The following is a 56,082-nucleotide window of genomic DNA, read 5'->3' as shown; positions in this document are numbered from 1 at the left end:
TGCAGACCGGCTCCAACACGGCCAAGAACTAAGTCCTCCGGAAGCAGGAACCGATCCCATGTCCACCGCTCAAGCCGAAATCGCCGATACCGGCATCGCGCAAGAACCCGCCATCGCCACCCGCACGGGTGCCGAACTGGTGGTCGATACGCTGGAGCGGCTGGGCGTGGAATCGGTGTTCGGCTATCCCGGCGGGGCGATCATGCCCGTCTACGACGCGCTCGCCCGCGGAAACGTCAAACATTACCTCGTCCGGCACGAACAGGCCGCCTCCTTCGCCGCCGATGCGGCGGGGCGCATGTCGGGCCGCGCTGGCGTGTGCATCGCCACCAGCGGGCCGGGCGCGACCAATCTGATCACCGGCATCGCCAATGCGTTCATGGACTCCGTTCCCATGGTCGCGATCACCGGGCAGGTGCCGCAGACGCTGATGGGCACCGACGCCTTTCAGGAGATCGACATCTTCGGCCTGACGCTGCCGATCGTGAAGCACAGTGTCGTCATCCGCCATCCGCAGGACATTCCGGCGGCGCTGGCGGAGGCCTTTGCCATTGCAGAGGGCGGGCGCCCCGGCCCCGTTCTGGTCGATTTGCCCAAGGACGTGCAGCAGGCCGTTTGCGGCCAGTGGGACGATGTGATGGAGGGCGACGACCTGCGCCCCTCGCCCAGCCCCGAAAGCCTGGAGCAGGCCGAACAGCTGATCGCGGGCGCGAGCAAGCCCCTCCTTTATATCGGCGGCGGCGTCGGGCGATCGAACGCGACCGATCTGGTGCGCGAGATTTCCGAGCGGACGGGCATTCCCGCGGTCGCCACGCTGCAGGGCCTGGGCGTTCTGCCCGCCGAGCATCCCAATTTCGTCGGCATGCTGGGCATGCATGGCGGCAAGGCGGCCAATATGGCGGTGCAGGAATCGGACTTGCTGATCGTGATCGGCGCGCGCTTCGACGACCGTGCGACCGGCAATCTGGCGAGCTTTGCGCCGAATGCCTCGGTGGTCCATATCGACACCGATGCCGCCGAGTTCGGCAAGCTGCGTCATGCCCATTCCACCATGTGCGGCGATCTGAAGCGCTGCCTGCGCACCATCGAATTCACGCCCGGCGACATTTCCGAATGGCAGGCCGAGACGCGCCGCCTGAAGGAAGAGCACGCCCCGCGCTACGATGCGCCCGGCAACGGCGTGTTCGCGCCGGAGCTTCTGAAAAAACTGTCCGAGCGCGCGGGCGACGATTTCGTCGCCGCCTGCGATGTCGGCCAGCATCAGATGTGGGTGGCGCAGCATTGCCGCTTCTCCCGCCCGCAGGCGCATCTCACCAGCGGGGGCCTGGGCGCCATGGGCTACGGTCTGCCCGCCGCCATCGGTGCGAAGGTTGCCGAACCGGACGCCACGGTCGTGTGCGTTTCGGGTGACGGCAGCTTCATGATGAACGTGCAGGAGCTGGCCACCCTGCGCCGCTACAACATCCCGGTGAAGATCGTGCTTCTGGACAATTCGATGCTGGGCCTGGTGCGGCAGTGGCAGGAGCTTTTCTTCGAGGGCAATTATTCCGAAGTCGATCTCAGCGACAATCCCGATTTCGTGGAAGTCGCCAACGCCTTCGGGATCGAGGCCTTTTCGGTCGATCTCAAGTCCCAGGTGGACGATGCGATCGACCGGCTGTTGGCCGCCAAGGGGCCGATCCTGGCCCATGTCCGGATCGATCCGGAAGAAAATGTCTGGCCGCTGGTGCCGCCGGGCAAATCCAATGCCGAAATGATGGAGAGCAAGTGATGAGCATTCAGAACATCCGCATCGAATTCGCGTTTGCCGAAGGTGCTCTTCGCCGGCTTCTAGGGGTGATCGAGGCGCGCGGCTGGGCCATCCACTCCATGCAGATGGGCTCCGACAGGGACCGTTCCATCATGACGCTGTCCTTGGGCCCGCGCGACGGCACCCGCAAGATCGAGACGTTGATCCGCCAGGTCAGCCGCGTCTACGGCGTCATTTCCGCGCAGCATATCGACGGCGCGACCAGTTTCATCAGGGAGATTCCCCGTGCCGCAGCAGGATAAGATTTCCGAACCGGAGAGCGATGTAGGCGACGTACGCCGCATCGCGATTTTCGACACCACCCTGCGCGATGGCGAGCAGGCACCGGGCTTTTCGATGAGCACCGAGCGCAAGCTCGGCATTGCCCGCGCGCTGGCGGACCTCAATGTCGATGTGATGGAAGCCGGTTTCGCCGCCGCCTCCCCCGGCGATGCCGAGGCGGTGGCCAAGGTGGCCGAGGAGATCGACGGCCCCGTGATCTGCTCGCTCGCCCGCACCCGCGACGGCGATATCGAAGCAGCCCACCGCGCGCTGGAGAAATCCTCCAACAACCGCCTGCATCTGTTCATCGGGACGAGCCCGCTGCACCGCGAGGCGAAGCTGCGCATGGACCGCGATCAGGTGCTGAAGGAAATCGAACGCTCCATCGGCGTGGCGCGCGGCAAGTTCGGCCAGATCGAATTTTCCGCCGAGGACGCGATCCGTACCGAGCGCGACTTCCTGATCGAGGCGCTGCAGGTGGCCGCCGACGCGGGCGCGGACGTGCTGAACGTGCCCGACACGGTGGGCTACACCAGCCCGGAAGAGATGTACGAGCTGTTCCGCGATCTCAGCGCCCAGGTGAAGCGCCGCGATCATGTGATCTTTTCCACCCACTGCCATGACGATCTGGGCATGGCCGTCGCCAACAGCCTGGCCGCCATCCGCGGCGGTGCGGGGCAGATCGAATGTTCGATCAACGGCATCGGCGAGCGTGCGGGCAACTGCGCGCTGGAAGAGGTGGTAATGGCGCTGAAGACCCGCGCCGATCATTACCAGGCCGATACTGGCATCCGCACGCAGGGGCTCTACGCCGCCTCCGGCCTGCTGGCCGAGAGCACCGGCAACGCGCCGCCGCGCAACAAGGCGGTGGTGGGCCGCAACGCCTTTGCCCATGAAGCGGGCATCCACCAGCACGGCATGCTGGCCAACCGCCAGACCTATGAGATCATGGAGCCGTCCGACGTCGGCATGCCCTCCACCCTCGTGCTGGGCAAACATTCGGGCAAGCACGCGCTGCGATCCCGCCTGGAAGCATTGGGCTATGATATCGGCGACAACCGGATGGAAACGCTGTTCGCGGACTTCAAGACCCTCGCCGATTCCAAGCGCGAGGTGACCGATAACGATCTGGTCGCCATGATCGAGGGCGAGGATGTGGCGAACGTCTGGCATCTGGTGCGCGCCGAACTGCGCACCGGCACCAAGGCAACGGCGAACCCAACCGCGAAGCTGGTGGTCGATCACCGGACGCGCGGACGCCTTAGCGCCATCGGCCACGGCACCGGCCCGTTCGAGGCGCTGTCAGATGCCTTCTGCATCGTTGCCGAGGTGGAAGGCACGCTGGACAGCATCGATGCCCACCAGCTGGCGCGCGAGATGGACATCGAGGTGGGCCTGACCGTGGAGGGGCAGAAGATCCTCGGCCGCAGCCAGAATACCGACGTCATCGTCGCCGCCGCCGAAGCGCTGCTCGCCGCGTTCAACAATTATGCGCGCAAGACGGCGAAAGAGGCCGAAGCTGCGGAGGCTGCGGCATGACCGCCCGTAGCCTGTTTGACAAATTATGGGATCGCCATGTCGTCGTGCCCGAAAGCGCGGACGCCCCGGCGGTGCTCTATATCGATCTGCACCTGATCCATGAGGTGACGAGCCCGCAGGCCTTTTCGGAGCTGGAACGGCGCGGGCTTCCCGTACGCCGTCCGGACCGGACCAAGGCGACGCTCGATCATAGCACGCCCACCCTGCCCGCCGGGGCGGACGGCAAGCTGCCTTATGCCACCGAGCAGGCCGAGGCGCAGGTCGCGCGCCTCATCGCCAACACGCAAAAACACGGGATCGAGCTGTTCGGCCTGGGCGATCCGCGCCGCGGCATCGTGCATGTGATCGGCCCGGAGCTGGGCCTCACCCAGCCCGGCAAGACCATCGTGTGCGGCGACAGCCACACCAGCACGCACGGCGCTTTCGGCGCGCTGGCCTTTGGCATCGGCACCACCGAAGTCGGCCATGTGCTCGCGACGCAATGCCTCTTGCAGCGCAAGCCCAAATCGATGCGCGTCACTGTGGACGGCGTGCTGCCGCCCGGCAGCAGCGCAAAGGACATGGCGCTCGCCATCATTGCCGCGGTCGGCGCGGACGGCGGCCAGGGCTATGCCGTGGAATTCGCCGGCAGCGCGGTGCGCGCGCTCTCGATGGAAGGGCGCATGACCCTGTGCAACATGGCGATCGAGGCGGGCGCGCGCGTCGGCCTGGTCGCGCCGGACGACACCACCTTCGCCTGGCTGGAAGGGCGCGAGCGGGTGCCCGAGGATTGGGACGCCGCGGTTGCCGATTGGCGCACCCTCGCCAGCGACGCGGAAGCTTGGTTCGACAAGGAAGTGTCGCTGGACGGCGCGGCGATCCAGCCGATGATCACCTTCGGCGTCTCGCCCGATGCCGCCGCCGCCGTCTCGGGCACCCTGCCCGGCACGGACAGCGAGGGCGCGCGCCATGCCAACGACTATATGCGCTTCGCCGAGGACCAGCCCTTCACCGCGCAAGGCGTGGACCGCGTGTTCATCGGCAGCTGCACCAACTCGCGGCTGGAAGATCTGCGCGCTGCGGCGGACGTGATGCGCGGACGCAAGGTGGCGGACGGCGTCGTCGCCCTCGTCGTCCCCGGCTCCGAAGCCGTGCGCCGCGATGCCGAGGCGGAGGGCCTGCACCAGGTCTTCACCGCCGCCGGGGCCGAATGGCGTGAGCCCGGCTGTTCGATGTGCATCGCCATGAACGGGGACAAGGGCGCGCCGGGCGAGCTCGTCGTTTCCACGTCGAACCGGAACTTTATCGGCCGCCAGGGCAAGGGCGTGCGCACCGTGCTCGCCAGCCCCGCCACCGCCGCGGCCAGCGCCGTCGCGGGCCACATCGCGGACCCGCGCGAATATCCCGCGCTGGAACAGGAGATCGCCTGATGTTCGAACCGTTCCAGCGCCTCAAGAGCGGCACCGTCGTGCTGCGGCAGGCCAATATCGATACCGATCAGATCATCCCCGCGCGTTTCCTTACGACGACGAGCCGCGAGGGGCTGGGCGAAAACGCCTTTTACGACTGGCGTTACGACGATGCCGGCGCCCCGTGCGAGGACAGCCCGCTCGACGGGCCGGAGCATGAAGGCCACGCCATCCTGGTCGCCGGACCCAATTTCGGCTGCGGGTCGAGCCGCGAACATGCGCCCTGGGCGCTGTCCGATTTCGGTTTCCGCGCCGTGGTCAGCTCCGACATCGCCGATATCTTCAAGAGCAATGCGCTGAAAAACGGCCTGCTGCCCGTGGAAATCGACGCCGAAACGCACGCCAAACTGCTCGACCGGCCGGGCCGCGAGGTCACCATCGATCTGGAACAGGGCCTCCTGACCAGCGGCAACGACATCGAGGCGCGCTTCACGGTGGAGCCGTTCGCGCGGCAATGCCTGCTCGAGGGAAACGACCCGCTCGCCTATCTCACCGACCGGATGGACGCCATCACCGCTTATGAGGACGCCCGCGCATGAGCCGCAAGATTGTCTGCCTGCCCGGCGACGGCATCGGCCCCGAAGTGCTGGAGGGCGCGCGCACAGTGCTGGAAGCGGCGGATAAACGCTTCGGCCTCGGCCTGTCCTTCGAAAACCACGATTTCGGCGGCATCGCCATCGATAAACATGGCGACCCCTTCCCGGAGGGGACCCGCGCGGCCTGCGAGGGCGCGGACGCGGTGCTGCTCGGCGCGGTCGGCGGCCCTCAATGGGAGGGCGGCGAGGTCCGCCCCGAACAGGGCCTGCTGGCCCTGCGCAAAACGCTCGGCACCTTTGCGAACCTCAGGCCCATCACGCTGTTCGAGGGGCTGGAACATCTCTCCCCGCTGAAGGAAGACCGCGCGGCGGGCATCGACCTGTTGATCGTGCGCGAGCTGACCGGCGGCATCTATTTCGGCAAGCGGAAGGAAGGCGAGACGCACGCCACCGACGAATGCGCCTACAGCGCCGAAGAGGTGGAGCGCGTCGCGCGCATCGCCTTCAAGGCGGCGCAAGGCCGCTCGGGCCGCCTCACCTCGGTCGACAAGGCGAATGTGCTCGCCTCCAGCCGCCTGTGGCGCCGCGTCGTCGTGCGGATGCAGGCCGAGGAATTCCCGGACGTCACGCTCGATCACATGCTGGTCGACGCCATGGCGATGAAGCTGATCGAGGCGCCCGCCTGGTTCGACGTGATCCTGACCGAGAATATGTTCGGCGACATCCTGTCGGACGAAGCCTCGGTTCTGGCAGGCTCGATCGGCCTCGCCCCCAGCGCGTCGCTCGGCGACGGCGTCGGCATTTACGAACCCATCCACGGCAGCGCGCCGGACATTGCGGGCCAGGGCAAGGCCAACCCCCTCGGCATGATCCTGAGCGCCGCGATGATGCTGCGCCACTCGCTTGACGCCGCCGACGCGGCAGACGGAATCGAGGCCGCGGTACAAGCGCACCTGGCGAGCGGCGCACGCACCGCCGATCTGGGCGGAACGGCTGGGACGGGCGAAACGGCTGAGGCGGTGGCGGAGCGGCTGGGCAGCTGAAAAGCTGGGCCCCGGATCAAGTCCGGGGCGCAGCTCCCCTCAAAACCACTTCAGCCATTTGAAGATCGCGATCTGCACGCCGAAGATCCCTAGGCACAGCAGCACCGTGTCCCAGAACGCATGAGCGCTGTTCACGCCCGGCATGCCGCCGACATTGATGCCCAAGAGGCCGGTGACGAAACCCAGCGGCAGGAAGATCGCGGCGACCAGCGACAGGACGTAGTTCGTCCGGTTGGACTGCGCGTTGGCGCGGGCGTTGAGATCGTCCTGCAGCACGAGCGCGCTTTCCTTCGATACGTCGATGTCCTCCAGATAACGCGACAGCCGGTCGATCGTGTCGCGCAGATCGCGGCGGTTCTGCTTGTTCAGCCACGGCACCGCGGCGCGGCCGATGTCGCGCAGCGCCTCGCGCTGGGGGGACATATGGCGCTTCAGCGACAGGCAGTTGCGGCGAATGTCGGTGATCTGGTCCTGGATATCGTCGGGCTCGTAATCGTCCTCATGCTCCTCCAGATCGTCGATAACCGCGTTCATATCGACGATCGAGCTGCCCATCTTGGCCACCATCGTTTCGGCCAGCTCCACCACCAGATCGCCCGCCGAACGCGGGCCGTGCCGCCGGTCGATATCGGCCAGCACCTCGCGCGGGGAATGGAGCGGGCGGCGGCGCAGGGTGATGACGCGGCAATGATCGGCCAGCATCTGCATGGAGATCATATCCTCCGGCTCCGCGCCTGGATTGAAGTTGATGCCGCGCAGGATGGTGATGAGCCATTCGTCCTCGCGAAAGGCACGTGGGCGGGTTTCCTCCAGCGTCAGCGCCTCGACGGTACTTTCGGGCACACCGAGCGTTTCGTGCAGCCAGTCGAACACCTCGTCATGCGCGCGGTCGCAATGGACCCACAGCACTTCGCCCTTCGCGGCGGGCTGCCAGCACCGCGCCTCATCCCAGTCGATCGGCCGCCCGCCACCCTTGCCGTCGAGCACGCGCCCGAAAATCAGCGGCATCGGGGCGGGTTCTTCTTTGTTGTCCTGCATCGGCGCAGGATTATGGGGAAATAGGGGCCAGGGCAATTGCGCGGACGCGAAGGGGCGCTGTCCATCCGGCACCGACGCGTTTAGAGCGGGACGCGATGACGACCGTCCACCTCTTCGCCAAATATCCGACGCCGGGGAAAGTGAAGACGCGGCTGATCCCGGCGCTGGGCGCGGGCGGCGCGGCGGCGCTGCACCGGCGGCTGACCGAGCGGACGGTGGCGGCGATGCGCGCGGCGGGCCTGCCCTTCGCCGTACGCTACAGCGGCGCGGACGAAGCGGCGTTTGCCGAGTGGCTGGGCGCGGATGTGCGGCTGATCGAACAGGGCGACGGCGATCTGGGTGCGCGCATGGGCCGGGTGGAAGCGCCCGCAGTGCTGCTGGGCGCGGACGTGCCGGACCTGTCAGCCGATCACATCCGCGCGATGGCGGCGGCGCTGGAGCGCGCGCCCGTCGCGATCGGCCCGGCGGAAGACGGCGGCTATTGGAGCATCGCCTTTGCCCGTGCCCTCCCTTTGCTGTGGAAGGCGATGGACTGGGGCACCGACCGCGTATTGCCCGAGACGCTGCGGCGGCTGGAGGCGGCGGGCATCGAACCCGCTTTGCTGGAAACGCTCGCCGATTGCGACCGGCCCGAAGATCTGGAGCGCTGGCCGTGGCTAAGCGCCTAGAACCGGGCGGCGTAACCGTCCTGATCCCCGCGCTGAACGAGGCCGCCGCGCTGCCCCGACTTGTGGCGGCGCTGGAGCGGCTGGAACCGCAGCCTGCGGAAATCCTCTGCATCGATGGCGGCAGCACGGACGACACGATCGCTATTGCTGAGGCCGCAGGCTGGCGCGTGCTCGGCTGCGAGAAAGGCCGCGCGAAGCAGATCAATTTCGGCGTGGCCGAGGCGCGCGGCGACACCGTGGTGGTGCTCCATGCCGACACCATCCCCCCGCCGGACCTCGTGGGGGTGGTGCGCGATACGCTGGCGGACCGGCGCACCGCGCTCGCCGGATTCACGCCGCTGATCGGCGGGCAGCCGCATGAGAAAACCCGCTGGGTGACGAGCGCGCATAATTGGGCAAAGACCTGGTACGCGCCGCTGCTGTGCCGCCCGCATCTGTTCCTGCGCGGGGTGCGGCTGCTGTTCGGCGACCATGCGATGTTCTTCCGCCGCGCCGACTTCCTCAGCGTAGGCGGCTTCACGCCCGGCGATCAGGTGATGGAGGAGGCGGACCTGTGTATCCGCATGGCGCGCATCGGCCGCATTCGGCTGGTGCCCCGCTTCATCCACACCTCCGACCGTCGCATCGCCGCCTGGGGGCCGTGGAAGGCGAACTGGATCTATTTCAAGGTCGGCATCCTTTGGGCCGTCGGCGCGCGGGCGCGGATGGCGCGGGATTATCCGGATGTGCGGTAAGGGGGCGTTCGCTTACTCCCCGCGCAAGAACCCCTGCGCGATACAGTACGCGATCTGCCGCCGGAAATAGTCCGCATCCGCCGGCGGCGCATTCAGCCCGGTGAGTGCGCGCAAGTTCGTATCATCGAACGCGGGGGAGCGCTGGAAGTAGCTGGCGTACACCGCCGCCACGCGGCCGTAGAGGCGGCGCTCCAGCGGGGGTAAAGCCGCGGGATCGAACGCCGCCGGATCGACCCGCTCCGGCGCGGAGAATTGCGGCCATGCGCCGATGCCATCGCAGAAATCCGCCACCGGCAGCGCGCCGCCGGAGACGAGGTGGAAGATGCCGCCATCGGCCTCCCCCATCCGCTCAGCGATCGCCGCGATCCCGGCGGCGACATGGTCGATCGCCACGAAATCCAGCGTCGCATCTTCCCGCGCGGGCACATGCCGGATGCGCCCCTCGGCAAACAGTTTGAACGCCTGATAGATGGTGTCGAACTGGCGGATGCGGCCCGATGCCGCCTCGCCCAGCACGATCGAGGGGCGCGCGATGGCGTGAACCAGCCCGCTGCCGCGCACCAGCGCCTCCGCGGCGGCCTTGCTCGCCTCATAGCCATTGGCGAAATCGGCATCCGCGCGCACCGGCTCCTCGGCCACCGGCCCGTTGGTGCGCCCGCACACATAGGCGGTGGAAACATAGAGGAACGCCGCGCCGAGACCCCGCGCTAGCTCCAGCGCGTGGGCGGTCCCTTCCACATTCACCGCGGCATAATCCGCGTCCGAGAGATCGAAGCGCAGGCTGGCGGCGGAGTGGATGACGACATCGATCGCGCCCGGTGCCGCCGGATCGATCCCGCAAAAGGCTTGCGTGATATCTCCCTTGTGCGCCGCCGCCAAAGCCACCGCCGCGCCGTCATTGCCGCGCACCTCCGGGTTGCGATGGACGAGCGCGTGGACGCGGTGCCCGGCCTTTGCCAGACGCGCGCAAACCTCGCCGCCGATCAGCCCGGCGGCGCCCGTGACGAGGATGTTCAGCAACAGCCGGAACTTGCCGCCGAAACGGTGACATCCGCGGCGCCGGCAAACGGGCTATTCGTGCCGCAGCCGGGAAACACACCGAAATGGCGGCTGAAATCGCCGAAAAATTCGAAATGTTCGGCCAGCCGCGTTTCGGCGAGCATCTTCCACGTGTTGCCGCACACCGCGAACATGCGGCCCGCCTCGATATGGTGGTGCCCGTCCAGATCGAACGCGCGCTCAGCCCCTCCGATCGTGCCCTTGTACCGCACGGCCTGGCCGTAATCCTCACATTGCGGCTCCAGCCCGTCCAGCTTGAACAGGCGGAAGGTGGCGCTGTGGAAGGCGATGCCATCCAGCTTCGCCGCAGCTTCGGCGTCGTTGATGCCGAGCGGGCGATCGGTGACGAGGCGCGGATCGGCAAAGCCCGCCTCCTTCGCCAGCCTGTCGAAATCACCCCAATACAGCGCCCCGGACAGGCATTCGCCGTGCAGCACCGGATCGTTCAGCAGATGCGCGGGCACGCGGCGGTCCGCATACACATCCGAAAAATACAGCTCGCCGCCCGGCTTCAGCAGCTTGTGCGCGGCGGCGAAGACGGCGGCCTTGTCCGCCACCAGATTGATAACGCAGTTCGATACGATGACGTCGAAGCTGCCTTCCTCCAGCCCCAGCTGATCGAGCTTCTCGATATCGCCCTCGACGAAGCGGACGTTGCTCTTGGCATAGCCGAAGCGCTCCCGGTGCCATTCCAGATGTTCGTTGGCGACGGCGAGCTGTTCCGGCGTCGCGTCCACCCCGGTCACGCTGCCTTTTTCACCGACGAGCTGCGCCAGGATATAGGCGTCCTGCCCGCTGCCCGAGCCGAGATCGAGGATATGCGCGCCTTCGATGGCTTCGGGCACCACGAGGCCGCAGCCATAATAGCGCGCCTTCACCTCCGGATGCACGGCGGCCAGCGCGGCGCGGATATGCGGGGCGGGTGCCTCCGCTGTGCAACAAGCGTCGGTGCGCAAGTCTGCGCTGCCGCCGAGCACTTTACCGTAATAATCGCGGGAATTTTCCAGATTCATGGGCATCCTTCGTGGGTGGTTTTGCGTAGGCCAATGCTGTTACGCATGCGCCGGATCGGCGGATGCGCGCGGCGTCGCTTCGGCGCCGGCTCATCGCATAGCAAGCTGCGCTTCGATAAGGAAAGTCCATGACCGCCACCAAACGCGCGCGCAACATGCCGACGGGCCCTTCACCGTTCACCCCGGCAGAGGCGGACGCGCTGGCGCTGGCGCTGGAGAAATTCCGCGATCCGCGCACCACCGCCAAGGGGGAGCCGCGCGCGCATGTCGGACTCAAACGGCTGGAGACCCTGTGGTTCAACACCGGTTCGCTGTGCAATCTGGCCTGCGCCACCTGCTTCATGGAGAGTAGCCCCACCAACGACGCCCTGGTCTATCTGACGCGCGCAGAGACCGCGCGCTTCATGAACGAAGCGGATGCAGGCTTCGACACGCGCGAAATCGGTTTCACCGGCGGGGAGCCGTTCATGAACCCGGAAATCATGGACATGCTGGAGGACGCGCTGGGCCGCGGTTACGATGTGCTGGTGCTGAGCAACGCGATGAAGCCCATGCGGCGGCGCGAGGAGGCGCTGCTGGCGCTGAAGGCGCAGCATGGCGACCGGCTCACCATTCGCGTCAGCCTCGATCACTACACGCAGGCGGCGCATGAGGGCGAACGGGGTGCCAATAGCTGGACGCCCGCGATCGACGGGCTGCAATGGCTGTCGCGCCAAGGTTTTTCCATCGCCGTGGCCGGACGCCATCTGCCGCATGAAGACGATGCTGCGGCGCGCGCAGGCTATGCCGCTTTGTTTGCGCGGCATGGCATCGCGATCGATGCTGCCGATCCGTCGCGGCTCGTGCTGTTTCCGGAAATGGACGAAACCAAGGACGTGCCGGAAATCACCACCGCCTGCTGGGGCATCTTGGACATATCGCCGTCCAGCGTGATGTGTTCGTCCAGCCGCATGGTGGTGCGCAAAAAGGGATCGGAGGCCGCGGGCGTCGTCGCCTGTACGCTGCTGCCCTATGACGAGGAGTTCGATCTGGGGACCACGCTGGCGGCGGCAAACCATACCGTATCCTTGAATCATCCGCATTGCGCGCGTTTCTGCGTGCTCGGCGGGGCCAGCTGTTCGTAGCGCGCGGGCACAAATTCGCCCTGTCCTACAGGGGGGCTTTGGGTTAGGCATGGGGCATGACACGCCGCCCTTCCCCATCGCCCTTTCAGGTGGATATTCAGCCTTTCGGGCTGTGTTCGCGGGGTTTGCACTTTCCGTCTCTGGACAGTGTGAAGCGGTGTGAAGCTCCCCAATAGCGAAAGCCCACAGCCCATGCATGAAGCCGTCATCGTCTCCACCGCCCGCACCCCCATCGGCAAGGCCTATCGCGGCGCCTTCAACGATACCGAAGCGCCGGTTCTGGGTGGCCATGTGATGAAGGCCGCTGTCGAGCGCGCAGGCATCGATCCCGCCACGATCGACGACGTGTTCTGGGGCGTGGGCAACCAGTGGGGCACGCAGGGCGGCAATGCCGCGCGCATGGCGATCTTCGAGGCAGGCCTGCCGATCGAGGTGCCCGGCTTCACGCTGGATCGCAAATGCGGCTCCGGCCTCACCGCCGCCGCGCTCGCCGCCCGCTCGATCATGGCGGGCGACATCGACGTGGCCCTGTCCGGCGGCATGGAGTCGATCAGCCTCACCGTCACCAAGGACGCACCGCGCTACGTGAACCAGAGCGTGATCGAAAAGCAGCCGCACGCCTACATGCCGATGATCGAGACCGCGGAGATCGTCGCCGAGCGCTACGGCATCAGCCGCGAGGCCCAAGACGAATATGGCGCGATGAGCCAGCAGCGCGCCGTTGCCGCCACCGAAGCCGGTAGGCTGGGCGAGGAGATCGTGCCCATCACCACCACCAAGAAGCTGTATAACAAGGACGGCAGTGAGGCGGGCAGTGAAGAGGTGACGCTCTCCCAGGACGAAGGCCTGCGCCCCGGCACCACGGCGGACGCGCTGTCCGGCCTCAAGACCGTCTGGAAGGGCGGCGAGGTGATCGAGGAAGGCACCAACATCACCGCGGGCAATGCCAGCCAGCTGTCCGACGGTGCCGCCGCGCAGATCCTGATGAGTCGCGAGCGGGCCGAGGCGGAAGGCCATGAAATCCTGGGCATCTACCGCGGCTTCCAGTCGGCGGGTTGCAAGCCGGAGGAGATGGGCATCGGCCCGGTGTTCGCGGTGCCCAAGCTGCTGGACCGCGCAGGCCTGAAGGTCTCCGACATCGGACTGTGGGAGCTGAACGAGGCGTTCGCCAGCCAGTGCCTCTACTGCCGCGATGAGCTGGGCATCGATCCGGACATCTACAACGTCAATGGCGGCGCGATCGCCATCGGCCACCCCTTCGGCATGACCGGCGCACGGCTGATCGGTGCGGCGCTGCTCGAAGGGCGGCGGCGCGGCGTGCGCCACGTGGTCGTCACCATGTGCACCGCGGGCGGCATGGGCGCGGCCGGGCTGTTCGAACTGCCCTGAGCCGCCGCGTCCACCGCCCCCCATCCGAACCGAAAGCCCCGACATGAAGCCCATCGCCGCGCTCACCGCCCTCCTCCTCGCAGGCTGTGCCGCCACGCCGCCCGTGACCACCGCCGCGAGCGCCCCGCCCGCCGCGGAGCCCGCGGGTGAGGCGAGCGAGGATGCGCGGCTCAACGCGTTCCTGGACGCCGCGTTCGACGAGGCGGTGGCGATGAGCCCGCAGGCGATGACCAGCCTCGGCCTCAAGACGGACTACGACAAGCTGGACGACAACACCCCCGCCGCCGAAGCGCGCGCGCTGGAGCTGGAACAGCGCCAGCTGGCCGCAATGCGCGCGCGGTTCGATCCGGCGAAGCTGGGCCCCACCGCCCGGCTCAGCTACCGCCTGTTCGAGGAAAAGGTGGCCACCGACGAAAAGCAGTACGCCTATCGCGACTATGGCTTCCCGGTCTCCACCAACGGCAGCCCGGCGGGCGAGATCCCGGTGTTCCTCATCAACCAGCACCGCATCGATACGGTGCAGGACGCGAAGGACTACATCGCCCGGCTGCGCGATACCAAGCGCGTGATGGAGGAGACCGCGGCGACCATGCGGCGGCAGGCGGCGATGGGCATCGTACCGCCCGAAATGGTGTTCGAACCCGCGCGGGCGGATGCCAAGCTGGTGCTCACCGGCGCGCCCTTCACCGACGGCGAAGACAGCAGCCTGCTCGCCGACTTCAAGGCGAAGGTCGGCAAGCTCGACGCACCCCAGGCCGAGAAGGACCGGCTGATCGCCGAAGCGAAGGCGGCGATGACCGGGCCGTATCGCGAGGGGTACGACGTCCTGCTCAGCGCGCTCGACGCCATTGAGCCGCAGGCGAAGGGCAATGACGGCGCGTGGAGCCTGCCGAATGGAGAGGCCTATTACGACGCCCGACTGAACTTCTACACCACCACCGATCTGACCGCCGATCAGATCCACCAGATCGGCCTGAACCAGGTCGCCGCGATCCGCGCCGAGATGGAGGCGGTGAAGCAGGAGATCGGTTACGAAGGAACGCTTGAGCAGTTCTTCCAGGCGCTGCGCACCGATCCGAAATACCAGTACTCCAACGATGCGGCGGGCCGGGAGGCCTATCTGGACGATGCCCGCGCGGCGGTCGCGCGGATCATGGCGGTGGCTCCGCAATGGTTCGAGCGGCTGCCCAAGGCGCCCTTGGAGGTGCGTGCGGTGGAGCCGTTCCGGGAGGAGACCGCATCGGTCGCTTTCTACAACCGTCCCGCGCCAGATGGGTCGCGGCCCGGCATCTTCTACGTCAATCTGGCGGACATGACGCAGGTGCAAAAGCCGCAGGTGGAGGCCATCGCGTTCCACGAAGGCGCGCCCGGCCATCACTTCCAGATCGCGCTGGCGCAGGAGCTGCCCGATCTGCCCAAGTTCCGCCGCTTCGGCTATTACGGCGCCTATACCGAAGGCTGGGGGCTCTATTCCGAGCGGCTGGCGGCGGAGATGGGCGGCTATGACGACCCGCTCGCCCGCTTCGGCATGCTGAGCCTGCAGATGTGGCGGGCGATCCGCCTCGTCACCGACACCGGGCTCCACGCCAAGCGCTGGAGCCGCCAGAAGGCTATCGACTACTTCACCGCCAATGCCCCGCTATCGAAGCGGGACATCGAGAAGGAGGTGAACCGCTACATCAACAACCCGGGCCAGGCGACGAGCTACATGATCGGCCAGCTCAAGATCGCCGAGCTGCGCGCGCGTGCGGAGAAGGCGCTGGGCGACAAGTTCGACATCCGGGCGTTTCACGAGGTGATCCTGGGCCAGGGCGCGCTGCCGCTCGATGTGCTCGAGGAACAAGTGGACGCCTATATCGCGGCCAACCGCTGATGTGGGCGCCGACCGATATCGAAGCCGCCTTTGCGGACGTGACCGAGCACTGGTCCCCCAAGGTGATCGGGCAGGTTAACGACCAGCTGTTGAAGGTCGCCAAGCTGAAGGGCGAGTTCGTCTGGCACGACCATGCGGGCGAGGACGAGCTGTTCTGGATCGTGAAGGGTCGCCTGCGCATCGAATTCGAGGATGGCGTAGCGGAAATCGGCGAGGGCCAGTTCCTCACCGTGCCCAAGGGTGTACGGCACAATCCGGTGGCAGAAGAGGAGTGCTGGGTGCTCCTGATCGAGCCTGCCAGCACCAAGCATACCGGCGAAGAGATGACGGAACGCACCCGCTCGCTGGAGGAACAGATGCGCTAGGGCCCGCCAGCGCCTCAGTCCTCGCGCCCGTTCTCGATTTCCGGACTCACCTGCGCATGGGCGAGCAGCGCGAAGATCAGTGTCCCGCCGATGATGTTGCCGAGGAGCGCCGGCAGGATGAAGCCGAAGATCGCGAAGCCGACGCTGGCGTTGCCGGTTACCACCAGCAGCCACGCCTCGCCCGAACCCGCGACGACGTGGGCGAAGTTGCCGAGGCCGACGAAATAGGTGAAGAACAGGATGATCCAGAACTCCTGACCCCGCCCGACCGGCAGCGACCAGGCGACGGCGGCGAGCAGGAAGCCTGCCGGAATGCCGCCGAGAACGGTCTCGAACGGCGTGTGGGTCAGGATAGACCGCGACACCGCGATCATGCCCTCAAGATGGCTCTCCCAGCCGACCAGATGATTGCCGACGAGGAGCATGATGAACAGCGTACCGAGCATGTTGGCGATGAACACGATGCCCCAGAGCCGGCCGAGCCGCAGCAGGTTTGACAGCGTCGGGCTGGTGGCAACGGGGATGGTGGCGGATAGCGTGCTCTCGGTAAACAGCTGCATGCGGCCCATGATCACGATCAGGAAGCCGACGGTGTATCCGAAGCTCGCGATGATGGGCCGCCAGGGCGTGTCCGGCAGCGCTGACTCCAGCATGCCCTCGCCCAGGACGGAGGACGCGATGGCGATGCCTGCTGCGATGCCGGACCAGAACAGCGACAGCGCCGGACGGCGCAGCTCGTCATGGCCCTGCCGCCGGATGACCTCATGCACCACATAGCTATCGACCGATGCGCGCTTCCTGACCTGAAGCCCCTCTTCGCGGCTCAGATCGACCTCGTCATCAGGGTCTTCGAGCCGCTCTTGCTGCCCTTGCGCCTCGTCCTGCCCGCGCCGCACGCAGTCATGCGCGGGGTTGGGCCGATCCTGTTTGTCGTCTTCGGAGTTCATCAAACGCCTTCATCGGCGCTGGCCCGGCACGGGGCAAGCGCTTTGGGTGAACGCGGCGGGACGCACCGCGGGGGGATTGGAAATGGGGAAAATACGAACCCGTTGCAGTTCAGGACGCACCAGATGGCGCTGCGGTTCCCGGATCTAGGTGCCGCCGCCGGCCGCCGAGCCTTCGCGCTTCCCCTTCGGCTGCGCCGCGTGCTAGCCGATAGGCGAGGATGACAGGTGGAGAGTTCGATGTCCCGTAAATACCGTAGCCAAATGCGCACGCTGCCGCTGACCCTTTCGCTGGCCATGCTGCTGACCGCCGGTGCCGCCAGTGCGCAGCAGGTGCCGATCGTACAGCCCGGCGCGCCCGGCCAGCAGAGCCGCGAGCTGAGTTCCGAGGAGGCGGTAAAGATCGCCGATACGCGTTTCTCTCCCGCCGACGTCGCCTTCATGCAGGGCATGATCCAGCATCACTATCAGGCAGTGCAGATGGCGGCGCTGGTCAAGGACCGGACCAACAACCCGAAGATGCTCGATGTCGCCAAGCGCATCGACGCGTCGCAGGCGGACGAGATCCGCTTCATGCAAGACTGGCTGCGCGAGCGTGGGCAAACCGTGCCCGATCCCGCCGCGCATGCCGCGATGGGACACGATATGGGCGCCATGCAGGGCCATGCGATGATGGCCGGGATGGCAACGCCGCAGCAGATGGCCGAGCTGGCTTCTCTCAAAGGTCCCGCGTTCGACAAGAAGTTCCTGGAACTGATGATCGCGCATCATGACGGCGCGCTGACCATGGTCGAGGATCTGCTCGATCAGCCGGGCTCCGCCTATGATCCGGTGCTGTACGAGTTCACCAGCGATGTGACGAACGAACAGAAGTCCGAGATCGAGCGGATGACCGCGCTGTTCACGCAGCTTTCCGACGATCCGCGCTCCACACTGGCCGCCGGTTTCCGCGACGCGGGCGAAAAGGCCGAGGGGCTGAGCCTGGTGGCGACACTGCCGAAGCCGAGCGGCTTTTTCGACGTCAACAATCCCGCCGGTCTTCCGCCCAAGAAGCCGACGAAACCCGGCGAAGAAGCACCGGCCAGCGACGGCGAACCTGTCGAAGGCGATTTCGGGGAGCGTTCTCCGCTGCTCAGCTTCGCGAATACCGACATGGCGTTCTCGGGCGATCTCCTCGCGCTCGGCAATTATCACGGCATGAACCTCTATCGGCTCGGCCAGAACGGCATGCCGAAGCTGCTGAGCTCGGTCGTCTGCCCCGGCGGCCAGGGCGACGTTTCCATCGTCGGCGACATCCTGATCATGTCGGTCGAACAGACGCGTGGCCGCGTCGATTGCGGACTGCAGGGGGTGAGTGAGGATGTGAGCCCTGAGCGTTTCCGGGGCCTGCGTATCTTCAACATCGCCGATCCGCGCCGCCCGGTGCAGGTGGGCCAGGTGCAGACCTGCCGGGGATCGCACACCCATTCAGTGGTGGCCGAGGACGACAAGTCGATCATCGTTTATAACAGCGGCACCGCGGGCGTTCGCGATGGCGAGGAGTTGGACGGCTGCGTCGGCGATGTACCGGGCGATGCGCGCACCGCGCTCTTCCGCATCGACGTGGTGGAAATCCCCCTCGCCGATCCGTCGCAATCGCGCATCATCGACAGCCCCGCCGTCTTCACCGATCAGGATAGCGGACAGATCGCCGGCCTCTGGCTGGGCGGCGACCATGGCGAGGGTACGCAGGACACGCGGCGGACCGATCAGTGCCATGACATTACGGTCTTCCCGGCCAAGGGCATCGCGGCGGGCGCCTGCTCGGGCAATGGCGTGATCTTCGACATCTCCAATCCGCGCAAGCCCAAGCGCATCGACGCGGTGACGGACAAGGGTTTTGCCTATTGGCACTCGGCCACCTTCAACAATGACGGTACCAAGGTGCTTTACACCGATGAATGGGGCGGGGGCGCGCGCCCGCGCTGCCGCGCGCAGGACCCGCGCGAATATGGCGCGGACGCGATCTACGATATCGTGGACGACAAGCTGGTGTATCGCAGCCACTACAAGCTGCCTGCCGCGCAAAGCGAGATGGAAAACTGCGTCGCACATAACGGCGCGATCATACCCGTGCCCGGCCGCGATATCTTCGTGCAGGCCTGGTATCAGGGCGGCATTTCGGTGATTGATTTCACCGACAGCGCCAACCCGCGCGAGATCGCCTATTTTGACCGCGGCCCGATCGATCCCAAGCACCTCATCCTGGGCGGCTACTGGTCGGTCTATTATTATGACGGCAAGATCTACGGTTCCGAAATTGCGCGCGGCCTAGACGTGCTGGAGCTGGAGCCGAGCGCGGAGCTGACCGCCAACGAGATCGCGGCGGCAGCGCTGGCCGATCAGGGCAAGACGTTCAACCCGCAGCAGCAGTTCCCGGTAAAATGGCCCGCCGATCCGGTGATCGCGCTGGCCTATCTGGACCAGCTGAAGCGTGGCGACACGCTGGACGCTGGTATGGCAGGGCAGCTCGGTACTGCGCTGGATGCGGCACGCGCGCAGCTTGCCGGCGGGGGCACCGACACGGCGCTCGCGGGACAGCTGGATGCGATGGCAAAGGCCCTGCCGCAAGGCAGTGATGCCCCTGCGCAAAAGCGTCTCGCGGCCTTAAGCGACACGCTGGCGGGCATCGCCAGGCGGCTTCGCGGGTGAAGCCTCTATCCGGCGTCTAGACGGACGTCAGGATGACATAACCGCCAACGGCGATCACGACGGCCGCGAAGCCGCGCTCCAGCACGCCTTCGCGCGCCGCCAGTCGCTTGCCCAGCTTTAGGCCGGCCATGCTGCCAACGACACCGCCGGCTACCAGCAAGCCGGTAATCCCCCAGTCAACCAGGCCGGAAACCGCGTAGGACCCCGCCGTGGTGAGGCCGAGCGCACTGACGACCACCAGCGATGTTCCAATGGCGAACTCCAGCGGCATGGCCGTCGCCAGGATCAGGCCGGGCACGATCAGAAAGCCGCCGCCGATGCCGAAGAAGCCCGCTGCGAGACCGGTTCCGAGACCGATGGGTAAAAGACGCGGCAGAAGTGTGCGGGCGCTGGTGCGGGTCAGCCGCACATCGGGCGCCCAGGCGGCTTTACGCTTGCGCAGCATCGACAATCCAACCCCGATCATCAGAGCCCCGAACAGCACGAGCAATCGCTTGCCGTCGAAGGCCTTGCCGAGCTCTGCGCCCAGCCCGGCACCGATTACGCCGGCAGCCGCGAACACGCCCGCACAGCGCCACTTCACACGGCCCGCGCGTGCATGGCCGGTCAGGCTGGCGAGCGCATTGACGCTGACAGCCACCGCCGCGGTTCCGATTGCGGCATGGGTCGAGCCGACACCGACAACATAGACCAGCAGCGGCACTGCCAGGATCGACCCGCCCCCGCCCACGAGGCCGAGGATAAGACCAATCAGAGCGCCGGACGCGAGCGCCGCCAACATTGTCGCCGCGTCCATGGCCGCTTCAGACCGCCGCGCGCCGGTTCCAGGGCAGCACACGCAGAAGATGTGCCATGCCGCACCACCCCGTCACGCCTGCAAACATCAAGCCTGCGCCCACAAAGGCGGACAATCCCAGAAATGCCGGCGTCCAGAACAGGCTGAGCAGCACGCCGATCAGTACCAGCCCGCCTGCCACGATCTGCACCTGCCGCATGATCTCCAGCGGCTGCGTGCGATCGGTGACGACCGGGTGCCCCTGCTTGCGCCAGGCCTCGATCCCCCCGGCCATCAAATAGACGGGCATACCCTTCGCAGCGGCGTGCAGCTTTGCCGCGTTCGCATCGGTCCGCATGCCCGAACGGCAATGAAACACCACCGGTCCACCTTCCGCCTGCAGATCCTCGATCCGATCGAGCGGAAGGTTGATCGCGCCGGGAATATGCTGCCGCGCATGTTCGTCGGCCCCGCGAATATCCACGAGCCTTGCGCCCGCATCGATCGCGGCGCGCGCGTCTTCGGGAGAGATCGTTGAAGCGGTCATCAGGTCAGTCCTTGCAATAAAGCTGGTAAAGCGTGGCGAGCAGCGTTTCGACGCGATGGTCGGCGATGGAATACCAGAGCGTCTGGCTCTCGCGCCGATAGGTGACGAGCCCCTCGTCCCGCATCCGCGCGAGATGCTGCGAACAGGCGGACTGGGACAGCCCGACGTCCGAGGCCAGATCGCTCACCGTCACCTCCCCATGCTCGACGAGCTTGCACAGCAGCATCAGGCGCCGCCCATTGGCCAGCGCCTTCAACATGCCGGCCACTTCGCCCGCTCTGGCTTCGAACGTCTCAAGGTCCATCGGTCTGAGCATCACTTCACTCCATTAGCTATTGCTTATTTAGCATATCCTAATGTATTAGCAAGCGCTAAAGGAGCACGACCATGACCCACCCCTTCATCGAGGCTTTCTTCGACGAGCCGACCAACACGATCAGCTATCTCGTCGGGGACCCGGCGACTCGAGCCGCCGCGGTGATCGACCCGGTGCTGGATTTCGACCTTGCCAGCGGTGAGGCCGACACCCGCTCGGCAGAGCGCATCCTAAATTTCGCCGCTGAAAATGACTGGCAGATCGCGATGGTGCTGGAAACGCATGCCCATGCCGATCACCTTTCGGCGGCTCCGTTCATCAAGGCGCGGACCGGTGCATGGATCGGCATCGGCGCGCATATCCGCGATGTGCAGAAGATCTTCCGCCCGGTCTTTGCAATGGACGACCTGGCCACCGACGGATCGGACTTCGACCGACTGTTCGAAGATGGCGAGCGCTTCGCGATCGGTGAACTGGACGCCCGGGTGCTGCATGTACCAGGCCACACGCCCGCCGATGTCGCTTATCTCGTCGCGGATGCGGCCTTCGTCGGCGACACGCTGTTCATGCCGGATTACGGCACCGCGCGCGCCGATTTCCCCGGCGGCGACGCCCGCACCCTCTATCGTTCGGTCCAGCGGCTTCTGGCGCTGCCAGGAAACACACGGCTGTTCCTGTGTCACGATTATAAAGCGCCGGGCCGCGACGAATATCAGTGGGAAACGACAGTCGGTGAACAGCGCCGCTCCAACATTCATGTTGGCGAGGGCACCAGCGAAGATGAATTCGTTATACTGCGCGAAGAGCGCGATGCAGGCCTTTCAGTGCCCAAGCTTCTGCTACCATCAATCCAGGTCAACATCCGCGCCGGCCATTTCGAGGAGGCGCACGCCAACGGCGTCACCTATCTGCGCATTCCCGTAAAGTGGGGCACGGGCGCCAAGAGAGGATAAAAATAGCTGGACGAGCTCCCTCCCCGCACTGCAACTCGACCATCGCGGACGGTCACGCGATCTCGATATCTGCTACGCAAGCACCGCTACAAGGCGAAACCTGACCCAAGAGAGGGGCCAACCTAGGCAGAGTCTCCGTTTGCACGGCAGCGCCTCCGCGCCACGCCGATCGGCGCTACGTGATCAATAAAATGGTGCCAGAAGAGGCATCACATTCGGTCTCATTTTTTACCTTTTTTCAGATGTTTAAGTAATTCGGTTTGTGCGAAGAGCCCGCAAAAGGCCCGCAAATGCCGTCTAATGCATTGGTTCGATGCCTTTTTGGGGACTCTAGAATGCATTTTTGCGCCCGGGAAACCAGCCAAGATTGATGTCCGCTAAGCGCCCTCCTTTCCGCCATTCAACGGGCTGTGCTCTCTCTCCGAGAGCCGTCGTTCGTTAGGCTCACTTTTAATGTTCGGAATTCGCTCCAGCGTCTCTTCTCCCAGCCCGATAGTCTGGGAGAGGAGGATCTGATGTCATTCCCCTGACCTCGACATCTTCGATTTTCTCTCTGACAGGCCCGAGGTCGCGACTGAGTCCGCGAAAGACCGCTTCCCCTTCGATCAGAGAATTTTCGATCGCCGGAATGCCGCTCTTTGCCTGGGAAAGCTTATTCTCAGCGTTCTGTACCCCTTCGCGGAATTGGCGAAGACGTCTTCGCGCGCTGGTGGAAGCGCTTCCGTCGGAAATTCGGCGATCTGCGTCTCGAAGATCATTTCCCCATCCACCGACCCGTTGCCGCAAGTCCGACAGTCTTCCTTTTGTTGAGGCCAAATCTTCGTCCCATCCTTCCGCGTCCGATGCCAGATCGGCCGTCGTGACTCGAAGCCGGGCAAGATCCGAGGTGATCGCCCGCTGCTTTTCTGGTTCCAGTCCTTCGTTCAAAGCGCGGACACTGTTTGCCACGCTCTCGACGGTAGCGGTCGCATTCCCCCCAAAAAGTCCGGTTCCGTCCGAGGCCGGGATGATCTTCCTTCCTGAATTGTCGGCGTATATGCCTTGACGGCCCCTTCGACCCTCGAGCACCAGCGCGGCCTCGCCGGTTATCAGGTTGGTACTGATTGTCGCTTCAAGGCCGTCAACTTTCGCTGCATCAGGATCGAGAGTCAGCACAACGAGAACGTTTCCCGGTCCATTTTCCGCCAGGCGGACCGATGTTACCCGACCCACAGGAACACCCGACAATGTTACGGTCGACCCCGGCTGAAGGCCTTCCACGGAGCGATCAAACCTGACGAGATATGTTTCCTGATTGGGCGTGGGATCGAGAAGCCACACCGCAAAAGCGATGGTGGCAAGCATCAGAATGCCAACGATCCACCCCACTAAGGAAAAGTTTGCGTTAGTTTCCATCTTGCACGCAAACAGGGATTTTTCCGTCCGGCAGAGGTGCCGAAACATTGAAAGTTCGCGCCCCGCGTGCTCCTAGGGTGTCCGCCACAGTACCTGACCGAGGTTGGCCTTGTGGCGCAATCATTAGGGTCACAGTTTTACAGGGTGAGTTTCGACCAGGAAACGCTGTACTGCGTCGCCGAACGCATCGTTCTCGTCGCCCGCGACCATATGCGACGCACCAGCGATATCGCTGAATTTTGCATGGGGAACCAGTTTCCGGAATTCAGCGGCGCCTTCGGGAGAAACAAGGTCGCTAGATCCACCGCGCACGAGATGGACCGGGAGCGACAGCGCCGACGCAGCCTGAACAAGCTCGGTCGACCCGGCGGAAACGTCGTCGGTAATGGTGCGTCGGCGCGTAACGTTCTCGACGAATGCCGGATCCCAGTGCCAATAATACCGCCCGTCCCGTGCCTTTCGAAGGTAACTCTTCAATCCCGAGGAACTTTGCCGTCTCTCGCGGTGCGGCAGATATGCTGCGATTGAAGCGGAAGCGTGCTCGGGCGATTCGAACCCTTCTCGGGCGTGCTGCGCCATGAAGCCGAGGACCCGCGCGACCCCGTTCGCTTCCATTTGCGGCGTAATGTCTACGAGGGTTAGCGAGGCGAACGTGCCGGGCGCGATCGTGCCCTCGGCCACAAGGCCCGCCAATCCTCCCAGCGACGCACCGATCAGCGCCGGATTGCGCTCGAAACTCTGCGCAACTGCAACGAGATCCCGGCCGAAATCGTGCACATCATAAGCGCCGGTCGGGGACCATGGACTTTCGCCATGCCCTCTGAGATCGAGGGCAATCGCTCGGTATCCGGCCCGGCCCAGGCGAGTGCCGACCTTTCTCCAGGCGCGCCGTGTCTGTCCGCCTCCATGAGCCAGAAGCACAGGGAAACCGTCAGCCGGTCCGAATGTACTTGCGACAAGCGTCAGGCCGTCGGCACCAGGAAGCAACAGGCGATCCTCGTTCACGAGCGCGGCCTCCGGGCAAGAAAAAAGAATGTCAGCGCCGCCAAGGCACAGCCAATGGCTGCAATTATCGATAGGTCTGCCAGGATAGCTGCCGATACGATGAGCGCTGCCGCAATCAGGTCGCTGGAACGCATGGGCGCCGCACCTGACGGCCTTTCCAGTCGCGCAAGATCCTGAGGATCCAACCGGATCGGCAGCTGTCCGCGGCGAGCGATCGACGCCAGGTTCTCGACGATCTCCGGGGTGCCGAGAAGCGCGCGTATCAGCGTCGATGCTGTCCGCCGGGCATTTCCGCGCAGGTTTGCCAGGCTGGCGCGCTCCATCAGCAGTTGTTTGCCGATCGGAGCAAGTTCGGACGTTATGTCGAAGCGCGGGTCAAGACGGCGTACGAACCCCTCGGCGGTGAGCAGCGTGCGCAGCATCAAGGCGAGGTCGCCGGGTAGGGCCAGTTGGTAAGTCCGCAGAAGATCGAATACATCGGCGAAAATGCCAGACAGGTCGATCTGGTCGAGAAGCGTGTTGCGAAACTTGCCGACCAATTGATTAAGCGATGCCTTCAGCGCCTCACGATCGACCGCCGGATTGCCTGCCCACTGAAGGAGAACATCGACCAGATCGTCGATATCTTCTCCGGCGATCGCCAGTGACAGGCGCACCAGTTCGTCCCGCCGCTCTGGCAGCAGAGTGCCTACCGCGCCAAAGTCGATGAACACCAAGGTCCCGTCGGGGCGGATCAGCACATTGCCCGGATGCGGATCGGCGTGGAAGCGACCGTTGAAGATTATCATGCTCAGCACCGCGCGTGAATAGCCGCGCGCGACGGACGTAAAATCCACGCCGGCGTCCCTCAGTGTGGCCAAGTCGGTCGCCGGGATCGCGTCGACCCGCTCCTGGACATTGAGACTGCGCCCGCTCACCTCGTTGTCGAAGTGGGCTGTCTCGATCCCGAACCGTGCAAGATAGCTGCCGATCTCCGCACTCGCGCGTGCTTCAGCGCCCAGATCCATCTCACGATCGAGGCTTTCGGCGAAGAACCGCAACAGCTCATCGGGCCTCTGTCTTTCGACAAGGGGACTGGCGCGTTGTGCCAATCGGGCAATGCGCCGCAGTAAACGCATGTCGGCATCCACGACACTTTCGATTCCCGGTCGCCGGATCTTGACGATGACCGGTACGCCGTCGCTCCGTATTCCTGCGTGCACCTGCGCTATAGAGCCCGCCGCGATCGGCTCCCGATCCAGCTCACGAAAATACTGGCCGGAGTCTTCCCCGAGAGCATGGGTGAGCGGAGCCTCGACACGCTCGAACGGTACACCCGGAACGCGATCGTGCAGCTGCGATAGCGCTGCCGTCCAATCCGGCCCCAAGAGATCGCTTCGCATCGCGAGGATCTGGCCAAGCTTGGTCGCGACTGGTCCCAGTTCGCGCAGTGCCTCGACCAGGGCTTCCGGGCGCGTCGGATGTGCATTGGTTTGAGATCGGCCGGATCCCAACGCGGACACGATGCCGCCCAGCCCGTGACGGCCGAGAATTGCTATGACCTGCGCAAGCCGCTTCCGGTCACTCATGCGCGAAGGCGGCATGTCTGCCATCAGAGAGCATCCCGCCGTACGTTTTCGCTGACCATCTCCAAAAGCGAATGCAAAGTACTCTTCTGTTGCGGCGTCATTCCGCTCCATATTCGCAGGTGGGTCGCGTCTGCGGCCCGTCTGAGGTCAGGGAGTATTTCCTCAACCCGTCTCGTCAGGCCGAGACTCCAAGACCGCCCGTCCGCCGGGTCACGGCGGCGCTCGATAAAGCCTTTCTGGGTCAAGGCGGTGACCGCCAAGCCAATGGTGGCGGATTCGAGTTCGAGACGCCTGGCGATGTCGGTCTGGTTCAGGGCAGGATCTTTGATGAGCTGCGCCAGCACACGCCACTGCGTACGATTGAGGCCAAGCGGCTGTGCCCGGTCATCGAATGCCTTGCGCGCGGCGCGACTGATCTCGTCCATCATGAAGATCGCTCGATCATCGTAGATGATGACATTGTCGAGTGCGAGAGTGTCCTCGTCTTCCGTCATGAGTGGGTCCTATCGATCAGGAAAAAATAGTAAAGGACTTTCGTATTTTATTTTGACCGCTATATCGCTCGTGCAACGGGCCAAACGATGGCGAGGAGCGAAATTACCATGGCGGACGAGACAGCAGGCGATAGCGATCAAGGCGAACGTCCGAAGGGGTTGTCCAGTCCGCGGGTCCGGCTTGGTCTGCTGATCGCCGTCATTCTGGTCCTGCTCGCCGGGGGCTACTGGTATTACAATCATCAGACGTACGGCCGATTCCAGCAGTCCACCGACAACGCTTATATCGCCGCCGACAGCGTCATCATCTCCCCCAAAATTGCCGGCTATGTCGAGCGCGTACTGGTGACTGAGAATCAAACGGTTGCGTCGGGCGATGCACTTGTGCAGCTGGACGTGCGGGATTATCGCGCCCAGACCAGCCAGGTCGAAGCCCAGATCGCGGCGTCGCTCGCCGGAGCTGATACGGTTCGCGCACAACAGCGAGAGCAGGATGCGGCTATCGAGCAGGCCCGTGCCCAACTTGCCGCGGCATCTGCGCAGGCCGGTCTGGCTGCGGAGCAGGTTGCGCGTTATCGCCCCCTTGCCGCTTCCGGAGCGGAGCCGCGCGAAAGGCTCGACCAGCTGCAGGCCCAGGCCAGAGAAGCGCAAGCCCAGGTCGCGGCGGCGCGCGCCGCGCTCACGGCTGCACAGCGGCGGCAAGGCACGCTGGGCGAACAGATAGACCAAGCCAATTCGCAAGCCAACGCAGCTCGTGCGCAGCTTGAGGCGGCCCGCCTGAACCTGTCGTCGACCACGCTCAGGGCGAGCATTTCCGGGCGGGTGGGTGACCTCACGGTCCGGCCCGGACAATTTGTCCAGCCCGGCCAGCGCCTGATGAGCGTGGTTCCCACCGACCGTCTTTATGTGACGGCGAATTTTAAGGAAACGCAGCTCGGCCTCGTCCGCCCCGGGCAACCCGTCACCCTGGAAATCGACGCGCTGCCCGATCTCGAGTTATCGGGGAGAGTGGAAAGCATCGCCCCCGGGACCGGGGCGGAATTCTCGATCCTGCCTCCGCAAAACGCGACGGGCAATTTCACCAAGATCGTTCAGCGCGTCCCGGTCCGCATATCCATTCAGGCTTCTTCCGAAGTCCTGCGTCTGCTGGTGCCGGGCATGTCCGTTGTCGCCAGCGTTGATACCCGCGGCGCCAGAGACGAACTCGATTCGATCCGCAACGCGGCCAGAGACTGACCGATGGCCGGTGCCTCTGCTGCGGTTGCTCCGCCGGTCGAGAAGGCCGATGCCACGGCCTGGATCGCCGTAGCCGCCGGTGCACTCGGCGCGATGCTGGCAACGCTCGACATCTCGATCGTCAATTCCGCGCTGCCGACGATACAGGGAGAAATCGGCGCGACCGGAACCGAGGGCACGTGGATTGCGACAGCTTTCCTTGTAGCCGAAATCATCATCATCCCTCTGAGTGCATGGCTGGAAAGACTGCTCGGCCTTCGAACTCTGCTCATCGTCGCCGTTTCCGCCTTTACGGCCTTTTCGGTGTTGTGCGGCATTGCCACCGATTTGACGACCATGATCATCGGCCGCACCGGTCAAGGATTCATGGGAGGCGCGCTGATTCCCACCGCCATGACCATCGTGGCGAAGCGGCTGCCTCCATCGCAGCAACCCATCGGAATGGCGCTGTTCGGGATGACGGTGGTCCTTGGTCCGGTCATGGGGCCGCTCGTCGGGGGCTGGCTTACGGAGAACCTGAGCTGGCACTACGCTTTCTTCGTCAACGTGCCCGTCTGCGCCTTGCTCCTGGCTCTGCTCTTCATCGGGCTGCCCCACGAAAAACCTGACTGGGTCTACCTGCGCGAGGCGGATTGGGCAGGCATCGTGGGTATGATCCTTGGCCTTGGCGGGCTGACCGTCGTTCTGGAAGAAGGTCACCGTGAGGAATGGTTCGAATCCACACTGATCGTGCAGCTCACGTTGATGACGATCGTCGGCTTCGCGCTTCTGACTTACGGACAGCTGTATGCACGCAAGCCAGTGCTCAAATTGCGCCTGATGCTCAGCAGGCAGTTTGCCAGCGTCGTGGTCATGGCGCTGGCACTCGGCATGGTCATGTATGGCTCGACCTACGTGATCCCGCAATTTCTTGCGATAATCTCCGACTACAATGCCTTGCAGACTGGGTTCGTAATCTTCTGGATGGGTGTTCCGGCCTTCCTGCTGATGCCTGTGCTGCCCTTCATGATACGAAAGATTCACATCCGGATTGCGGTCGGCGTGGGCATGTTCATCATGGCGCTAAGCTGCTTCGTCAGCATCAATCTGACAGCGGCATCGGGAGGTGGAGTGTTCACCGAAAGCCAATTCCTGCGAGGCATCGGCATGATCCTCACGATGATGTTCCTCAATCAGGCGACGGTAGCTTCGGTTGCCAAGGAGGATGCCGGCGATGCTTCCGGGATTTTCAACGCTGCGCGAAACCTCGGCGGTTCGTTCGCGCTCGCGGGGCTTGCCTCGTTCCAGGATCAGCGCCTGTGGCATCATAGTCGGCGCATGGAAGAAACCCTCAACGCCAACAGCCCCCGGCTACAGGAATACCTGGACGGCATGACGGCGTCGCTGGGCAGCCCACAGGCCGCGCTGGAGATGCTTTCCGGCATCATTCAGCGCGATGCGTTCGTAATGACCTACAACGATGTGTTTTTCGCCATGGGCGCGATTACCCTGGCCACGGTGCCGCTGGTACTGTTCCTCAAGCCTCTCCCGAAGAACGTATCCCTTTCGATGCACTGAGAACTCTATGCGCAAGACCCTAACTCTCCTCGCTCCCATGGCGCTCCTCACGGGTTGCATGTCCGGTCCCGACTATGCCGGTCCCCCGCAACTTGCGACCGCCGCAAGCGACGCGTTCGCACGGGCCGGCCCCGAAATCGATCCGTCAGCGCCGATTGCCGGCGACTGGTGGACGCTGCTCGGCGATCCGGTCCTCAATGATCTGGAAGCACGCGCGCTGGCCGGCAATCCGGGCGTGGCCGCGGCGCGCGCTCGCATCGAACAGGCAAGGGCTTCTGTCCGCCAGGAGCGCGCCAACCGGCTGCCCGCCGTGGCTGCGCAGGCGACTGCGATCCAGGCGAAGATTCCAGGTCTGGATATCGGCAGCGGCCCGCCCGCGGGATCGCCCGGCGCTCCTGCAGACACCGAAGAGCAGGACAGCCTCAGCGTTTACAACGTCGGGCTCAATGCAAACTGGGAGATCGATTTCGCAGGGGGGCAGGCACGGCGTGTCGAAATGGTCAACGCTCAGGCTGCGGCCTCGGTGGCGAACGCCGAGGATTCGAAAGTTCAGCTCGCCGCTGAAGTCGCGCGGGCTTATGTGAGCCTGCGGGAAGCGCAGGGGCGGCTCGAGCTCGTCCAGCGCGAGCGTGAGTTGCAGCAGCAAACTCTCGAATTGACCTATCAGCGCTATACGCAGGGCGCTCTCGCGCTATTCCCGGTCGGCAACGCGAACGCCGAGCTCGAATTGCTCAACTCGCAGATCGCGGAAGCGCAAGCGGACATCGATGTGTTCAAGGACACGCTCGCGGTGCTTACGGGCGAAGCGCCCGGAGCACTCGACGGGCTCCTGACGGCTCAGGCCGAAATTCCGCTTCCCCCCGAACGGGTCGCGGTGGGTGATCCCGCCGCGCTGATAGCGCGGCGGCCGGATGTTCGTGCCGCGGAACGAACGCTCGCGGCGGCGAATGCGCGCATCGGAGTGGCGGAGGCCGCTCGCTTCCCCAAGCTTTCATTCATGGGCATACTCGGTTTGGGCGGATCGCAGCCGGATGACATCTTTGATCTCGGCAATCTGTCAGCGATCGCCTTGCCGAGGCTACAGTGGAACCTGCTTGATTTCGGCCGCACGGCAGCATCGATCGATCAGGCCGAGAGTGCGCGCGACGAGGCCGAAGCACGCTATGTTGAAGTGGTCCTCGGCGCACTGCGCGATGCCGAACAATCGCTTGCCCGGTTCGGGCAGCAACGAGCCAACGTAGCCGCGCTGGCGCAAATCAGTCGACAGGCCGACACGGCTGCGGAGCTTAACGAGCAACGCCGCGCAGCGGGGGTAATCTCGCAGGGCGAGCTCAACACTTCGATCCGCCAGCGCGAACAGGCCAGAGCAAATCTCGATCGGGCGATCGCCGCCATGACAAATGGCTGGATCGCGATCCAGAAGTCCTTGGGACTGGGATGGGCCAATTTGCCTGCAGGCCAGACCACGGTGGTTGAGTCGGCCACAGTCGATCGAGATAGGGCTGGGCGATCGAACTCAAATTGAGTTCGTCGGTTTGCTTTGGTAGATCTCGGGCGCGCGGTTTCCAAGCCTAGCTGCGGCGAATAGTTATGCTGGTGGTGATGGCGCATTCATCCGATCGTAACGACTGCTATCTGTCTACCTCTTGAGTTGGCTCTCGACCCAAGCAATTATGTCTTCCCCCCCCATGCGACCGCATAGCCACCCAACTGCACCGGCTTTGGAAACTTACCCTCGCTCATCCAGCGATAGATCGTCGAACGGCCGAGGCCGACACGGTGCTGTACTTCGGGCAGACGAATGAGACGGGTGACCCGGCGGGTTTCGGTCGCTCCCTTGTCGATCTCCTCACCCACGATGGCCTCCTTCGACACCGGCAAAGACATCGCCAAGCAGCGCATCCTTGCGTTCGAGCTCATCGATGTGATCGGAAAGCAGGCGGGCGACACGATGCGCGGTGCCCTTGGCCCAACGCGGCTTCACGTCGTGGACCTGGTTACCCAGGACACGCTCGAGAGCCGAGGGCAGCTCACCGGAAAAGTCCTCGAAGAATTGCGCGAGGTCAGATTGCAGCCACGCGATTGCGTGATCGCCGCTACTGACCAGAAACAGGAGCAAGTGCGCGTGCGGCGCGACGCCGCTTGCGGCGAGAATGCGCAAGGTTTCGCCGAGGCTGGCCGAGCGTTCGCCGGCAAGGACGCGGCGCAGGGCATCCTTATGGATCTGCGCGTCACGCGCGATATCGCAGCGGGCACGGCCGCTGGCTTCGACAGCGGCCAGAAGAAGCCGGGCGAGGTCCGCGCGAACCTGTTGTTCGGCAAAGAGCGCCATGTTGGTCATCGACGAATCCTTATCTCTAGAAGTGATCGACTCACCGGCTAACCGCTAAGGAAGCCTGTAGGAAAACGAAAAGAACATTAAGAGAACATAGAAGAAGGAACGAATCACCTTCCTTCGACGATTCGCGCGAATTCCGGCCGCCGGCGCGCGTATCGAGGCTCGCTTCGCGCAGAAGCCGGCACAGTCGGCGCTGCTCCGCGATCAGCCTGCGCGGATCCCGTCCATCACACCTTCCGATGTCGCATTTCGCTTGGTCGGTAGCCCCAAAATCCAATTCCCGATTTCCTACAGCCCGGCTCCGGGGAGAGGAAAGAACATACAGCGAACGCATCGCTGGCTGATGTTCAATCCCTCGGAGTTTCCATCCATGACCACCAAGACTGCCCTTCCGGCCCAGCAGCGCACGCCCAATCGGGCCCGTGGCCGCGACTACATTCTTCCTGCCTGCGTGGCGCTGGCCTGCGCCGGTGCCGCCTTCGCCGGCGCCGACACCACCTTTGATCCCGCGCTCACCAAGTTCACCGACTTCCTCGAAGGCTCGGGCGGCAAGATCATCACCGTGCTCAGCCTTGCAGGCGGTCTGATCGGTCTCGCCTCCGGACGCTTCTCGCTCGGCCAGGTCGCCGTGCCGGTCGGCGTCGGGATCGGTGTCGGCACCGGCGTTCCGATCGTCACCTCGGTCGTGACCGCGGTCATCTGATCAGCGGATCCGGTCACGACAGGAGGGCGGCATCATGGCTGACAGGTACCTCGTTCCACGGCGGCTCGACGACCCGGAGCTCATCGGCTTCTGGACCATCGACGAGTTTGCAGGGATTCTCATTCCCTTCGCCTGGGGCATCCTCTCGCAGCATATCTTTATCGGTATCGGCCTGGCCGCCGGGGCCTGGCTTGCCTTGCGGAAGGCAAAGGCACGCGGCGCCGGTTCGGCACTGGTGCATGCTGCGTACTGGTACCTGCCCGGGAGCTTTCTCGGGCTGAAAGCCACGCCGCCCTCCCACTGCCGCCTGTTGGCGGGCTGAGGGAGGCGACCCATGCGAGCAGAATTCGCGCACGAACAGGCGCAGGCCTATCTCCGGCAACGCAACCGCTTTGCCGTGCTGGCAGGTGTCCTGGGCCTCACCACGCTGGTCAGCCTCGGCGCCGCGGTCACTCGCGACGAGCAGGTTGTGCTGGTGCCGATCACCGCCGAGCGCATCACCGTCTCGAGCGGCGGGATCGACGCCCCCTATCTCGAGCTCGTCACCCGCGACACGGCGCTGATGCTCCTCAACCGGGCGCCCGAAAGCCTCGACTACTGGATGGCGAACATTCTGAAGCTCGCCGATCCCGCCGCGCACGGCCGCCTCAAGGCCGAGCTCGTCAGAATTGTCGAGGAACAGCGCGGCTCGGACATCAGCCAGGCCTTCGTGATCGCGGAAATGCATGTCGATCCCAAGGCCCTGACCTCGACCGTCACCGGCACGCTCAAGACCTTCGTCGGCGCGCAGGTGATCGCGAGCCAGCGCCGCTCCTTCCGTTTCCGCTGGTCGAAGCGTGGTCTCAGCGTCGCGCTCGCCGGCTTCGAACAACTTCCCACCGACAAGGAGGAACCCGGCCAATGAGCCTTCTCCCATCTCCCCTCGCTGCTGCGCTTGCCGGAACCGGCCTTGCCTGTTTCGCGATCGGCGCGACAAGGCGCCCCGATCCCGGACTCAAGCTGACCGGCCTCGCCGTGCTTGCCTTCGCGCTCGCGCCGGTCCCGGCGTATGCCGACCAGTTCGTCGAAGCGGCCGACAACGCGACCATCGACTGCGAACTCGCCCGCGGCGAACTCACCCGGATCGCGCTCATCGATGATGGCTTTGCCAATGTCTCGAAGATCGCGAGCGGCTTTCCCTACAACGACTTCCAGGTGACAAACGAGCCGGTACGCGGAGACATCTATATCTCCGTGCCCCCGCTATTTGCCGCTGCCCGGGTCAGTTTCTTTGCGACCAGTAAGGCGGGCTATGTCTACAAGTTCGCCTGCCGCCTCGGCGGTGAGGAAGCGACCCAGCTCTTCATTACCAATCCGGCGCTGGCTAAAGCCGCGGCTACCGAATGGGAAACCGAGACCGGACCCGAGGACGCTGCGATCCGCCTGATCGAGGCGATGGCGAGCGATGCAGTCCTGCCCGGGTTCACCGCTCGTGCTGAACTGTCTGCTCCGCGCCGCACCGGCGGGATCGAGGTCCAGCTGGTCGCCGAATACCAGGGCGATGAACTCACCGGACAGCGCTTCCTCGTACGCAACCTCAGCCAGGAAAGCCTTGCGCTTGGCTCCGAGCGCGAGGGGCCAGCAGGCGCGCTCGCCTTCGCCTATGGCCGCGATGCACTCGCTCCCGGTGAAGCGACCAGTGCCTTCCTTGTCTTTGCCAAGGGAGGGCTCGACTGATGGCCGAGGCAACACAGAAAGACGCCGAAAAGAAGCCGCTGCCGGGCTCGCCGGAAGCGCGCGAGAGCGGACGGCGCAACCTAAATTCGCAGATCGCGCAGCGCCAGAAGATGCTGCTCGCCGGGATCGGGGCCATCGCGCTCATCGGCGGCGGGATGTTCATCTTCGGCGGCGATGACGACGAGGGCGGCAGTGATGCCAATGGTGCGGCGACGATCGACACCGGCGGCCTCGTCAATCGCAACCTCTCGCAGCGCGAGTTCGTCGCGAGTTACGGTAACCGGCTCGATGCACAGGGTCGTGCGATCAAGGATCTGCAGCAGGCCCAGCTTCCACGCCCCGAGATCGAACAAGAACTCGAAGCCCTGCGCAGCGAGAACGCCCAGATGCGCTCAGACGGCCAGGCAGCGATCGACGCGATCTCGGCCGAGAATGCCAATCTGCGTTCACAGCTCAGAGAAGCCGCGAAGGTGCCTGCAACCGCGCCGCCGCTGCCACCACCACCGGCCTATGGTCCCGGCGTGGGAACGGGTGGGGCTGTCCAGCCACCGCAAGGAGCACCGGAATCGCAGGGCGGTCAGCTCAGCCTGATGAGTTTCAGCGCGGAGACGGGCAAGGACGGCAAGCCGCGTGCGGCTGAGACTGCGCCTGCGCTGCTGCTCGAAGCGAGCCGCGATTACCTGCCGCCCAACAGCTACGCACCGGCAACGGTCATCGTGGGTGTCGACGCCTCCACCGGCGTTGCCAGCCAGAGCGATCCGCTTCCCGTGGTGCTCCGGATCACCGGACCGGCCCGCTCGGTCATGCGCGGCAACAAGCTGCTCACCACCGACATTACCGGCTGCCTCGTCAATGGCGCAGCGCGCGGCGATCTCTCGGCCGAGAAGGTCTACGTCAAGCTGGTGCGCATGACCTGCGCGCAGCCCGGTGGGCGCTTCGCGGTCAGCGAGGTCAAGGGGTTCATTTCCTTTGCCGGAAAGTCGGGCGTGCGCGGCCGCGTGGTCAGCCGCGAAGGCAGCCTTGTCAGCCAGGCGCTGCTGGCCGGGATCGTTGGCGGCTTCGGGCGCGGATTCTCCGCCAACGCCAACGGCATCTTCACCGGCCAGGTCGGCGCCAACGGTCAGCGCGAAGCGCTGTCGCCGACCGACATTCTCGCCGGTGGCTTCGGCCAGGGTGCCGGCGAGGCTGCAGACACCGTCAGCCGATACCTCATCGAACGCGCCGAACAATACCAACCCGTCGTCGAGATGCCGACCGGCATCGAGGTCGAGATCGTCTTTCTCGACGGCGTCCACGTCAGGAGCCCTTCCAAATGAACTACAATGAGCACCGGCCGGGCCTGAAGGCCCGCGCCGCCCACCTTGCCCTTGCCCTTTCGAGCGCCGCCGCCGTGCTGACGCTCGGAGTCTCTGCCGTCACCGCTATGCCTGCGAGCGCTGCCGGCATGGCCAGCGATGTCGCGCAGGCACTGAAGCTGCGGCTGCCCAAGACCCCGATCGATGCGATCAGCTGCGACACGCTTGGCCCCTGGTGCGAAGTCGTCTCGGGCGACACGCTGTTCTACATCGACGAGACCGCCCGCTATCTCTTCGTGGGCCGTCTCTACGACATGGAAGAGCGGCGCGACGTCACCGCCGCCCGCCTGCTCGAACTCAATCCTGACCTGCTCGCGGCGGGTGCGGCGCGCGTAGCCAGCGACGCGCCGGCGGGACGCGACGAAGCGCCTGTCGAGGCGGCCGCCAGCCATGTCGACCTATCCTCGCTTCCGGCTGCGGGCGCAATCCACTGGGGCAACCCCAAAGGCGAACGCCTAGTCGTCTTCTCGGATTTCCAGTGCGGGTATTGCCAGCGCCTGACCGCCGAACTCGCCAAGGCCAAGGTCCATGTCGAAGAGCGACCGATCTCGATCTTCGGCGCGGCAAGCCGCAAGATTTCCGAGGCCGTGCTGTGTGCCAAGGATCCGGCAAAGGCGCTGCATGCGGCCTACGCCGGCCAGGCTCCGGCGACCGGCAAGACCTGCAAGGACGCCAAGGCACTCGATGCCAACGAAGCCTTCGCAAAGGCCAATGGGTTTGCCGGAACGCCGGTCATCGTGCGCGCCCGCGATGGGGCGGTGCTTCATGGCTACCGCGATGCCGCGGCGATCCGCCGCTTCGTCGCCGAAGGGAAGGGAGAGGCGCAATGAGCCGGCTTCCGATCCTTCGCGCCGTGGTGCTCGCTGCGCCGCTCCTCTTCGCCAGTGGATGCGCCAGCCTTGGCGGTAACGTCAAAGGCAGCTTTGCCTGCCGCGCTCCCGAAGGGACCTGCGCGCCGACCTCCGCGATCGATGCCGGGGCGACCGGCATCGAAAAGTTTGACACGTCTGACGCGCATCGGACGGTGACCCTGACCGGAGAAGCGGTTCGCCGCCTGCAGGTCGTGCTGACCTCCTACCGTGACGCGGCAGGCCGCGACCATGAGGCGCGCGTCGTTCACCTGACGCTGCACGAACAGGCAGGAGCAGGCTGGCGCGCCCCGCAGGGCCGCCGCGAAGTCCTGCGCTCGCTGGCATCGACCATTGCCGCGACGCGCGAGGGCAACCCCGCACCCGATTTCCAACCAACAGACACATTGCCGGAACAGCTGTTTATCCCCTCGCAGCCCGTTCCGGCGATTCCCGGCGCTGACGCGCCGGAACCCGGGGGACCTGGCTCGTTTTCCCCTCCCCGCGAGCCGGTCCCCCACCCTGACATGACCGAAGGAGAGAGCCGGTGACGCTATCCCTTGCTGCCGCGCGCGACGCACTCTCGCGGGGCCTATTTGCCGACACGGCACGCCCCGAGAAGCCCCGAGCGCATTTCGGGCTCGACATGCTCTCGGACTGGCTGCCCTACCGGGTCTATGACGAGGGGGCGAAGCTCTATCGCAACGCCCGCTCCAAAGGCTTCGTGCTCGAAGTCACCCCGCTGATCGGGGCCGACGAACGGACCGGCGAGATCCTCGGTCAGTTCTTTTCCGAAGGCCTGCCGCAGGGCGCCTGCCTCCAGGTCCTGAACTTCGCATCTCCGCGGATCGGTAGTGTGGTCGGCCCCTGGTTCGCTCCGCGCTATGAGCAGGGCGGCATCTACGAGGCGATCGCCAGGGCGCGCACCAAGCGCCTTTACGATCTCGTCTGGAATTCGGGCTCGGCGCATGCGCCCTTCCATGCCCGCAACGTCCGGCTGATCGTCTCGCTTGGCGTGCCCGTGCCCGGCAGCGTAACCGATGCAGAACTCTCCGAATGCCGCGAAGGGCTGATGGGCATGCTCCATTCGCTCGGCCTCGACGCGCAAGAGCTGCGTCCGGGCGGGCTGCTGGCGCTGATCGACGAACTCACCTCGCCGACCACCGCGCACGAGAACGACATCCATGCGTGGAACCCGCACGATACGCTCGATGTCCAGGCCATCCGCCGCGACATCGAGCTCGAGGTCAGCGACGATCGCCTGATCCTCAGGACCGAGCGCTTCCGCGAGACGGGCCGCGACGAAGAGGGCAATCCCGAAGTCGGCGAATGCTATCCCGACCATTTCGACGTGCGGCACTATGCCGTGCGCTCTACCCCTGAGCGCTGGGCACCTTGGGAATGCGCGCGGCTCATCGGCGACATGTTCACCGACAAGCTGCGCTTCCCCTGTCCGACGGCAACAATGCTTTGCCTCGTTTACCCCGACCAGGAAGCTGCCTCGGCGCGCGCGGGCTTCAAGTTCATGCGCACCACCAGCCTCAGCCAGACCAAGAGCGCGCGTTTCTTGCCCAAGCTCGCCGAACAGTCGGCCGAATGGCGCCACGTCCAGGCCGAACTCCAGGCCGGCAAGAAGCTAGTCAAGCTGTTCTACGGGCTCACCAGTATCTCGCCGCTCGGCCAGGGCGACGCACACGAACGCATCATCAAGGCGATCTACAAGGCAGCGGGCTGGGACCTTGCCGACGAGCGCTTCCTCCAGCTGCAGGGCCTCGTCGCTGCCTTTCCCCTGAGCCTTGCCGATGGCCTCGCCGACGACATGGCGCGGCTAAAGCGCCTCAAGACCATGCTCTCGACGACGGCGGCGCATATCGCGCCGATGCAGGGGGAATATCTCGGCGGCGTAGTCCCGCACCTTCTGCTCGTTGGCCGCCGCGGCCAGCCCTTCTGGTGGTCGCCATTCGAAAACACTGCTGGCAACCACAATATCGCGATCTGCGGCAAGTCGGGTTCGGGCAAGTCGGTGCTGCTGCAGGAACTTTGCGCCGCCTTGCGCGGCGCGGGCGCCAAGGTCGTGGTGATCGACGACGGGCGCAGCTTCGAGCATTCGGTCAAACTGCAGGGCGGACGCTTCGTCGAGTTTACGCTCGCCTCGGGCTTCTCGCTCAACCCCTTCTCGATGGTCGACGATGCCCGCGCGCACGAAGACGAGGATTACCGCCTCGACTGCTTTGCCATGATCAAGGCGATCGTTGGCCAGATGGCCCGTCCCGGCACCGCGCCGAGCGACACGGAGCGCGGGCTTATCGACCGGGCCGTAACAGCGACCTGGGAGGCCCTCGGAAGCGGCGCATCGGTCGACGATGTCGCGCATGCACTCCATGGCTCGGAGAGCGAGGCGGGCCGCGATCTCGCCACCGCGATCACGCCCTTCTGCCGCGGTGGTAGCTACGGCGGGTTCTTTGCAGGCAAGGCGAGCTTCGCGCTCGACGATGATTTCACCGTCTTCGAGATGAGCGATCTCGCGTCCCGCGAGGAACTGCGCAGTGTCGTGCTTTCGGCGATCATGTTCATGACCAGCCAGGCGATGACGCGCTCATCGCGAGCGACCAAGAAGCTGCTGCTGATCGACGAGGCCTGGGCCATGCTCAAGGGCGGGTCGATGGGCGAGTTCGTCGAGACCTATGCCCGCACTGCCCGCAAGTACGGCGGTGCGCTCGCGACCGCTACCCAGTCCCTCAATGACTATTACAAGTCCGATGGCGCGCGGGCTGCGCTCGAGAACAGCGACTGGATGCTGGTGCTTCAACAGAAGGCCGAGACGATCGCCGATTTCAGGGCGAACGCGCGGCTCGACATGGACGATCGCACCGAGACGCTGATCCGCAGCCTCAAGCGTTCGGGGACCGAGTACAGCGAGGTCTTCATCAAGGGTCCCGAGACCGAGGCGGTCGGCCGGCTCGTGCTCGATCCCTTCTCGGCGACAATCTACTCCTCCGATCCCGACACCTATGCCGCGATCCAGGACTGCGAGCGGCGCGGGCACAGCCTCGCCGATGCCATCCGCATCGTGGCGGGAGGCGGACAATGATGGTCTCGCATCTTGCCGACCGGACCCCTCCGGCCAACCTCCGCAGTCTGCTGCCGTTCCTGCAAGGGAGCTGCTTCGTCCTCATCGAAACTGTGCGCTTTGCCGCGACCTCGCTGCTGATCGTGCTGGGATTGCCGCTCGCACTGTTCCTGTTCGTTGCGGGCTGGGACCTTGGCGGCCTCTTCACCCAGCTCGCCAATCTGTCGGACCGATATCTCGAAGCCGACGGCCTGCGCCGCAGCCTGTTCAGCCAGGACCTCAAGGGCTGCTTCCTCGTCCTCGCTGGCGCTGTGACGCTGTTTCGCATGCCCCGCTTCCTGAGGCGGCTTGCGGCCGATCTCTACAACCGTCCGGCCCGGGAGGCAAACCGTGACTGACACGCGCACATTACAATCTTTCAATCGCCCGCTGTTGCTGAGAATTCTTGGCGTGCTCGCGCTCGTGGCCACGCTGCTCTGGGCAGCCTGGGTCAGCCGCGAACTGTCCGAACCGCGCCAGCAGATCGTCACTGTCCGGCTTGCCGAGACCATCGCGGGTTTCGTCGATGCCGAAGCGCGCGGGGCACAGGATCCCGAAGCAAGCCAGGCGCGCGTGCTTGCCTTCCTCCAGGCGTCCGAGCGCGCCGTTGCAGAAATGGGGACCGGTGGCCGCGTGGTGCTGGTCGGCGAAGCGGTGCTCGCGGGCGATGCCCCCGATGCTACCGATGAACTGCGCGCACGGATCGCCCGCCAGCTTGAGCAGGGAGGCGGTCAGTGACGCACTTTGCCTCTCGTCTTGTCCGCACGATCAAACGGCCGTTGGTCCTGACCGGACTGGTGCTGCTGCCCCTCGGATGGGGCGCGGTCGACGCCTTCGCGAAAGACCATGCCTTCCTCATCAATTCCAGCCCGAGCCTGCCCAACTGGGCTTTCTGGCTCGACAAGCACGCGCGGATCGAGCGCGGCAGCCTGATCTTCTTCGAGCCGCCGGCAAGCAGGCTCGTTGAAGTGCATTTCGGAAAAGGCGCGCAGCTCTTCGGCAAGCGGGTGCTCGGCGTGCCGGGCGATGTCGTGAGCCACCGTGGCCACGAGGTCTTCATCAACGGTCGCAAGATCGCCGCGCGGCTCGATGAGACCCGTCTCGGCATTGCGCTACACAAAGGCCCCGAAGGCCCGATCCCTGACGGCTGCTTCTACACCGGGACCAGCCATCCCCGCGGCCTCGACAGCCGCTACGCCGAGATCGGTTTCGTCTGCCGCGGCCAGATCCTCGGCAGCGGGAGGGCGATCCTGTGAGCAAGCTCATCCTCCCCGCAGCGCTAATTGCAGTCCTGCTCTGCCCTGCCGAGGTGCTGGCGCGCGACTATGGCCAGCGCGGCACGGTGTTTCCCGTCATCGAGCGCGACCTCCTCGAACAGATTCATTCGCGCCTGACGCAAATGGAACGTTCGGGCGAGACCGCGCGGCTCAATGAAGACCTGAAGCGCCGCACGATCGCGCGGGTCAACCGGCCCGACCCCGTCGCCGGGATCGTCCGGGCCAGCGAAGCGCGGCGCTGGCACTTCGATCCGACGATTACGCTCGCTGCCGATATCCGCGGGGCAAAAGGCGAGCTGATCCATGCCGCTGGCACGAAAGTCAATCCGCTCGACAGCGTCGGCCTTCGCGCCGATCTCCTGTTCCTCGACGGCGACGATCCCGACCAGCTCGCCTGGGCGCTCAAGCAGGGCGCCGATGCCAAGCTGATCCTGGTGAAGGGCGCGCCGCTCGAGCTGATGAAGGCCCGCCAGCGCCGCTTCTATTTCGACCAGGGCGGCAAGCTCACGGAGAGGTTCGGGATCAGGTCGGTGCCCGCACGCGTGCGCCAGCAGGGCCGCCTGCTCGAGGTCAGCGAAATCGCGCTGCCACCGAAAAGGAGGACAGCCCAATGACGCACTTAAGAAAGCTGGCGCTTATGCTGGCCGCCATTCTTGGTCTAGCGACCGCAACGCCCGCCATGGCCGATGCCGGTCCGGGACGCTGCACCGGCAGCTTCGTCAACCCGATCACCGACATCTGCTGGTCGTGCCTGTTCCCGATCTCGATCGGCGGGCTGGACATCTGGCCGTCGAGCCGGCCCGATCCCGACAACCCCGATCTGCCGGTGTGCCTGTGCGGTCTGAGGCCCGGGATCGCGATGGGCTTCTGGGAACCGGTGCGGCTTGCCGATGTCAGCATGAAGCCGTGGTGCTTCGTCAACCTCGGCGGCATCAAACTCGATCCGGGCTTCGATATCGGATTCCGCTCTATCTCGGGTCCATCTGCGGTGGGCGGTGCGAGCCAGTATTATTCGAGCTGGCACGTCCACTGGTATGCCTATCCGCTGATCTACTGGATGGAGATCGTCGCCGATTTCCTCTGCCTGGAATCGGGCTCGATCGACATTCTCTACATCTCCGAGATCGATCCGCTGTGGCAGGATTCCGAGCTCACCGCGATCATCAACCCCGAGGCCGTGCTCTTCGCCAACCCGCTGGCGCTCGCTGCCTGTGCGGCTGACTGCGTCGCCTCGACCGCGAAGCTGCCGATTGACGAGATGTTCTGGTGCGCGGGCTGCCAGGGCTCGATGTACCCGATGAACGGCAATGTCTCGGCCAGCATAGGCCACGTCCAGGCATCGAGGCTGGTGCTCTCGCGCTTTGCCTACAAGCTTCACCGCGAACTCGTCTCGTGGGGGACGATGGGGTCCAGAGGCCTGTGCGGCAAATACCTGATGCCGGTGATGCGCAAGCAGCAATACCGCTTCCAGGCCACCAACCCCAACCAGGCGACCTCGGGCCGTTACGCCTGCCCGCCCATCGGCGCCTCCACCACCTTTCAATCGGCCGGACAGGTCATCCCCGCCATCGGCGAAGACATGGGATACCTCGTTTGGCGCAAGCGGAACTGCTGCGCGCTATGAACAAGCACCTCCTCCTTTTGCCCGTCGGCCTTGCCATCACTCTCGGTGGCCTCGCTCTCGCCCAGAGCGCGCCTGAAGGCATCGACCTCGAAGCGATCCGCGAGCGTGCGGCCGAACATACCGACGATGCGCTGGCGCTCAGCACCAATGTCCGCCAACGCGCCGAGGCGCTGACCGAGGACGCACAGACTATCCAGGCGCAAGCGCAGGCCAATCGCGCAGCCTATGCGGACAGCATCGAGGCAATCGAGACAGACGCCGTCCTCGACTTCGACGCGATGATCGCGGGGCAAGCCGCCGCCGAGAAGGCATCGCTTGGGACAGCCCCCCGCTTCATTGCCTTTGCCAGCCTGTCGATGCCGCCCGAGGCGCTGAAGGCACTGGTCCACGACATGACCAGGGCCGGCGGCGTCACCGTGATGCGCGGCTTCCCGCAAGGAAACAGCGAGGCGTTCAAGAAGCGGCTCGCCGCTATCTGGAGCTCCCGCGACGCGGCCGGTTCACTGGGCATCGATCCAAGGCTGTTTCGCGCCTTCAACATCGAGGCCGCGCCGAGTTTCGTCATGCTGAGCGCCGAGTTCAGTCCCTGCGACGGGTTCGATTGCACCAGCGAGGTGCCGCCGCACGACCGCATCGCCGGCAACATCAGCGTGGGCGAAGTCCTCGAGACCTTTGCCTCGGGCCAGGGTCCGGGCGCCGAGCTTGCCCGCCTCCATCTGCGCCAGCTCACCAGGGAGGAACGGCCATGACCGGCAGAACCCTTGCCCATCTCCTTGCCGCACTCGTCGCCCTCGTAAGCGCGGCTTCCATTGACGCTCAGACCCGCGATGAAGCCCGGGCCGACGGCAAGGACTTTGCCACCGAGCTGCTGGGCGAGGCACGCGATGCCGCAACGACCAATCCTGACGCGGCGCGCGTTCCCAATTTCGATCCGCAGGCGACGCGCGACCTGCAGGATCTTGCGCGCGATCCCGACCAGATCGAGGCCCGTGCCCGCAGCGCCGCCACGACCAGCACGCCGATGCAGTCCATCCGCGACAGCATCGCCAATCGCGCAAGGTTCGAGCCGAACGAGATCGAGGACGTGATTGCCCGCAGCGTCGCGATCAACGAGACGCCGCTCGACTACACCAGCGGCATGGCAATTTCGGGCAGCCAGGGATCGTGCGTTCCGCTGCCGCCTGGTTCGGGGTCGGCGGGCACCTATACCGCGACCTGCAATACGGGCACACGGATCGATCAGTCGGTTGGCCAATGCACGGTCCCGCTCGTCGCAAGGGTCAGCCAGCAACCGCAGTATCATTACCTTTGCAGCCCATTGGGCAGCTTCAACCTGGCAGGTGAGCCGGATTGCGAAGAATTTTCGGGCGCTCTTTGCCGGGTGACCGGACACCGGGACGGTCCTTGCCTGCAGTGGGGTTGGTCCGGCGGTCGCAAGTGGTGCACCGAGCCCGGTGATCCGCTTACCGAGCTGACCTGCGACGAAGAGGTCGCAGGTCAGACGCCCTACCGCATAACCACCGCGACAACTGTCACGTCGACCCCGGACGAAAGCCAGTGCACAGGTCTTGCGGACAATGGCGATTGCACGCTCGACGCCGAGATCTGCACGGATGCCGATCCGCAGACCCGCGTGATCGACGGCGTCTCGGTAACCAAGTCTTGCTGGGAATGGCAACGCAGCTACACCTGCATTGCGCGCGAAGCGGCGACCGACTGCTCCGACATCGAAAGCCAGGGCACCTGCCGCTTTGTTCGCGAGGAATGCCTTACCGACGAAGCCCCCTGCGAGACCTGGGAGCGCATCTACGAGTGCCCGCTTCCCGGCACCGACAGCTCCACCCAGTATGTCTGCGACGGCGATGTCTATTGCATCGACGGCAGCTGCGAAACGATCGAGCGCAGTGCGAACGACGAGTTCAAGGATGCCGTCACCGCGCTCCATGCGATGGACGAGGCCCGCGGCCAGTTTGATCCCGAGACGCTGACGCTGTTCCGCGGCACGCGCAATACCTGCTCCTCCAAGGTCTTCGGCGTGCTCAACTGCTGCAAGGGCAAGGGCTTCCCGCTCATCCCCGGCATCAGCTTGCTGGTCGCGCTCGGCTGCAGCCGCGAGGAAGTGCTGCTCCACGAACGCGATGCGCAAGGGCTGTGCGCTTATGTCGGGACCTATTGTTCGGACAAGTTCCTCGGCGTCTGCCTGACCAAGAAGAAGGTCTACTGCTGCTTTGAGAGCAAGCTTTCGCGGATCCTGCAGGAACAGGGCCGTCGCCAGCTGCCCAAGCCGTGGGACAAGCCCAAGGAAGAACAGTGCGAGGGGTTCACGCTCGACGAGTTCGCCCGGCTCGACCTCAGCCAGATGGAATTCAGCGAGGTCTATGCCGAATTCACCGAGGCTGCACGGCTCCCTGACGAGCTCGAGACCAGCATCCTCATCCAGCAGAAAATCGAAGACTATTACGCAAGGAGTGGCCAATGACGCGCCGCCAATCACTGCCGATGCTGGCCCTCCCAGTATTGGCGATGTGTCTCGCTGCACTGCTTCCCGTTCGGGCAGTTGCCCAGGAAGCGCGCCAGGCAGAGCCAGCTGCCTCGGCAGACAGCCTCTACTGCGAGCAGCGCAGGCTCGGCTACTGGTTCTACTGCGTCAGGCCGGAGCCGAATGCCGAGCCCCGGATGGCGCAGGCACCGGCCCAGGTAACCGCCACGCAGGAGCTCGACGCGGTCACGGGGGAACTGCGCGAACTCAAGGCGCGCGCGATTCTCTATCCGACGCCGGAAAACGTCACCGCTTATATCCGCTTCCAGCGTGCCCAGCTCGACCGGGCTTCGCTGTTCTCCGATGTCTGGCAGCGCGCGATCTGGCAGGATCCCGAGCTCGACTACACGCTCGAACGACCGGTCGGCGCGCTTGCCAAGAAGCAATGGCAGGACGCGCGCGCTGCCGACCGCGACGCGGTGATGGCCAGGCTTTCCGAACGCTATGGCCTGTTCTACTTCTTCGCCCAGACCTGCGGCGCGTGTGAAGTGATGGGCCCGATCGTGCGCTCGGTGGCGGACCGCTGGCATATCACTGTCCGGGCGATCTCGACCGATGGCGGACCGTCCCGGCACTTTCCCGACTACAAGGTCGAAAGCGGCCAGCGGCCGCGCATGGGGCTCGAGCCCGGCATTACCCCGGCACTCGTGCTGTGGGACAGCGTGGCCAGGCGCCCGATCCCGATCGGATACGGCGTGCTCTCGGCCGACGAGCTGCAGGACCGCATCTACCTCCTCACCTCGAAGGAAGCCGGACATGATTACTAGCATCCGCAATGCGGCGCTCACCATAGCTGCCGCCAGCATGGTCGCGTCCCCCGTCGCCGCAAACGTCGGTGATAGCATGGACCGCTTCATGGACGACATGGGCGCGGCGGCCAATGTCACCGGGCCGAGCGCGTTCGAAGGCCAGTCGGCGGGCTATTACAGCCTCGGCAATGTCTGGACGCGCTTCCCGCAAAAGACGACCAACATCGCCAATCTCCAGCTTCCGCGTGCCCGCGCTGGTTGCGGCGGTATCGATATCTTCGCCGGATCCTTCTCTTTCATCAACGCAAGCGAGATGGTCGCGCTCTTGAAGGCCGTCGCCAACAATGCGGTGGGGTTCGCCTTCAGCCTCGCGATCGACACGGTCTGCCCCGAGTGCTCGAAGATCATGCAGGAGTTCAGCCAGAAGGCGCAGCTCATGAACAACCTCTCGATCAACTCCTGCGAGATGGCGCAGGGGCTGGTCGGCGGCGTCTGGCCCAAGGGCGATCTCGCCGACAAGGCGATCTGCGAAGCGATCGGCAATTCCGAAGGCATCTTCACCGACTATGCCGCCGCCAAGCATGGCTGCGGGACGCGCGGCCAACGCGCCTCGACCAACGAGGGTGCCGGCGCCGACTATGCCGACGTCAATCCCGGTGTGCCGCGCAATTACACCTGGCATGTCCTCAAGCAGAGCGCCTTCTTCAACCCCGGCGGTTCCTTCGACCGCGATCTTGCCGAATATGCGATGACACTCATCGGCACGGTGATCTACGTGCCGCCCCGCGACGACGAGCCGGGCAAATTCGTGCCTTTCGCGGGCGATGCCTCTTCGACGCTCGTCACCGCGCTGCTCGACGGGACGCAGGGCCAGTCAGTGCGGGTGTTCCAGTGCGACGAGCCCGACCAGTGCCTCAACCCCACTTTCCAGCAGATGAGCCTCACGAGCGCGAAGGCCATCCGGCCGCGCGTTGCCCGGCTCATCGGCAGCATGGTCGAGGCCATCCGCAGCGACACCGCGATTGGCGACGAGGAGAAGGAATTACTCCAGGTGGCATCGGTACCGCTCTACAAGATCCTCACCGTGCAGGCGGCCTATGGACGCGGGATGGCCACCGACGACCGCGACACGCTGGCCGAGATCGCCAGCATCGATCTCCTCTATGCCATTCTCGAACGCATCACCGCAGAGGCTGGACGCTCGATGGCGAGTTTCATCGCGGCCGATGAAGCCAAGCTTGCGATCTGGCGCGCTCAGGTCGCCGAGGTCCGGTCAAGCCTCGCCCAGCGACAAGCGACCGGACAGGCGCGGGTCTCGGCGATCATGCAGATCATCGAGAAAACCGCGATGATCGAGAACATGCTTGCGGCTTCGATGTCGCCGTCGATGGCCGCCGCGCTCGACTGGTCGCGCGGGATGCAATCCCGTTCCATCGTTCCATAAGGGTCAGGCAGCATGGTCGAGATTTTCACGGTCGGCGGCGGCGAGTACATCGTCAATGTCCTCAACGCCGTTGCCGCCTGGACCGGTGCGGGCGGCTACAAGAGCCTCATCCAGGTCGCACTGGTGATGGGCATGGTGCTCGCGGTCATCGTGGTCGCGTTCAACCAGGACTGGCGCGCATGGCTCAACTGGTTCCTCGGTGCGACGCTCATTTACATGTGCCTGATGGTGCCGCGCATGGACGTCCACGTAACCGACCGGGTCAATCCCAGCCTTGCACCGGCAACGGTGGCCAATGTCCCGCTCGGGCTAGCCCTGATGGCGAGCTTCACCAGCCAAGCGGGAGACTATCTGACCCGCTCTGCCGAACTCGTATTCGGCCTGCCGGACGACCTCAACTACTCGAAGAACGGCATGATCTATGGCGCACGGCTGCTCGAATCGACGCGGAGCTTGCGCATTTCCGATCCTGAGTTTGCTGCGAACTTCGATGAGCATGTCCGGCAATGCGTGTTCTACGATCTGCTGCTCGGCCGCTATTCGATGAAGGAGCTGTCCGAGAGCGATGACATCTGGGCGACGATTGCACCGGGCAGCGCGGCGCGCGCGCAGAAATTCCTGACCCGGCAGGCCGACGACAGCGTGACGGCCTCGATCATCACCTGCCGCGAAGCCTACTCCGCGCTGTCGGGGCAATGGGCGAGCCTCATTGACGAGATGACGCTTGTCGCGGGGCGTCAGCTTTATCCGCGCCAGACCGAAGCGCTCGCCAAGGCCAAGCTCATGGCCGACCTCCCGATTGCCTATCAGTATCTCACCGGCATCTCGCGCAGCGCGAGCGACATTTTCCGCCAGGTGCTGACGATCAATGCCATGAACCAGGCCATGCACGGCTTTGCAGGGGCGAGCGGCACCGGCAGCATCGACGTCTTCGCGCAGACCCGGGCCGATATTCAGACCGAGCGGACCTATTCCTCGATCGCGCATAACGCGATGAAATGGGTCCCGATCCTCAATGTCGTGCTGACTGTGGTGTTCTACGCGCTGTTTCCTGTCCTCTTTCCGCTGTTCCTGATGCCGCGGACCGGACCCATTGCATTGAGAGGTTACGTCACCGGCTTCTTCTACCTTGCGGCGTGGGGACCGCTCTTCGTCATCCTGCACATGATCCTGATGTTCAAGGGTGCGGGCGATGTCGCCGCCGCTGGCGGCAGCACAGGCCTCAGCTTGGCGACCTTTAGCGGTATGAGCGACGTCAACAGCGATATCGGCATCCTGGCGGGCTATCTTGTTGCCTCGATCCCGTTCCTTGCCGGCGGGGTGGCGCGTGGTGCGCTGGCGATCTCGGGCCAGGCAACGAGCTATCTCAACCCGAGTCAGAACGCGGCCGAGGAAGCCTCGCGCGAAGCGAGCACCGGCAATGTCTCGCTTGGCAATTCCAACATCGACAATTCGACGGTGTTTTCCCGCCAGTTTGCGCAGGGCAATCTTGCACCCAACATCGCCTATGGCGCCACGCAGACGCGTGGTTTCAGCGACAGCGGCACGCAGACCACCAGCTTCCCCGATGGCGAGTTCGCTGCTGTCCCGAACTCGAGCTATCCGTTCACGCCGACACTGGGGCAGGACTTCACCGGCCGGCTCGGAACGATGGCAAGCCAGAGCCGGACGCAGAGCGAGACCTATGCCAACCTCGCCCAGCAATCGACGAGCTCTGCGCTCACCCGGTTCAGCGAGATCCGCAATGCCTACAGCCAGGGTCAAAGCTCCGACACGGTCAGCGGCGTCGGCACGAACGACAGCATCGGCACGGCATTCAGCGAAGTCGACAATGCCTCGAGGACGCTTCAGCAGCAGTTCGGCCTGTCCCGGCGCGCGTCCGACGACATTACGATCTCATGGTTCCTCAATGGCGAGGTCAATGGTGGAGCTGGAGCCAATGTTGGCGTGGCGCAAGTGGGCGCCAAGGCAAGAGGCGGCCGCAATCAGTCATGGACGGACAGCGATATCGGGATCGCCTCGGAAGACCGCGGCAGGATCATGGGAACGCTGCGCCAGCTTTCCGACAGTCGCAACTGGTCGAACACGCGTGAAGGTTTCTTGCGCGAGACGAGCTCGAGCTCGGTTTCGCAGGTATCGACCAGCTCGTCGGGTCTCAGCCGATCGCTGACCGAAGCCGAGAGCTATACGCGAGAGGCGCGTCGGGCCGAAGAGATGGCCAGCCGCCTCGAGAACCAGGCCAGCTGGTACGAGGCCAACAGCGCCGCAGGCACGCTGAACTTGAGCCAGGCCTATCGCGAATGGGGCATGGCCGAGATCGAAGCCAATCGCGACTACTACGGGCCGGTGCGCTTCGATGACATCGAGTTCCAGATGAGCGCGCGGGGTCAGCAGCTGCAATCACGGTTTGTCGATAGCTATGCTGATCGGCTTCAGGACAACATCGAAGCCGACCTTTCGCTGCCCGACTTCGTTCCGGTCAGCCGCCCCGGAATCGGAAGTGCTGGGCAGGTACGCGCAAGAGGAGCCGTGAGCTCTTCGGGTGGTCCCTCAATGCCCGATGCTCCGGATCGGTCTGGCATCACGGATGAAGTCGAGCGGGTGCGTCGGCAAGGTCGCGGGCGGATCGGATCAGTGAGAGGCTACTTGGATGGCCAAACAGAAGGCGCCACAGGCGCGAGCGAGGAGGCGGCAGATGCAATAAAGGAGTGGCGGCGCCCTTAAAGGATCACATCGTTGACGATTACGAACGCAACAAAAGCAGCCAGCGCCACGAGGATTGCGATGAGCTTGATCCTGCCCCAGGGGTCGGCCCAAGCCTTCCTCCAAGAGTATGACGTTAGGCGATTTTCGGAGATGGCACGGTCGATCTCTCGTAGGCCCTTCCAGTCCGTCTGGTCGTTTTGCTCCTTCTCGTCATCCATTTCCATCACTCCGACCTACATAAAGTCGCAAATTTGATGCATTATCGGTGATAAGCCAATTTACGTCTCGATATTGACACATTAAGAGCCTTCATGTAAAGACGCAAAATCGCTACACAAAGCTCCATATCGGAGATAATGTCTCGATAATGCCACATTATGATTCACCAGACCTGCGCCCTCTATCGGTACTGCGATCCGACCTCGGGAAGCAGATCGAAGCATATCGCATATCACGCAACCTCAAGCAGGCCGAGCTTGCGGAAATGGCAGGTATCTCGCGTTCAACGCTCGCCCGCCTGGAAGCCGGTAATGGCGGGACCATCGATAGCCTCGCCAGGATAATGCGTGCGCTCGAAATTGAAGACCGCCTGCTGGATGTCATGCCGGATGCCAAGCTGAGCCCGCTCGATCCCCGGTCCGACACCGGCAAAGCGCGGCAAAGGGTGCGCAAGTCTTCTGAAGGTGAGGCTGGCGAGGAATGGAGCTGGGGTGACGAGGCCCCATGACGCGTGCCGTAGTCAATCTCTGGGGTCGTCAGATCGGCGCCGTCCTGTGGGATGAGGATCGCGATGTCGGGGTCTTCGAATACACTCCGGAATTCAGTCGCAGCGGCATAGAAGTCGCCCCACTCACAATGCCCCTACGAAGCGGCGTCTACGACTTTCCCGCGCTGAATTACGAGACCTTCAAGGGGCTTCCGGGCATGCTGGCCGACAGCCTGCCCGACAAGTTTGGCAACGCCCTCATCAATCGTTGGCTTGCCGAGCAGGGCCGCACAGCCGACAGCTTCGATCCGGTCGAGCGCCTTTGTTACACCGGCCGCAGAGGCATGGGCGCGCTCGAATTCGAGCCCGCTACCGGTGAGCGCCGTGAACAGGGCCGGCCGGTCGATATCGCTCCGCTTGTCGAGCTCGCCAACAGGGTCATTGCCGCGCGTGAAGAACTGGCCGGTGTGCTCAAGGGTGAAGATGATCATCGCGCACTTCAAGAGATCTTGCGCGTCGGCACCTCTGCTGGTGGCGCCCGGGCCAAGGCCGTCCTCGCCTGGAATGAGGAGACCGGAGAATTCCATTCAGGGCAGCTGACTGCAGGGCCCGGCTACACGCAATGGCTGGTCAAGTTCGACGGCGTGTCGGGCAATGCCGACAAGGAACTTGCCGATCCGATGGGCTTCGGCCGGCTTGAGTACGCCTGCTATCTGCTAGCCCGAGAGGCTGGCATCGACATGGCTCGCTCTCGTCTGCACGAAGAAGGTGGGCGGGCGCATTTCATGACCCAGCGCTTCGATCGCACGCCTGACGGTAAGAAGCTCCACATGCAGTCGCTTTGCGCGATGCGCCATTTCGATTTCAACCTCGCTCGCGCATACAGCTACGAGCAGGCGATTGAGACCATCCGCATGCTCGGCCTCGGACGCGAAGCGATCAAGGAGCAGGTGCGCCGCGCGCTGCTCAATGTCTTCATTCGCAATCAGGACGACCACACCAAGAACATCGCTTTCCTGATGGATAGCGCGGGTCGCTGGAGCCTCTCGCCCGCATTCGATGTCGTCTACGCCTACAATCCTGACGGCGACTGGACCAACGAACACCAGATGTCACTAGCCGGGAAGACCGATGGCTTCGAGCTCGAGGACCTACTGACTTTCGGAAAATTCGCAGACCTAAAAACAGGCGAGATCAAAGCCATGATCGAAGAGATCAAAGAGGCCATCGGCAACTGGGAGAGGCACTGCGATGTAGCGGGAGTGCCGAATGAAATTGCGCAAAGGGCGATGTGCGGCTTTCGTTCAAGCATTCGATAGCAGGACCAAATTTCATGGAAATCGTTGAAACGAAATCGACTTCGGCCAACTGTGCAGGCAGAAGAATACGATGAAACAGCATCGTCAGATCAATCTTCCGGAAGTCGCAAGACTGCAAGAAGCCTTTCTGGCATTGCGCCCTTTGGTGCGCGGCGGGCTGCCTCGTGCTCCGAAGCAGACTTACCACCTCAAAAACCTTGAGAGTGCATTTGGGGAACTCCGAACCGGCCTTTCTCAAGCGAGAGACGAGGGTGGACTTGTCAATCCATGGTCGATTGCAGGACTCAAGCGCGACGAAGTCAGAAATGCTGCTGCTCTCGCTGGAATATGGCTTCCTGAGTTTGGCGGGGCCGCTTCAAGGCGCTTCTTGGCAAATGTTCTGAATGCCGCATTGCCAAGCGAAGAATGGAGCGAGGAGCTCGCTGAGGGCTACCGGATTGAAACCGAATTCAGCCCGATCGGAGATATCTCTGATCGAGTGGACCTTGTCATCGAGTCCCAGAATCATCTCGTCGGGATCGAGGTGAAGATCGACGCAACGCTCGGTCACCAGCAGCTTGAGAGATATTCGGCATCCATGGACCGCCGGGCGTCAATCACAGGCAAACAGTCGCACGTTTTCCTCCTTGCCCCGTTCGCAAGCCCGAACTCACAGACACCTTCCATAACCTGGAGGGAGATTTCGCGCTCCGCGAGAGCCTCAGTCGAAGGTAGGCTGCGACACCGCTCATTCGCAGAGCATCTCATCGTCAGTTTTGGCGATCACGTGCACGCCTTCTAGGATCTGAAGATCATGAGCGAAACTTCTGTCGGTAAATTGATCGTTCGGCACATTGAGGAGTTGGAATCAGCTCTCCGCTTCGTAAGAGGGGCGATGAGCCAGTCGCTCGGCAACGCCGTCGCCGATCTAATAGATGATCGCAGGCGAGCCCTAGATTGGGATGGCGAGGTCAATCGTAACCTCAACGAAGGAATTTGGTTTGCGCCGAGCGAATGGCGAACTGCGAATGACGATGAGGAAAATTACGATCTTTACGTCGAATTCGAGGAAACAGATTGTCTCGATGGGGAGGAAGCGGAGACTTGGATTGGTGCCTTCTGCGGCTTTGCTGGAGCAGGAGTTCGTCTCCGCCTAAAAACCAACGCACTTGGTCAGCGTGACTGGAAAACGCTGCTTCGTACGGAAACCAAAGTCATTGACCAGCTCGTTGAAGGCGGTTTTTTATGCGACCCAAAGAAGGGCGAACTTGCAGCTCTCATTTCGATTGAGAGAGACAAGCTAGCAGAAGCATTTGCTGAGGAGGATTTCGACGAAGCTTTGCAGCCCGTTGGCTGGGCATTCGATAGAATAGCCAATCAGCGGTCGACCTTCGATGAGCTCGTCGACGCAATCAGAAAAGTGCGCTGACACGGGCACCCTCATTGTTTCCGTCAACGGTAGCGAAGCTATCTCCAGCTCGCAGCAAGCAGCTCGGCCTGTTCAATGACGGTTTTCACAGCGTCATCCTGCAAGTCCGGGGGATATCCATACTTGCGCAGGATGCGCTTCACGAGAACGCGCATCCGAGCACGAGCTGATTCTCGCCGCGCCCAGTCCACGGTTGCATTCGAGCGAAGGCTCCGCACCAATTCGGCGGCTATAACTTTGAGGCTGTCATTACCCATGACATCAACGGCACTTTCGTTGTCCGCCAACGCCTCGTAGAAGGCCATTTCTTCTTGGCTAAGGCCATCTGCGTTGCCTTGCTCCATTTTCTCACGAATGTCCTTCGCGAGCTCAATGAGAGCTTGGATCACTTCCACAGTGCTGATTGCATTCGTGTGATAGCGGGCAATCGCATCATTCAAACGCTCTGAATATTTGCGGCTTTCGACCGCATGGGTTTTCGAGCGGGAACGGATTTTGTCGGCGAGGAGCTTCTTCAAGGCTTCAAGGGCAAGGTTTGGGCGCTCACTGTCCTTCATTTCTGCCAGGAACTCATCCGACAGAATCGAGATGTCCGGAGTTTCCATGCCGGCAGCCTTCAGGATGTCCACAATGTCCGTGGACACCACGGAACGATCGATCAGCTGCTGGACAGCGAACTCTCGCTCGCGCTTGGAGAGTCCACTGGTGGCGCTCTTGACCAGCGCGGCTCTGACTGTCTGATAAAATGCCACCTGGTCGCGAATGGATTTTGCTTCATCGCTTGCAGAAGCCAAAGCGAACGCTTTGCTTAAGCTCAGAACTGCGTCCTGATAGCGGCGATATGCAGCCTTTTTCGCATCTTCGCTCATTTGACGTTGAGCGTCTTCGTGCTGCCGGGCAAGAATCCACTCGATGGCCTGCGCCAGACACTTCAAGCGTTGTGCTGGTGTGCCGGCGATACCCGGACTGCAGTCAAAACCTTCGAACATCGCTTGCACGACATCGAACTTCTCGAGCATCACTCGAACCGCGAGTTTTTCGTCGATACCGGTCTGTTCGCGATCCGAGGGCGAGTAGACGCCGAGCGCCGCTTTCAAATTCTGAGCGATGCCGATGTAGTCAACAACGAGCCCCGCTTCCTTGTCGCGGAACACCCGGTTGACCCTAGCAATGGCCTGCATGAGGCCATGTCCCTGCATTGGCTTGTCAATATACATCGTGTGCATCGACGGAGCATCAAAACCGGTCAGCCACATATCTCGAACGATCACCAGTTTGAGCGGATCGTCGGGCGCTTTTGCTCTTTTGGCCAGCTCATCGCGCCTTGCTTTGCCGCCGATGTGAACTTGCCATTCCTGGGGATCTGATGCGCTCCCGGTCATAACGACCTTGACCACCCCTTCCTTGTCATCGTCGGAATGCCATTCGGGTCGGAGCGCAACAATTTCATCGTAGAGAGCGACACAGATGCGCCTGCTCATGCAAACCGCCATCGCCTTACCGTCAAGAGCTTCGAGACGCCTCTCAAGGTGCTCGACCAGATCAGCTGCAATCATCTTGAGGCGTTCTTTCGAACCAACCAAGCGCTCGACGGCAGCCCAGCGTGCCTTCAGCTTCTCTTGGCTGGCGGTGTCCTCGTCCTCGGTGAGCTCCTCGATTTCCTCGTCGAGCTGAGGAATTAAGTCTTCGGGCAGTTCGATACGAGCAAGCCGGCTCTCGTAGTAGATTGGGACCGTCGCACCATCCTCGACCGCCTGGCTGATATCATAGATGTCGACATAGCCGCCAAACACAGCGGGAGTGTTCACGTCGTTCTGCTCAATCGGCGTTCCGGTAAAGCCGATGAAGGACGCGTTTGGCAGAGCATCCCTAAGGTACTTTGCATGACCGTAACTGCGCTCACCTGATTTCTTGTCAATGCGAGCCTTGAAGCCATACTGAGAGCGATGCGCCTCATCGGCAATCACGATCACATTTTGCCGATCGCTGATTGCCGGAAGCTCGTCACCCTCGGCGGGCGCAAACTTCTGAATGGTCGTGAAGATCACACCGCCCGAAGCTCGGTCGAGTTTCTCGCGCAAGTCGTCTCGGCTGTCAGCCTGGATCGGTGCTTGCCGAATGAGATCGCGACACATTGAGAATGTCGAGAAGAGCTGATCGTCGAGATCGTTCCGGTCCGTAATGACCACGATAGTCGGATTCTCAAGCGCAGGCTCTCGGACCAATAGTCCAGCGTAAAATGCCATAAGCAGGCTCTTGCCTGAGCCTTGCGTATGCCAAATAACACCGATGCGCCTATCGCCGTCCCTTGCTTGGGGTGCATCGTCCAAGCGATAGTCGGATTGCTCAGCCAGCTTGTGCCGTTCGCCGGTCGTCGTGGCGTAGGGTAGCGCCCGAAGTGTAGCGTCCAGCGCATTCTGTGCCGCAAAATACTGATGATAGCCTGCGACGATTTTCACAATCCCGGAGCCTGTTTCTCCAAAAACGGTAAAATCATGAACCAGCTGCAAAAGTGCGCGGCGGCAGAACACACCTTTGAGGACGGTTTCAAGCTGCGGATCACTGGTCGGAGCGAGAGTTTCGCCGCCTGTCGAGCGCCACGGCATGAACCGTTCTTCGTCTGCGGTCAGAGATCCTACACGCGCCTTGATGCCGTCAGAGGTGACGAGCAGCGCATTGGTGCGAAACAGTGATGGGATTTGCGACTTATAGGTCTGAAGTTGGTTGAATGCGCCATGCAGGGTTGCGTTCTCATCGCCGGGATTCTTCAATTCGATCACGCCTAGTGGCAGGCCATTGACGAACAACACAACGTCAGGTCGACGGGTATGACCGTCCTCGATGACGGTAAACTGATTGA

General features: G+C 63.8%; 55 protein-coding genes (2 of these 55 only partly in view). 41 read left to right on the top strand and 14 right to left on the bottom strand.

Translation table 11 applies throughout. The annotated features are described in order from the left end of the window. The 7 genes in view from ilvC to leuB are tightly spaced (at most 26 nt apart) and all read left to right on the top strand, a layout consistent with a single transcriptional unit that may run on beyond the window. Positions 1 to 32 carry the final stretch of a ketol-acid reductoisomerase gene (gene ilvC / locus H7X45_RS15070; RefSeq protein ID WP_187335548.1) on the top strand. It extends 979 nt beyond the left edge of the window, so the window shows 32 of its 1,011 coding nt (coding positions 980-1,011); its start codon lies off the left edge, out of view; it ends in the stop codon at positions 30 to 32. 26 nt (positions 33 to 58) lie between these two features. Then, complete coding sequence (gene ilvG, locus H7X45_RS15065; protein WP_187335547.1) at positions 59 to 1,771, top strand: acetolactate synthase 2 catalytic subunit; 1,713 nt, start codon at positions 59 to 61, stop codon at positions 1,769 to 1,771. Next, on the top strand, positions 1,771 to 2,052 hold the full coding sequence (locus tag H7X45_RS15060; protein ID WP_187335546.1) for an ACT domain-containing protein: 282 nt from the start codon (positions 1,771 to 1,773) through the stop codon (positions 2,050 to 2,052). Before ilvG ends, H7X45_RS15060 begins: the two co-directional genes overlap by 1 nt. After that, positions 2,036 to 3,610 carry a 2-isopropylmalate synthase gene (locus tag H7X45_RS15055; protein WP_246449501.1) on the top strand — a complete coding sequence of 525 codons (1,575 nt, stop codon included), beginning with the start codon at positions 2,036 to 2,038 and terminating at the stop codon, positions 3,608 to 3,610. Before H7X45_RS15060 ends, H7X45_RS15055 begins: the two co-directional genes overlap by 17 nt. Next, positions 3,607 to 5,019, top strand: a complete 1,413-nt coding sequence (gene leuC / locus H7X45_RS15050) for a 3-isopropylmalate dehydratase large subunit (protein WP_187335545.1) — start codon at positions 3,607 to 3,609, stop codon at positions 5,017 to 5,019. The genes H7X45_RS15055 and leuC overlap by 4 nt, the downstream gene beginning before the upstream one ends. After that, a complete protein-coding gene (leuD, locus tag H7X45_RS15045; protein ID WP_187335544.1) occupies positions 5,019 to 5,597 on the top strand; it encodes a 3-isopropylmalate dehydratase small subunit in 579 nt (192 codons plus the stop codon). The genes leuC and leuD overlap by 1 nt, the downstream gene beginning before the upstream one ends. Beyond that, positions 5,594 to 6,637 (top strand): 3-isopropylmalate dehydrogenase, encoded by a 1,044-nt coding sequence (leuB, locus tag H7X45_RS15040; protein ID WP_187335543.1) that lies wholly within the window; start codon positions 5,594 to 5,596, stop codon positions 6,635 to 6,637. The genes leuD and leuB overlap by 4 nt, the downstream gene beginning before the upstream one ends. A 39-nt stretch (positions 6,638 to 6,676) precedes the next feature. On the opposite strand, the gene H7X45_RS15035 is transcribed toward leuB, so the two are convergent. After that, positions 6,677 to 7,645, bottom strand: a complete 969-nt coding sequence (locus H7X45_RS15035) for a zinc transporter ZntB (protein ID WP_232343319.1) — start codon at positions 7,643 to 7,645, stop codon at positions 6,677 to 6,679. A gap of 125 nt (positions 7,646 to 7,770) precedes the next feature. Between H7X45_RS15035 and H7X45_RS15030 the strand changes: the two genes are divergently transcribed. Next, positions 7,771 to 8,343 (top strand): TIGR04282 family arsenosugar biosynthesis glycosyltransferase, encoded by a 573-nt coding sequence (locus H7X45_RS15030; RefSeq protein ID WP_187335541.1) that lies wholly within the window; start codon positions 7,771 to 7,773, stop codon positions 8,341 to 8,343. Then, positions 8,328 to 9,077, top strand: coding sequence for a glycosyltransferase (locus tag H7X45_RS15025; RefSeq protein WP_246449499.1), 750 nt, complete (start codon positions 8,328 to 8,330; stop codon positions 9,075 to 9,077). Before H7X45_RS15030 ends, H7X45_RS15025 begins: the two co-directional genes overlap by 16 nt. Before the next feature lie 12 nt (positions 9,078 to 9,089). Here the strand turns inward: H7X45_RS15025 and H7X45_RS15020 are convergent, their stop codons facing one another. Continuing rightward, on the bottom strand, positions 9,090 to 10,097 hold the full coding sequence (locus H7X45_RS15020; protein WP_187335540.1) for an SDR family oxidoreductase: 1,008 nt from the start codon (positions 10,095 to 10,097) through the stop codon (positions 9,090 to 9,092). Beyond that, the gene (locus H7X45_RS15015; protein ID WP_187335539.1) at positions 10,091 to 11,149 is read right to left on the bottom strand and encodes a methyltransferase domain-containing protein; all 1,059 of its coding nucleotides are present in this window, start codon (positions 11,147 to 11,149) and stop codon (positions 10,091 to 10,093) included. The genes H7X45_RS15020 and H7X45_RS15015 overlap by 7 nt, the downstream gene beginning before the upstream one ends. Positions 11,150 to 11,277: 128 nt before the next feature. On the opposite strand from H7X45_RS15015, the gene H7X45_RS15010 reads away from it, so the two are divergent. The 4 genes from H7X45_RS15010 to H7X45_RS14995 all read left to right on the top strand — a co-directional run bounded on the left by H7X45_RS15010 (position 11,278) and on the right by H7X45_RS14995 (position 15,900). Further along, positions 11,278 to 12,273, top strand: a complete 996-nt coding sequence (locus tag H7X45_RS15010; protein ID WP_187335538.1) for a radical SAM protein — start codon at positions 11,278 to 11,280, stop codon at positions 12,271 to 12,273. Positions 12,274 to 12,465: 192 nt separating this feature from the next. Beyond that, positions 12,466 to 13,662: an acetyl-CoA C-acyltransferase gene (locus H7X45_RS15005; protein ID WP_187335537.1), complete on the top strand. Its 1,197-nt coding sequence runs from the start codon at positions 12,466 to 12,468 to the stop codon at positions 13,660 to 13,662. Between the two features lie 43 nt (positions 13,663 to 13,705). Further along, positions 13,706 to 15,535 carry a DUF885 domain-containing protein gene (locus H7X45_RS15000; protein ID WP_187335536.1) on the top strand — a complete coding sequence of 610 codons (1,830 nt, stop codon included), beginning with the start codon at positions 13,706 to 13,708 and terminating at the stop codon, positions 15,533 to 15,535. Continuing rightward, complete coding sequence (locus H7X45_RS14995; protein WP_187335535.1) at positions 15,535 to 15,900, top strand: cupin domain-containing protein; 366 nt, start codon at positions 15,535 to 15,537, stop codon at positions 15,898 to 15,900. The genes H7X45_RS15000 and H7X45_RS14995 overlap by 1 nt, the downstream gene beginning before the upstream one ends. 14 nt (positions 15,901 to 15,914) lie before the next feature. Here H7X45_RS14995 and H7X45_RS14990 read toward each other — a convergent pair whose 3' ends face one another. Beyond that, positions 15,915 to 16,847: a formate/nitrite transporter family protein gene (locus H7X45_RS14990; protein WP_187335534.1), complete on the bottom strand. Its 933-nt coding sequence runs from the start codon at positions 16,845 to 16,847 to the stop codon at positions 15,915 to 15,917. Between the two features lie 237 nt (positions 16,848 to 17,084). Between H7X45_RS14990 and H7X45_RS14985 the strand changes: the two genes are divergently transcribed. Next, positions 17,085 to 19,535 (top strand): DUF305 domain-containing protein, encoded by a 2,451-nt coding sequence (locus H7X45_RS14985; protein ID WP_246449497.1) that lies wholly within the window; start codon positions 17,085 to 17,087, stop codon positions 19,533 to 19,535. Between the two features lie 16 nt (positions 19,536 to 19,551). On the opposite strand, the gene H7X45_RS14980 is transcribed toward H7X45_RS14985, so the two are convergent. The 3 genes from H7X45_RS14980 to H7X45_RS14970 are packed head-to-tail and all read right to left on the bottom strand — an operon-like array spanning position 19,552 to position 21,173. Next, a complete protein-coding gene (locus tag H7X45_RS14980) occupies positions 19,552 to 20,331 on the bottom strand; it encodes a sulfite exporter TauE/SafE family protein (RefSeq protein WP_187335533.1) in 780 nt (259 codons plus the stop codon). A 7-nt stretch (positions 20,332 to 20,338) separates the two neighbouring features. Then, on the bottom strand, positions 20,339 to 20,857 hold the full coding sequence (locus tag H7X45_RS14975) for a rhodanese family protein (protein WP_187335532.1): 519 nt from the start codon (positions 20,855 to 20,857) through the stop codon (positions 20,339 to 20,341). 4 nt (positions 20,858 to 20,861) lie between these two features. Beyond that, positions 20,862 to 21,173 carry an ArsR/SmtB family transcription factor gene (locus H7X45_RS14970; protein ID WP_246449495.1) on the bottom strand — a complete coding sequence of 104 codons (312 nt, stop codon included), beginning with the start codon at positions 21,171 to 21,173 and terminating at the stop codon, positions 20,862 to 20,864. Between the two features lie 71 nt (positions 21,174 to 21,244). Between H7X45_RS14970 and H7X45_RS14965 the strand changes: the two genes are divergently transcribed. Further along, positions 21,245 to 22,126 (top strand): MBL fold metallo-hydrolase, encoded by an 882-nt coding sequence (locus H7X45_RS14965; RefSeq protein ID WP_187335531.1) that lies wholly within the window; start codon positions 21,245 to 21,247, stop codon positions 22,124 to 22,126. 450 nt (positions 22,127 to 22,576) lie between these two features. Here H7X45_RS14965 and H7X45_RS14960 read toward each other — a convergent pair whose 3' ends face one another. The 4 genes from H7X45_RS14960 to H7X45_RS14945 all read right to left on the bottom strand — a co-directional run bounded on the left by H7X45_RS14960 (position 22,577) and on the right by H7X45_RS14945 (position 26,588). Next, positions 22,577 to 23,470: an MlaD family protein gene (locus H7X45_RS14960; RefSeq protein WP_241555177.1), complete on the bottom strand. Its 894-nt coding sequence runs from the start codon at positions 23,468 to 23,470 to the stop codon at positions 22,577 to 22,579. A gap of 180 nt (positions 23,471 to 23,650) precedes the next feature. After that, on the bottom strand, positions 23,651 to 24,526 hold the full coding sequence (locus tag H7X45_RS14955) for an alpha/beta fold hydrolase (RefSeq protein ID WP_187335529.1): 876 nt from the start codon (positions 24,524 to 24,526) through the stop codon (positions 23,651 to 23,653). Further along, entirely contained in the window at positions 24,523 to 26,205 is a 1,683-nt protein-coding gene (locus H7X45_RS14950) for an ABC1 kinase family protein (protein WP_246449494.1), read from the bottom strand. Before H7X45_RS14950 ends, H7X45_RS14955 begins: the two co-directional genes overlap by 4 nt. Beyond that, positions 26,118 to 26,588, bottom strand: coding sequence for a MarR family winged helix-turn-helix transcriptional regulator (locus H7X45_RS14945; protein ID WP_187335528.1), 471 nt, complete (start codon positions 26,586 to 26,588; stop codon positions 26,118 to 26,120). Before H7X45_RS14945 ends, H7X45_RS14950 begins: the two co-directional genes overlap by 88 nt. A gap of 87 nt (positions 26,589 to 26,675) precedes the next feature. Here H7X45_RS14945 and H7X45_RS14940 point away from each other — a divergent pair, with 87 nt between their 5' ends. From H7X45_RS14940 to H7X45_RS14930, 3 genes are read left to right on the top strand one after another with little or no spacing between them, the layout of a single operon-like run. Further along, positions 26,676 to 27,824 carry an HlyD family secretion protein gene (locus tag H7X45_RS14940; protein WP_187335527.1) on the top strand — a complete coding sequence of 383 codons (1,149 nt, stop codon included), beginning with the start codon at positions 26,676 to 26,678 and terminating at the stop codon, positions 27,822 to 27,824. A 3-nt stretch (positions 27,825 to 27,827) separates the two neighbouring features. Beyond that, entirely contained in the window at positions 27,828 to 29,381 is a 1,554-nt protein-coding gene (locus H7X45_RS14935) for a DHA2 family efflux MFS transporter permease subunit (RefSeq protein ID WP_187335526.1), read from the top strand. 37 nt (positions 29,382 to 29,418) lie between these two features. Further along, a complete protein-coding gene (locus H7X45_RS14930) occupies positions 29,419 to 30,906 on the top strand; it encodes an efflux transporter outer membrane subunit (protein WP_246449923.1) in 1,488 nt (495 codons plus the stop codon). A 146-nt stretch (positions 30,907 to 31,052) separates the two neighbouring features. Here H7X45_RS14930 and H7X45_RS14925 read toward each other — a convergent pair whose 3' ends face one another. Continuing rightward, positions 31,053 to 31,238, bottom strand: a complete 186-nt coding sequence (locus H7X45_RS14925; protein WP_246449492.1) for an AlpA family phage regulatory protein — start codon at positions 31,236 to 31,238, stop codon at positions 31,053 to 31,055. A gap of 1 nt (position 31,239) precedes the next feature. On the opposite strand from H7X45_RS14925, the gene H7X45_RS14920 reads away from it, so the two are divergent. The 19 genes from H7X45_RS14920 (at position 31,240) to H7X45_RS14830 (ending at position 49,807) form a co-directional block, all read left to right on the top strand. Beyond that, on the top strand, positions 31,240 to 31,764 hold the full coding sequence (locus H7X45_RS14920) for a hypothetical protein (RefSeq protein WP_187337199.1): 525 nt from the start codon (positions 31,240 to 31,242) through the stop codon (positions 31,762 to 31,764). 325 nt (positions 31,765 to 32,089) lie between these two features. After that, the gene (locus tag H7X45_RS14915; protein WP_187335525.1) at positions 32,090 to 32,422 is read left to right on the top strand and encodes a hypothetical protein; all 333 of its coding nucleotides are present in this window, start codon (positions 32,090 to 32,092) and stop codon (positions 32,420 to 32,422) included. 34 nt (positions 32,423 to 32,456) lie between these two features. Continuing rightward, positions 32,457 to 32,744 (top strand): type IV conjugative transfer system protein TraL, encoded by a 288-nt coding sequence (gene traL, locus H7X45_RS14910; RefSeq protein ID WP_006834208.1) that lies wholly within the window; start codon positions 32,457 to 32,459, stop codon positions 32,742 to 32,744. Positions 32,745 to 32,756: 12 nt separating this feature from the next. Continuing rightward, the gene (locus H7X45_RS14905; protein WP_187335524.1) at positions 32,757 to 33,326 is read left to right on the top strand and encodes a type IV conjugative transfer system protein TraE; all 570 of its coding nucleotides are present in this window, start codon (positions 32,757 to 32,759) and stop codon (positions 33,324 to 33,326) included. Beyond that, entirely contained in the window at positions 33,323 to 34,138 is an 816-nt protein-coding gene (locus H7X45_RS14900) for a type-F conjugative transfer system secretin TraK (RefSeq protein WP_187335523.1), read from the top strand. Before H7X45_RS14905 ends, H7X45_RS14900 begins: the two co-directional genes overlap by 4 nt. Next, on the top strand, positions 34,138 to 35,454 hold the full coding sequence (locus tag H7X45_RS14895; RefSeq protein WP_187335522.1) for a TraB/VirB10 family protein: 1,317 nt from the start codon (positions 34,138 to 34,140) through the stop codon (positions 35,452 to 35,454). Before H7X45_RS14900 ends, H7X45_RS14895 begins: the two co-directional genes overlap by 1 nt. Then, positions 35,451 to 36,323, top strand: coding sequence for a DsbC family protein (locus tag H7X45_RS14890; protein WP_187335521.1), 873 nt, complete (start codon positions 35,451 to 35,453; stop codon positions 36,321 to 36,323). The genes H7X45_RS14895 and H7X45_RS14890 overlap by 4 nt, the downstream gene beginning before the upstream one ends. Further along, entirely contained in the window at positions 36,320 to 36,892 is a 573-nt protein-coding gene (locus H7X45_RS14885) for a hypothetical protein (protein WP_187335520.1), read from the top strand. Before H7X45_RS14890 ends, H7X45_RS14885 begins: the two co-directional genes overlap by 4 nt. Further along, a complete protein-coding gene (traC, locus tag H7X45_RS14880) occupies positions 36,889 to 39,432 on the top strand; it encodes a type IV secretion system protein TraC (RefSeq protein WP_187335519.1) in 2,544 nt (847 codons plus the stop codon). The genes H7X45_RS14885 and traC overlap by 4 nt, the downstream gene beginning before the upstream one ends. Then, positions 39,429 to 39,809, top strand: a complete 381-nt coding sequence (locus H7X45_RS14875) for a hypothetical protein (protein ID WP_187335518.1) — start codon at positions 39,429 to 39,431, stop codon at positions 39,807 to 39,809. The genes traC and H7X45_RS14875 overlap by 4 nt, the downstream gene beginning before the upstream one ends. Continuing rightward, the gene (locus H7X45_RS14870; RefSeq protein WP_246449491.1) at positions 39,802 to 40,188 is read left to right on the top strand and encodes a type-F conjugative transfer system protein TrbI; all 387 of its coding nucleotides are present in this window, start codon (positions 39,802 to 39,804) and stop codon (positions 40,186 to 40,188) included. Before H7X45_RS14875 ends, H7X45_RS14870 begins: the two co-directional genes overlap by 8 nt. Beyond that, positions 40,185 to 40,706: a S26 family signal peptidase gene (locus H7X45_RS14865; protein ID WP_187335517.1), complete on the top strand. Its 522-nt coding sequence runs from the start codon at positions 40,185 to 40,187 to the stop codon at positions 40,704 to 40,706. Before H7X45_RS14870 ends, H7X45_RS14865 begins: the two co-directional genes overlap by 4 nt. Continuing rightward, positions 40,703 to 41,341: a type-F conjugative transfer system protein TraW gene (gene traW, locus H7X45_RS14860; RefSeq protein WP_187335516.1), complete on the top strand. Its 639-nt coding sequence runs from the start codon at positions 40,703 to 40,705 to the stop codon at positions 41,339 to 41,341. The genes H7X45_RS14865 and traW overlap by 4 nt, the downstream gene beginning before the upstream one ends. A 23-nt stretch (positions 41,342 to 41,364) precedes the next feature. Continuing rightward, the gene (gene traU, locus H7X45_RS14855) at positions 41,365 to 42,351 is read left to right on the top strand and encodes a conjugal transfer pilus assembly protein TraU (RefSeq protein WP_425498177.1); all 987 of its coding nucleotides are present in this window, start codon (positions 41,365 to 41,367) and stop codon (positions 42,349 to 42,351) included. Then, positions 42,348 to 43,100, top strand: coding sequence for a type-F conjugative transfer system pilin assembly protein TrbC (gene trbC / locus H7X45_RS14850; protein ID WP_187335514.1), 753 nt, complete (start codon positions 42,348 to 42,350; stop codon positions 43,098 to 43,100). Before traU ends, trbC begins: the two co-directional genes overlap by 4 nt. Continuing rightward, positions 43,097 to 44,830 carry a conjugal transfer protein TraN gene (locus H7X45_RS14845; RefSeq protein WP_187335513.1) on the top strand — a complete coding sequence of 578 codons (1,734 nt, stop codon included), beginning with the start codon at positions 43,097 to 43,099 and terminating at the stop codon, positions 44,828 to 44,830. The genes trbC and H7X45_RS14845 overlap by 4 nt, the downstream gene beginning before the upstream one ends. Then, positions 44,827 to 45,657 carry a conjugal transfer protein TraF gene (locus H7X45_RS14840; RefSeq protein WP_246449490.1) on the top strand — a complete coding sequence of 277 codons (831 nt, stop codon included), beginning with the start codon at positions 44,827 to 44,829 and terminating at the stop codon, positions 45,655 to 45,657. The genes H7X45_RS14845 and H7X45_RS14840 overlap by 4 nt, the downstream gene beginning before the upstream one ends. Then, positions 45,647 to 47,083 (top strand): conjugal transfer protein TraH, encoded by a 1,437-nt coding sequence (locus tag H7X45_RS14835; RefSeq protein WP_187335512.1) that lies wholly within the window; start codon positions 45,647 to 45,649, stop codon positions 47,081 to 47,083. Before H7X45_RS14840 ends, H7X45_RS14835 begins: the two co-directional genes overlap by 11 nt. A gap of 12 nt (positions 47,084 to 47,095) precedes the next feature. Beyond that, positions 47,096 to 49,807, top strand: a complete 2,712-nt coding sequence (locus H7X45_RS14830) for a conjugal transfer protein TraG N-terminal domain-containing protein (protein ID WP_187335511.1) — start codon at positions 47,096 to 47,098, stop codon at positions 49,805 to 49,807. Here H7X45_RS14830 and H7X45_RS14825 read toward each other — a convergent pair. Further along, complete coding sequence (locus tag H7X45_RS14825) at positions 49,804 to 50,007, bottom strand: hypothetical protein (RefSeq protein WP_246449488.1); 204 nt, start codon at positions 50,005 to 50,007, stop codon at positions 49,804 to 49,806. The genes H7X45_RS14830 and H7X45_RS14825 overlap by 4 nt on opposite strands. Before the next feature lie 149 nt (positions 50,008 to 50,156). Between H7X45_RS14825 and H7X45_RS14820 the strand changes: the two genes are divergently transcribed. The 4 genes from H7X45_RS14820 (at position 50,157) to H7X45_RS14805 (ending at position 53,222) form a co-directional block, all read left to right on the top strand. Next, positions 50,157 to 50,516, top strand: a complete 360-nt coding sequence (locus H7X45_RS14820; protein WP_187335509.1) for a helix-turn-helix domain-containing protein — start codon at positions 50,157 to 50,159, stop codon at positions 50,514 to 50,516. After that, entirely contained in the window at positions 50,513 to 51,814 is a 1,302-nt protein-coding gene (locus H7X45_RS14815; protein WP_187335508.1) for a type II toxin-antitoxin system HipA family toxin, read from the top strand. The genes H7X45_RS14820 and H7X45_RS14815 overlap by 4 nt, the downstream gene beginning before the upstream one ends. 70 nt (positions 51,815 to 51,884) lie before the next feature. After that, positions 51,885 to 52,595, top strand: a complete 711-nt coding sequence (locus tag H7X45_RS14810; protein WP_187335507.1) for a PD-(D/E)XK nuclease family protein — start codon at positions 51,885 to 51,887, stop codon at positions 52,593 to 52,595. A gap of 12 nt (positions 52,596 to 52,607) precedes the next feature. Next, positions 52,608 to 53,222, top strand: coding sequence for a hypothetical protein (locus H7X45_RS14805; RefSeq protein WP_187335506.1), 615 nt, complete (start codon positions 52,608 to 52,610; stop codon positions 53,220 to 53,222). Positions 53,223 to 53,260: 38 nt separating this feature from the next. Here the strand turns inward: H7X45_RS14805 and H7X45_RS14800 are convergent, their stop codons facing one another. Then, on the bottom strand, positions 53,261 to 56,082 hold the 3' portion of the coding sequence (locus tag H7X45_RS14800; protein WP_187335505.1) for a type I restriction endonuclease subunit R. The gene runs 385 nt beyond the window's last position; the window shows 2,822 of its 3,207 coding nt (coding positions 386-3,207); its start codon lies off the right edge, out of view; its stop codon occupies positions 53,261 to 53,263.

The sequence above is a fragment of the Novosphingopyxis iocasae genome, assembly GCF_014334095.1.
Lineage (GTDB): Bacteria > Pseudomonadota > Alphaproteobacteria > Sphingomonadales > Sphingomonadaceae > Novosphingopyxis > Novosphingopyxis iocasae.
This window is presented reverse-complemented; position numbering and strand designations above follow the sequence as displayed.

Bases quoted from the DNA above. Each gene is read 5' to 3' on its own strand.
- H7X45_RS14995 (WP_187335535.1), top strand. From the start codon at position 15,535: ATGTGGGCGCCGACCGATATCGAAGCCGCCTTTGCGGACGTGACCGAG.
- H7X45_RS15030 (WP_187335541.1), top strand. From the start codon at position 7,771: ATGACGACCGTCCACCTCTTCGCCAAATATCCGACGCCGGGGAAAGTG.
- H7X45_RS15035 (WP_232343319.1), bottom strand. From the start codon at position 7,645: ATGCCGCTGATTTTCGGGCGCGTGCTCGACGGCAAGGGTGGCGGGCGG.
- H7X45_RS15060 (WP_187335546.1), top strand. From the start codon at position 1,771: ATGAGCATTCAGAACATCCGCATCGAATTCGCGTTTGCCGAAGGTGCT.
- H7X45_RS14985 (WP_246449497.1), top strand. From the start codon at position 17,085: ATGTCCCGTAAATACCGTAGCCAAATGCGCACGCTGCCGCTGACCCTT.
- H7X45_RS14815 (WP_187335508.1), top strand. From the start codon at position 50,513: ATGACGCGTGCCGTAGTCAATCTCTGGGGTCGTCAGATCGGCGCCGTC.
- H7X45_RS14930 (WP_246449923.1), top strand. From the start codon at position 29,419: ATGGCGCTCCTCACGGGTTGCATGTCCGGTCCCGACTATGCCGGTCCC.
- H7X45_RS14840 (WP_246449490.1), top strand. From the start codon at position 44,827: ATGACGCGCCGCCAATCACTGCCGATGCTGGCCCTCCCAGTATTGGCG.
- H7X45_RS14835 (WP_187335512.1), top strand. From the start codon at position 45,647: ATGATTACTAGCATCCGCAATGCGGCGCTCACCATAGCTGCCGCCAGC.
- leuB (WP_187335543.1), top strand. From the start codon at position 5,594: ATGAGCCGCAAGATTGTCTGCCTGCCCGGCGACGGCATCGGCCCCGAA.
- H7X45_RS14905 (WP_187335524.1), top strand. From the start codon at position 32,757: ATGCGAGCAGAATTCGCGCACGAACAGGCGCAGGCCTATCTCCGGCAA.
- H7X45_RS14830 (WP_187335511.1), top strand. From the start codon at position 47,096: ATGGTCGAGATTTTCACGGTCGGCGGCGGCGAGTACATCGTCAATGTC.
- H7X45_RS14980 (WP_187335533.1), bottom strand. From the start codon at position 20,331: ATGGACGCGGCGACAATGTTGGCGGCGCTCGCGTCCGGCGCTCTGATT.
- H7X45_RS14945 (WP_187335528.1), bottom strand. From the start codon at position 26,588: ATGACGGAAGACGAGGACACTCTCGCACTCGACAATGTCATCATCTAC.
- H7X45_RS14935 (WP_187335526.1), top strand. From the start codon at position 27,828: ATGGCCGGTGCCTCTGCTGCGGTTGCTCCGCCGGTCGAGAAGGCCGAT.
- H7X45_RS15015 (WP_187335539.1), bottom strand. From the start codon at position 11,149: ATGAATCTGGAAAATTCCCGCGATTATTACGGTAAAGTGCTCGGCGGC.
- H7X45_RS14950 (WP_246449494.1), bottom strand. From the start codon at position 26,205: ATGGAGCGGAATGACGCCGCAACAGAAGAGTACTTTGCATTCGCTTTT.
- H7X45_RS14805 (WP_187335506.1), top strand. From the start codon at position 52,608: ATGAGCGAAACTTCTGTCGGTAAATTGATCGTTCGGCACATTGAGGAG.
- H7X45_RS14900 (WP_187335523.1), top strand. From the start codon at position 33,323: ATGAGCCTTCTCCCATCTCCCCTCGCTGCTGCGCTTGCCGGAACCGGC.
- ilvG (WP_187335547.1), top strand. From the start codon at position 59: ATGTCCACCGCTCAAGCCGAAATCGCCGATACCGGCATCGCGCAAGAA.
- H7X45_RS14975 (WP_187335532.1), bottom strand. From the start codon at position 20,857: ATGACCGCTTCAACGATCTCTCCCGAAGACGCGCGCGCCGCGATCGAT.
- H7X45_RS14875 (WP_187335518.1), top strand. From the start codon at position 39,429: ATGATGGTCTCGCATCTTGCCGACCGGACCCCTCCGGCCAACCTCCGC.
- H7X45_RS15000 (WP_187335536.1), top strand. From the start codon at position 13,706: ATGAAGCCCATCGCCGCGCTCACCGCCCTCCTCCTCGCAGGCTGTGCC.
- H7X45_RS14820 (WP_187335509.1), top strand. From the start codon at position 50,157: ATGCCACATTATGATTCACCAGACCTGCGCCCTCTATCGGTACTGCGA.
- H7X45_RS14810 (WP_187335507.1), top strand. From the start codon at position 51,885: ATGAAACAGCATCGTCAGATCAATCTTCCGGAAGTCGCAAGACTGCAA.
- H7X45_RS14845 (WP_187335513.1), top strand. From the start codon at position 43,097: ATGACCGGCAGAACCCTTGCCCATCTCCTTGCCGCACTCGTCGCCCTC.
- H7X45_RS14960 (WP_241555177.1), bottom strand. From the start codon at position 23,470: ATGCTTGCCACCATCGCTTTTGCGGTGTGGCTTCTCGATCCCACGCCC.
- trbC (WP_187335514.1), top strand. From the start codon at position 42,348: ATGAACAAGCACCTCCTCCTTTTGCCCGTCGGCCTTGCCATCACTCTC.
- traU (WP_425498177.1), top strand. From the start codon at position 41,365: ATGCTGGCCGCCATTCTTGGTCTAGCGACCGCAACGCCCGCCATGGCC.
- H7X45_RS14825 (WP_246449488.1), bottom strand. From the start codon at position 50,007: ATGGATGACGAGAAGGAGCAAAACGACCAGACGGACTGGAAGGGCCTA.
- H7X45_RS14890 (WP_187335521.1), top strand. From the start codon at position 35,451: ATGAACTACAATGAGCACCGGCCGGGCCTGAAGGCCCGCGCCGCCCAC.
- H7X45_RS14965 (WP_187335531.1), top strand. From the start codon at position 21,245: ATGACCCACCCCTTCATCGAGGCTTTCTTCGACGAGCCGACCAACACG.
- leuC (WP_187335545.1), top strand. From the start codon at position 3,607: ATGACCGCCCGTAGCCTGTTTGACAAATTATGGGATCGCCATGTCGTC.
- H7X45_RS14970 (WP_246449495.1), bottom strand. From the start codon at position 21,173: ATGCTCAGACCGATGGACCTTGAGACGTTCGAAGCCAGAGCGGGCGAA.
- H7X45_RS14990 (WP_187335534.1), bottom strand. From the start codon at position 16,847: ATGAACTCCGAAGACGACAAACAGGATCGGCCCAACCCCGCGCATGAC.
- H7X45_RS14940 (WP_187335527.1), top strand. From the start codon at position 26,676: ATGGCGAGGAGCGAAATTACCATGGCGGACGAGACAGCAGGCGATAGC.
- H7X45_RS15010 (WP_187335538.1), top strand. From the start codon at position 11,278: ATGACCGCCACCAAACGCGCGCGCAACATGCCGACGGGCCCTTCACCG.
- H7X45_RS15005 (WP_187335537.1), top strand. From the start codon at position 12,466: ATGCATGAAGCCGTCATCGTCTCCACCGCCCGCACCCCCATCGGCAAG.
- H7X45_RS14895 (WP_187335522.1), top strand. From the start codon at position 34,138: ATGGCCGAGGCAACACAGAAAGACGCCGAAAAGAAGCCGCTGCCGGGC.
- H7X45_RS14885 (WP_187335520.1), top strand. From the start codon at position 36,320: ATGAGCCGGCTTCCGATCCTTCGCGCCGTGGTGCTCGCTGCGCCGCTC.
- H7X45_RS14920 (WP_187337199.1), top strand. From the start codon at position 31,240: ATGGCCTCCTTCGACACCGGCAAAGACATCGCCAAGCAGCGCATCCTT.
- traL (WP_006834208.1), top strand. From the start codon at position 32,457: ATGGCTGACAGGTACCTCGTTCCACGGCGGCTCGACGACCCGGAGCTC.
- H7X45_RS14915 (WP_187335525.1), top strand. From the start codon at position 32,090: ATGACCACCAAGACTGCCCTTCCGGCCCAGCAGCGCACGCCCAATCGG.
- leuD (WP_187335544.1), top strand. From the start codon at position 5,019: ATGTTCGAACCGTTCCAGCGCCTCAAGAGCGGCACCGTCGTGCTGCGG.